The sequence below is a fragment of the Buttiauxella noackiae ATCC 51607 genome, assembly GCF_001654865.1.
GTDB classification, from domain to species: Bacteria; Pseudomonadota; Gammaproteobacteria; order Enterobacterales; family Enterobacteriaceae; genus Buttiauxella; species Buttiauxella noackiae.
The window spans coordinates 1-57671 of the sequence record NZ_LXEO01000025.1 but is presented as its reverse complement, the minus strand read 5'-3'; the positions used below and the strand labels follow the sequence as shown (position 1 = coordinate 57671).

The window sequence follows — 57671 nt, the reverse complement described above, 5'->3', positions numbered from 1 at the left end:
GTTTGCCTTCTTCCAGCAGAAACACTTTGTCGGTTGGTGCGCCGGCGCCCAAAGTTGGCTCTATGTTCTGAACCGGAATCGGCTCATGAAGATGCACGATATTGCCGACAACATCCTCTTTGCCTTCTTCAACTTTGTATTCCCAACGGCAGGCGTTGGTGCAGGTGCCCTGGTTTGGGTCACGTTTGTTGATATAACCCGACAGCAGGCAGCGGCCAGAGTAAGCCATGCACAACGCACCATGAACAAAAATTTCCAGTTCCATCTCTGGTACTTGTTCACGGATCTCTGCGATCTCTTCCAGGGAAAGCTCGCGTGAAAGAATGACGCGGGTCAGACCCATCTGTTTCCAGAACTTCACGGTTGCCCAGTTCACGGCGTTGGCCTGCACAGACAGGTGAACGTCCATTTCCGGGAATGCTTCACGCACCATCATGATAAGACCAGGGTCGGACATGATCAGCGCATCCGGCCCCATATCGATAACCGGTTTCAGGTCACGGATAAAGGTTTTCAGCTTGGCGTTATGCGGAGCAATGTTCACAACCACGTAGAATTTTTTGCCGAGCTCATGGGCTTCGTTGATGCCGAGCTGAAGGTTTTCGTGGTTGAATTCGTTATTGCGCACGCGAAGGCTGTAACGCGGTTGGCCAGCGTACACAGCATCTGCACCATAGGCGAAAGCGTAACGCATATTCTTCAGCGTTCCGGCTGGCGACAGGAGTTCTGGTTTAAACATGATTTTCTCGTTCTGATGTCAGGTCAGAACCGCCTCACCCGGTGAGACGGTTTTAAGATATGCGGCTTAGCCACAATTTTAGGGCGGGAATTGTAGCGCTTATTGACTCCAGAAACTACCCTCACGCAATACGACAGGCGTCCGCTTCCCAGCGATAACCCACGCCATACACGGCGCGAATAAACGACTGTTCTTCATCTAACGCTTCGAGTTTACGGCGCAGGTTTTTAATGTGGCTGTCTATGGTGCGGTCAGTCACTACGCGGTAATCATCGTAAAGCTGGTTTAGCAGCTGTTCGCGGGAAAAGACTTTGCCCGGTTCGTGGGAGAGGGTTTTTAGCAGTCGGAACTCCGCTGGTGTTAAGTCCAGCAGTTTGTCGCGCCAGCTTGCCTGGAAACGACCTTCGTCGATAATTAACGGGCTGATTTCATCAGCTGCAACCGGGTCGCGCTGGCGTTTGCAGCGGCGCAAAATGGTTTTGACGCGTGCAACCACTTCGCGTGGGCTATAGGGCTTGCAGATGTAATCATCAGCACCAATTTCCAGCCCCAGCAGGCGGTCGATCTCCTCGATTTTAGCGGTCACCATCACAATCGGAACTTCAGAGAAACGGCGAATTTCGCGACATAGCGTCAGGCCATCGGTTCCCGGTAGCATTAAATCGAGCAGGATTAAATCTGGCGGCGTCTGGCGCACGAAAGGCAGCACTTTGTCGCCGTGGGTAATCAACTCTGGCGCATATCCCGCAGCACGTAAGTAATCAATTAACAGTTGACCGAGCTTCGGCTCGTCTTCAACAATTAAAATACGCGGTGTGTTTTCGTCAATCGGCAATTCGGTCATACAGGTCTCAACGATTCTGGCTCCAGCGGTAACTCTACTGTAATGCTTACCCCGCCGAAAGGCGAATGCGTGGCATAAAGCTTGCCGTTATGGGCGGCAACGATGTTGTGGCAGATGGACAGGCCAAGGCCTGAGCCACCGCTGGCCCGGTTACGTGAACCTTCAGCACGGTAAAAACGCTCAAACAACATGGTTAACTGCTCGTCGCTTACGCCCGGCGCACTGTCGGCAAAGTGCATAACGAAACGTTGATTCACCACCTCACCTGAGATAACCAGCTGGCCGCCCGCATCTGTGTAGCGCAGGCTGTTTTCCAGCAAGTTATTGAATAATTGCATTAAACGGTCGCTGTCGCCGAAAATGGTGGCGCTATCTGGCAGCGCCAGGCTAATGCTTAAACCACGCGAATTAAAGCGTTCGCGGAAGGCACCCGCGACAATTTCCAACAGGTTAATAATATCCAAAGATTGCTTCTGGTAGGCCAGTGCGCCTTCGTCGGACATCGACAGCTGGTGCAGGTCATCAACCAGTTTGGTCAGCGTGGCCACTTCCATCTGTAGTGATGCGACGGATTCCGGGGTGAATTTACGCACGCCATCCTGAATTGCCTCCAGCTCACCGCGTAAAATCGCCAGCGGGGTGCGCAATTCATGGGAAATATCCGCCATATAAGCGCGGCGCATATTGTGGTTTTTCTCAAGCGTGCTGGCGAGTTGGTTAAAGTCCTGCGCCAGTTTGCCAAGTTCATCCTGGCTGGTGGAGTCCACGCGGGTGGTGAAATCACCAGCGGCCAGTTTGTGAGTACCGTCGACCAGCCGTTTAACCGGTGCCAGCAAGCCACGCGCTAACAGGAAGGTCGCGGCGGCGGCGAGCAATGTTGCCAGACCGACAATAATCCAGCTGGTGCGCCTTTGTTGGCGGTCAAAATTAATATCGGTGTTGCGCGTCAGGCGTTCGACCGGCGAGGCGACAACCCAGCCTGCATCACGCCCATTAACGTTAATCGCCCGGCGCATACCGTCTGTCGGAACCGGGCCGCGTGGGCCGACCAGTACTTTGTAATCCTGGTCGACAACCCAGAATTGGGTGCGCCAACCGTGCGGCGGCAGGTTGTTATTTTCTACATCGCCATGCTCGAATGAACGCAGCAGCTTGAACATGAAGCGATCGTTATTGCGCAGAAACTGCCAGTTTCCGTGCTGCTCGTACTGTTCGCCCAGCGCGTCGCTTAGCATCTCCAGGCGCTGTTCATTACCGCGTTTAATGTAATCAATAAACCCATGTTCGAAACTGAGTCTTACACCCCAATGCATGATTGCCAGCACCAGTAAGCAAGTCGAGAAAATCGCGAGGAACAGTTTGCCAGTAATACCAGGCCGCCAGAGCTTCATGAGCTCCTCCTTTTGCGTCGCGCAATCACGACATTTTTGGTGGTGTCTTTTGGGACGCGAGCAAAAATCAGCGCGGGCAGGGCAATAACCACCGCCATACTGAAATAGGTGTACATAAAGACGCTGTGGACTACGGCACTATCCGCCGTGAGTTGGTGATGCCCGTACATACCCAGCAACAACCCAGCGATGGTGACGCCGATACTCATCGAAAGCTGCATCACCATGGAGAGCATGCTGTTGCCGCCGCTTGCGAGATCGTCTGGCAAGTCTTTTAGCGTGAGCGTGTTCATTGACGAGAAGCGGGTGGAGTTCACCATGCCGAGCAGGAATAACACCACTGGCAAAAAGTAGTACCAACCCAGTAGCGCTGTTGCCATAAACAGCAGGATGACCAGCGATAAACCGAGCGTGGTGGCGACCAAAACGTTGCGATAACCAAAGCGGTTAACCACCTGCACCACGATGCGTTTCATCCCCATGCTGCCCAACACCATTGGGATCATCATCAGGCCCGCATGGAATGGTGAAAATCCGAGGCCGATTTGTAGAAATACCGGCGTCATAAATGGGATCATGCCGCTGCCGATGCGGCCGCAAAAACTGCCCAATAGTCCGAGAGAGAAGGTTTTTGTCTTAAATAAATTGAGATTGAACAGGGCGTTTTCATTGGCTTTGGCATGCCATAAGTAGAGCGTCATGGCCGCCGCACCGCCGCCTACCAATAGCCATACGATGGAAGGGGTGACGCCTAAACCTTTTGCGCCATCGAGCGCAATGGTCAGCGCCGCCATGCCAAACGCCAGAAGTACAAATCCCATCATGTCGAATTTGCGCGTTTGCATGGTGTAATTCGGCATTAGCGAAAGAGTGGCTATGGCTCCGATAATGCCCACCGGCAGGTTAATCAAAAAAATCCAGTGCCAGGAGGCATACTCCACCAGCACACCGCCGAGCGCCGGGCCAAGCAATGGGCCGATTTGTCCCGGCAAAGTGACGAAGGTCATCGCCGCCATATATTGTTCGCGCGGGACGATTTTCATCACCGTTAAGCGGCCAACGGGCACCATCATCGCGCCGCCAATACCTTGTACTACCCGCGCCATCACCAGTTCGTCGAGCGTTGAAGCTCGGGCACATAAAAGTGAGCCGATAGTAAAAAGCACGATGGCGGTGAAGAAGATATTACGCACGCCGACGCGGTCCGCCAGCCAGCCGCTTGCGGGCAGCATCACCGCCACCGTTAGCACATACGACACGATAACCGAGTGCATATGCAGTGGGCTTTCCCCCAGGCTCGCTGCCATAGAGGGTAGGGCGGTGTTGACGATAGTGGTGTCGAGCGATTGCATAAAGAAGCCGAAGGCGACAATCCACAGTTGCCAGCGGACTTGCGCTGGAAGTTCAGTCATATATTCAATCCTTCAAAGAGGGTGGATAACGCTGGCGCTCTTATCCACCCTACAACGACGAGAGCAAGGTGTTGTAGGGCGGTTAAGCGTAGCGTCACCCGCCTGCAATTACTGAAGTGGACTTACGCGCAAACCGCATCCGCAAACGGTCAAAGAACAGATACACCACCGGTGTGGTGTACAACGTCAGCAACTGGCTGACAACCAGGCCGCCTACGATGGTGATCCCGAGCGGCTGGCGCAGTTCCGCACCGTCTCCGCTGGTGAGTACCAATGGTAATGCACCGAACAGTGCGGCAAGTGTGGTCATCATTATCGGGCGGAAACGCAACAGGCAGGCCTGGAAAATCGCCTCTTCGGGTTGCAGGTTGCCGTTGCGCTGCGCGTCTATGGCGAAGTCCACCATCATGATGGCGTTTTTCTTCACAATGCCAATCAATAGCATGATGCCAATGAGCGCAATTAAGCTAAACGGCGCGCCAAATAACTCCAGTGCCAGCAACGCGCCAACCCCCGCAGAAGGCAGAGTGGAAAGGATTGTCAGCGGGTGAACATAGCTCTCATACAAAATCCCTAACACGATATAAACCGTAGCGATGGCGGCAATAATCAGCAAAATCTGGGATTTCATAGTGTCCTGGAATACCTGTGCGGTTCCGGCGTACATCCCGCGCACGGTTGAAGGCACGCCGAGCGCGGTCATGGTGCGGTCAATAGCCTCACTCGCTTCCGATAACGACACGCCAGTCGGCAAGTTAAAGGAAACGGTTGAGGCCGCTGATAAACCCTGATGATTCACCGCAAGCGGGGCGTTCGCCGGTTGCCATTTGGCAAAATAAGACAGCGGAATCGCTTTGCCTTCTTTATTAATTACAAACATCTGATCCAAAGCGCTGATGTCTTGTGTGTAGCGCGGGTCGACTTGCATCACCACTTTGTACTGGTTTAGCGGCTGATAAATTGTCGAAATCTGTCGCTGTCCAAAGGCGTTATTTAACAGGTTATTGGCATCCTGAACGCTTATTCCCAGCCGTGACATGGTTTTACGGTCATAAATCAGATCCATTTCCGCGCCGTTATTCTGACTGTCGGAGTTGACATCCGCGAGCTGTGGCAATTTGGATAGTGCCTGGCGGATTTTCGGCTCCCAGGTGCGCAGGTCGGCCAAGTTATCTGACAGCAGTGTGTACTGGTAACTGGCATTGGCCTGGCGTCCGCCGACACGAATATCCTGCACGGCCATTAAGAACAGGCTCGCACCGGGTTCTTTTGCCAGTGATTTACGGAGGCGGTCGATAACCTGTTGCGCCGTCTCTTTACGTTCTGAAAGCGGCTTCAATGAGATAAACATCATGCCGCTGTTTACCCGTGAACCACCGGTAAAACCGGTCACATTATCCACAGCCGGATCATTGCGGACGATTTTCATAAAGTCCTGTAACTTCCCACGCATCGCCTGGAATGAAATGCTTTGGTCGGCCTGAATGTTGCCCATCAAGCGCCCCGTATCTTGCTCCGGGAAGAACGTCTTCGGAATTGCGATATATAACCAGACATTCAGTGCGATGGTTGCCAACAGCACAACACCCACCAATTTCGTATGGTTTAGCACCCATTTCAGCGAACGCCCATAGCCTTGTTGCATTGCGACAAGTACGCGACCAAATCCACGATTGCGGGTCGGGGTATGCTGCGGTTTATTCTTTAACAGCCAGCCACACATCATCGGCGTAAGCGTAATCGACACCACCAGTGAGATACCGATGGCGACCGAAAGCGTGACGGCAAATTCTTTAAACAGCCGCCCCGGTAACCCGCCCATTAACAGCAACGGCAGGAAAACGGCGACTAACGACAGACTCATCGACAGCACGGTAAAACCGACTTCGCGTACGCCCTGGAGTGCGGCCTGCAATGGTTTCACGCCCGCTTCGAGATGGCGGGAAATATTCTCCAGCACAACTATTGCGTCATCCACCACAAAACCGGTGGCGATGGTTAGCGCCATCAGCGACAGGTTATTGAGGCTAAAGCCGCATAGATACATAGCGATGAAGGTGCCGATGAGCGACACCGGAACTGCGACCGCGGGTATTAGTGTTGCGCGCCCGGAACGCAGGAACAGGAACACCACCAGAATCACAAGTGCGACCGAGATAACCAATGATTGCTCGACTTCAGCAAGAGAGGCACGAATAGTTGGCGAGCGATCCTGGGCAATTTGCAAATCGATTGACGCCGGAATAGTTTCCCGCAACTCAGGGAGTTTTGCCCGGATCCTGTCAACCGTCTCGATGATGTTCGCTTCCTGGGATTTACGAATCATCAGCAAAATCGCGGGCTTTGCGTTGGTCATCCCGGCGTTACGCACGTCCTGTACTGAATCGGTGACGTTAGCGACATCACTCAGTTGTACCGCACCACCATTGTTGTAGTGAATGATTAACGGCTTATATTCCGCAGCGGTTTTCAGTTCATCGTTAGTCTGCAATTGCCAGCGTTTAGCGCTATCTTCCACAGCACCTTGCGGGCGGCGCACGTTGGCATTGTTGATAGCGGTGCGGACGGCATCGAGCGAAACGCCCTGGTTGAATAGTGCTTGTGGGTTAAGATCTACGCGCACAGCAGGCAATGAGCTGCCGCCGACATCCACATCACCCACACCATCAATCTGGGCGACGGTTTGTGCCAGTTGTGTGGAGGCGAAATCGTAGAGTTGGCCTTGCGAAAACGTATCGGAAGTCAGCGTCAGGATCATGATTGGTGCGTCTGACGGATTAGCTTTGCGATAGGTCGGGCGGCTTGGCATTCCGCTTGGTAGCAGGCTTTGCGCGGCGTTTATCGCGGCTTGCACATCACGCGCAGCACCGTTGATATCGCGATCAAAGGTAAATTCCAGAATGATGCGCGTGCTGCCAAGTGAACTCGATGAGGTCATTTCATTCACGCCAGCAATGCGCCCGAGCGCCCGTTCAAGTGGCGTTGCGACCGATGATGCCATGGTTTCAGGTGAGGCACCCGGCAGTGACGCGCTGACCATAATGACCGGGAAATCCACCTGTGGCAGTGGGGCCACAGGCAGCAAGCGAAAGCCTAACACGCCACACAATGTGATGGCGGCGGTCAGCAGAATGGTGGCGACAGGCCGGTAGATGAACAGTGCGAAGAATTTCACAGCACTTCCTCATCACGATGGCCAAAGCGGCGGCGCACCGCATGCGACAAGTTATCAAACAGCAGATAGATAACCGGTGTGGTGAACAGCGTTAATACCTGGCTCACCAGCAGACCACCGACCATACCAATCCCTAGCGGGCGGCGCAGTTCTGCACCCACACCAGTTGAGAGCATCAACGGCAGCGCACCGAGCAGGGCGGCAAGGGTCGTCATCAGAATCGGACGGAAACGCAATAAACAGGCCTGGTAAATCGCATCGTACGGTTTCATGCCTTGCTCACGCTCCGCCGCAAGGGCGAAGTCGATCATCATGATGGCGTTTTTCTTCACGATGCCGATAAGCAAAATGATACCAATGATGGCAATCACATCCAGTTCTGCTCCCGCCAGCATCAGCGCGAGCAATGCGCCTACGCCCGCAGTCGGCAGTGTCGAGAGGATAGTTATTGGATGAATAAAGCTTTCATATAACACGCCAAGCACGATATACATCGCCACCACTGAGGCCACGATTAGCCAGATGGTGCTGCCTAACGCTGCCTGGAAGGCGAGGGTGCTGCCCTGGAACTGAGTGGTGATATCAGCAGGCATGGCGAGATCTTTTTCCGCCGCGGTAATCGCTTTAACCGCATCTTCCAGCGAATGGTCGTGGGTGACGTTAAACGAGAAGGTACTCGACGGGAACTGGTCGAGGTGGTTTATCGTCAATGGGGCAAAACGCTGCTCGATTTTGGCAATGCTACTTAACGGCACGCTACTGCCATCGGTGCTGGCAAGGCGAATATTATCCAGCCCACTCAGGCCTGGTGTGGTACTGGTGTCGTGTTCAAGCACCACGCGATACTGATTGGCCTGAGTATAAATAGTGGAAATCAGGCGCTGACCAAATGCGTTATAGAGCGCGTTATCGACATCTGACATGGAAATACCAAGACGGCTGGCACTGGCCCGGTCAACATTGACATAGGCGACAAGCCCCTGATCCTGCCAGTCGCTGCTGACATCAGCCAGTTGTGGCAGTGCTCGCAGTTTTTCGGTTAATTGCGGCACCCAGGTGCTGAGCTCATCGAGTGAGGTTGCCTGCAAGGTGAATTGATACTGCGTACGGCTAACCGTGGTATCGATGGTCAAGTCTTGCACCGGTTGCAGGTAAAGCTCGACCCCCGGCACTTTTGCCACGTTAGTTTGCAGGCGCTCAATCACCACCGGAATGCGGTCGTCACGGTCGCTCAATGGTTTGAGGTTAATTTGCAAACGCGCGCTGTTCAGCGATGGGTTGGTACCATCCACGCCAATAAATGAAGTCAGGCTTTCGACCGCAGGATCTTTCATTATCACGTCTGCAACCTGCTGCTGGCGCTGTGCCATGCTGGCGAAGGAGACAGATTGCGGTGCCTGTAAGGTGCCCTGAATAATGCCGTTATCCTGAATCGGGAAGAAGCCTTTCGGGATGAAAATCCACAGCACAACGGTGAGCGCCAGGGTGCCAAAAGCCACACCCAACGTTAACCACGGGTGGTTTAATACACGGGTTAACATGCGCCCGTATCCGGCAATGACGCGATCGAAAAAGCGCTCACTGGCACGAGAAAAACGGTTCTGTTTGCGCAGTGATTCATGGCTTAACATCCGTGCACACATCATTGGTGTAAGCGTCAGCGACACCACCGCAGATATCAGAATCGCAATAGCCAGCGTGACGGCAAATTCCCGGAACAAACGGCCCACAATATCGCCCATAAACAGCAGTGGGATCAGTACTGCGATAAGCGAAAATGTCAGGGAAATAATGGTGAACCCAATTTCACCGGCACCCTTCAGCGATGCGGCGAGCGGTTTTTCACCTTTTTCGATATAACGCGAGATGTTTTCGATAACCACAATCGCATCATCAACCACAAAACCAGTAGCGATGGTTAACGCCATTAGTGTCAGGTTGTTGATTGAGAAATCGAGAAACACCATCACCGCAAAAGTCCCGATCAACGACAGTGGCACTGCAACTGCCGGGATAATCGTCGCCGGAACATTACGCAGAAACAGGTAGATAATCATGACGACCAGCGCGATGGCGAGCATCAGCTCATGCTGAGTGTCGGTAACGGAGGCGCGAATATTGGTAGTGCGGTCGCTGAGCAGTTTGACTTCAACTGATTTCGGCAGGCTTTTGGTTAGCGCGGGCAACATCGCACGAATGCTGTCGGCGGTGTCGATAATATTCGCCCCCGGCTGGCGCTGCACGTTCATTACTATCGCCGGTTGCTTGTTCGCCCACGCGCCAAGCCAGGTGTTTTCTGCCCCTTGCTCAACGGTTGCCACATCACCAAGACGAATTGGCGCACCGTTCTGATAAGCAATTATCAGGTTGCGATACTCTTCTGCCGACTGCATTTGGTCGTTTGCAGACAATGTGACGGCTCGTTCCGGGCCATCAAGGCTGCCTTTTGCTGAGTTAACGTTGGCGCTGGTGATTGCTGTACGCACGGTTTCGCTGGTTAAACCCAGTGCGGCAATCGCCGGGGCGTTAAGTTTCACGCGCACGGCAGGGCGCTGGCCGCCGGAAAGCGTCACCAGGCCGACACCTGAAACCTGGGAAATTTTCTGTGCGACTCGTGTTTCCACCATGTCTTCGACTTGCGTCATCGGCATGGCCGTTGAGGTGACAGCGAGAGTCATAATTGGCGGATCTGCCGGGTTTACTTTGCTGTAGACCGGTGGGTTCGGCAGGTCGGTTGGCAGCAGGTTAGTAGCGGCGTTAATCGCGGCTTGTACTTCCTGCTCGGCAACATCAAGCGGTAGCGTGAGTTGGAATTGCAACGTTACAACCGATGCGCCACCCGCACTTTGTGAAGACATCTGTTTGAGGCCCGACATCTGGCCAAACTGACGCTCAAGAGGCGCGGTAATTGCTGATGTCACGACATCCGGGCTGGCTCCAGGATAGAGCGTTACCACCTGAATTGTTGGGTAATCCACTTCCGGTAATGCAGAGACAGGCAAGAAGCGATAGCCAATAATCCCGGCCAGCAAAATGGCCACCATCAAAAGTGTGGTGGCAACTGGCCGCAGGATAAACAGGCGCGACGGGCCACCTGTGGAGCTTGGTGGTAGCACCTGCATCAGGAGGTCGCTCCGTTACGTTTGTGTTTTGGCGCGGCTTCGCTGTTGCTCTGCGGAGAGTTTGCTTTCGCTGATTGTGCCTCGACCACTTCTACTTTCGCCCCTTCTGTCAGGCGATCAATTCCGTCCGTTACCACTCGCTCTCCTGCAGAAAGGCCCGCAGTGATAACGACTTTCTGGCTATCCTGAATGCCGGTTGTCACCAGATGTTTACTGACTTTATCTTCGCTATTAAGCACCCAGACAAAGCTGCCTTCATTGCCCATTTGTACCGCAGCAGTGGGAACAACTACGGCATTTTGCTGAGTATCCACCAGCATACGTGCATTCACGAACTGGTTTGGAAACAGTGCATCGTCTTCATTATTAAAGCGGGCTTTGAGTTTGATGGTGCCAGTGGTGACATCAATCTGGTTATCCAGACTTAACAGTGAACCGCTGCTGAGTTTTTGCTTATTAGTACGATCCCAGGCTTCAACACTCAGCGTGGCTCCTGCCTTTTGCGCTTTAACCACGGTGGCAATGTCACCTTCAGGCAGGGTAAAGATCAGGTCGATAGGATGCGTTTGGGTCAACACGACAATTCCGGCGGTATCGCTGCTGGAAATCTGATTGCCGACATCAACCTGTTTTAACCCTACACGGCCATCAATCGGGGCCGTGATCCGGCTCCAGTCGAGCTGCAACTGAGCGCTGGCAACGGCGGCTTCGTCAGTTTTAATCGTGCCGACAGATTCATTGACTAACGCTTGTTGCGCATCTAATTCCTGACGTGACACGAGATTGGTTTTGACCAGTTGTTGATAACGGGCCAGGTCACGACGCGCATTGGCAAGCGTTGCCTGATCTTTTGCCAACTGCCCCTGCGCCTGGGCAAGGGTGATTTTGAACTGGCTTGGATCGATTTCTGCCAGTAAATCACCTGCTTTTACCTGCTGCCCTTCCTGGAAGTGAATCGCCAGTAATTGCCCATCCACACGGCTGCGCACCGTAACGGTGTTCGCGGCAGTAATGGTGCCAAGACCGGTGAGGTAACGCGGTACAGCTTCACTGGTCGCCGTTGCGGCCTGAACCGGCGCTAATGCACCGCCGCGCATCCCCTGGCGATTGCCTGGATGGCGCTGCTGAGTTGATTGCGAACCTGCGGTGTCGTTACCCGTGTTCGAATGGCGCCAGTAAAAAACGGCGGCGATAACGACAATGACTGCTGCTGCAATCCATATCCAACGTGCGGTGAATGTGCCTTTCATAGATATACGTCTTCTCTTCCTTAAACGATTATCCCCGTCATACTCAGGGGTTAGGCCTAATGATACTAGTGTAGTGAGTGAAGGCGGCGGAAAAATGGAGGAAATATGAAGTACTGTATGGAACTATCCTGGATGCTGGTTTTTTGCGTAGAGCCTCGCAGGAATCTGGTTGAATAATATCCTGTTCATATCTTCAGCAATAAACTGTGGTTTATATTTTAACTATAAACTATAGTTTATGAGGTGGTGGTATGACATGGAAGATTTTGACCACAAAACGGTTCGAAAAATGGTTTGATGAACAACACAATGATCTTCAGGAAAAGATGCTTGCAGTTATGGGGCATTTACGTTTCTGGGGGCTTGGTTTGCCTCGTCCCTATGCTGACACTGTAAAAGGTCCGCGTTTTGCCAACATGAAAGAACTCAGAGTACAGCACGAGGGGAAACCGATCCGGGCATTCTATATTTTGACTATCGACGTAATGCCATCCTGTTGTGTGCAGGAGATAAGTCGAGAAGTAAACGTTTCTACGAATCGATGATCAGTGTTGCTGACAAAGAGTTTCTGGCCTGGCTGGAGTCACAGGAGAATTAATATGAAAAATAATCCGAAAGGTTACACCACATTAGATGAGCTTATTGCTCGTCGTTCCCCCGAAAACCAGCAACGCATTGCTGAAGCTACTCAAGAACTGATTCTCGAAAGTTGCTTGCATATGGTTCGTGAGCAAATGGGTTGGTCGCAACAGCAACTTGCCGCGGCGATGGGTATCAGCCAACCGGCGGTGACAGCAATTGAAAAACGTGGCAATGAAGTCAAGCTAGGGACGTTAAAGCGTTATATCGAAGCGTTGGGCGGCAAACTTTCGTTGCAGATTGAATTTCCCGATGGAGTGAAGCAGCTGCAAATTTAAAACGCCGTGAGTTTCCCCACGGCGGTTTGATTAATCGCGGAACACCACATCAGCCCAACGAGCAAGCCCCGCAGTGACGGAACCGAAATCATCACCTCCGGCCAGTGGGATGCCCGGCAATTGCTGAGCTAATGCATGTTTCAGCAACGGTGAGCGAGCACTACCACCAGTGAGATAAATCACATCCGGTTTCACGGCACTGTTTTCCAGCGCAAGTGTGACTTGCTCGAGAATACGTTGCAGCGGCTGACTGATTGCGCTTTCCAGATCCGGTTGAGTAATTTCGCAGCCCAGTTCTTTACTGATAAACGGCAGCATGGTGGCGACTTGCTTACTATCAGACAGCGCGATTTTACTCTCTTCCGCAGCACGTACCAGGCGATAGCTAAGACGCTGGCGCCAGACCTTTTGCAGGAAGGCCACTTTTTCAGGTTCCCGCGAATCACGCACCAGTTCGTTAAGCATGCGGCCATTGGCGCTGCTGTAAAAATCATTTTGCGCCGGGACGTCGTTTATCGCGACCGCGTTCCACCACGGCAATACCGGCAAGGCGATACCTTTTTCGGTTTGCCCGCCCATACCGAGTAATGGGGAAAGCTGTTTAAACGCCAGCATAATATCCAGATCGTTACCGCCAACGCGGCAACCACTGTGACCTAGTAGGCTCTGTTCGCGATCACGACGAGCACGCCATTGCGGCCCCATCAGCAATACTGAGCAGTCAGTCGTACCACCGCCGATATCGACGACTAAAACCTGTTTTTCTTCGTTTAATGTGGCTTCAAAATCAAGTCCTGCCGCAACGGGCTCAAACTGAAACACCACATCTTTAAAGCCTGCCCGATGAGCTGCGCGGTCAAGGATCCCTTGAGCCTGCTGGTTTGCTTCATCACCACCTAAACCCTGGAAGTTAATCGGGCGGCCGATCACGGCCTGGGTAATTGGCTCGGCAACCTGGCTTTGTGCCTGATTACGGATATGTAGCATCATGGCGCAGACTAAATCTTCGAACAGAGCGACTTGCTGAGGTTTCAGGCCCGTAGCACCGAGGAAGGATTTTGGTGATTTAACGAAGTAAACTTCTTCCGGATCTTCCATGTACTGGCGCAGGGAACTTAAGCCAAATTGCACACTGTTGGGCAAGACATCGATATCTTCTTCACGATTAAAGGATACCGCGCGGCGCAGCAGTGCCTGGGTTTCAGCACCCGTTGCAGGAACCTCGTGATGGCGATAAAGCCACTCACTCACTGATTCACGCGTCGGAGCGCACAACATTGACGGAAGCAGTTTTGAGCCGTTTTCCATCTCCAGCGCCTGTGGAACGCCGTCACGCATCACTGCTACGGAGCAGTTTGCAGTACCATAATCGAAGCCTATAAATTGCATATAATCCCCATGCCGGTGAAGAAGGGGGGCGACTTTAGCGGAATGTGAAGCATCGGGCAACTGAATATCAAAGCAAGACATTATTAGCGGCGTGCACCTATGCTATTGCGATAGTTAATGACAGGAAGAGACAATGTATCAACTGGAGTACAACTCACCTTACGACTGGAAGTGGATGTTTGGTTTCCTGGCAGGAAGAGCGGTCGCGAGCATTGAAGTTGTAAGCGAAGCACGTTATTGCCGTAGTTTTGCTCTGGGGCAGCATCAGGGGTTATTAACACTCGAACCTGACGAAGCGGCCTGCAAACTCAACGTGACGTTGAGTGCGGGTTTGCAGCCTGTCGCTAACGAGGTTTTGCAGCGAATAAAGCAACTGCTGGATCTTGATTGCCAACCACAGATGATTCTTGAAAGTCTTGGAGATTTGTCGGCGGCGCGACCTGGATTACGTTTGCCAGGCTGCATGGATACCTTTGAGCAGTCTGTTCGCGCGATTTTAGGGCAACTGGTGAGCGTGGCAATGGCGGCAAAACTGACCAGTAAACTGGCACAGACTTTTGGTGAACCGCTGGTGGATTTTCCTGAGTGGCGAGTTTTCCCCACCCCAGAACGACTGGCATCTTTGAGTCCTGAACAGCTAAAGCCACTTGGTATGCCCATAAAACGTGGCGCTGCGATCATTCATCTGGCGCAATTAATGGTAAAAGGCGAGTTTCCGCTCCATACCCCTGCAGATATTGATCAAGGTGTGAAAACGCTCATCACATATCCAGGGATTGGTCGCTGGACAGCAAACTACATTGCTTTGCGTGGCTGGCAGGCAAATGATGTTTTCTTACCAGACGATTATCTGATTAAGCAACGATTCCCCGGTATGACGCCAACTCAAATTCGCCGTTACGCCGAACGCTGGAAACCCTGGCGCTCCTATGCGTTATTGCATATTTGGTACAGTGATGGCTGGGTGCCTGGTAATTAATAGCGAATCAGTTAATCGCGAAATAACTGGTGTTCAGCAGTATTTCCAGTGGCATTGGTTGGGTCACTGTTTCACCGAAAATAAGGTCGATGCCAATTCCTGACAGCGTATCCATCACCATTGGCATATCTGCTGGCCCTGCTATCGTTTGCAATGACTGACGCTGTGCGTGGCCATGAATAATGGTTACCATCATTTCATCCATCAGGTTGTTGTGAACATGACTAATCAGGTCTTCATCCACAATGATGTAGCTGAAGCATTGGCGTGAAACGTGTTTAAAGATATCCAGGTCTCGGCCGACGTGGCTTAGGATCAACTGGCATCCACTATCGCGCAGCCTTTTCAGGTTACTGTCTATCTTCTCATCATCACTTTGCAACACTTCGCAATTGACCATCAGGTGTAACAGTCGAGCAGGTAGTGGGCTGCGGGATAAGCCTCTTAATAGCTCGTCGACAACGTTATCATTCGCAAGGCTCGAGGAAGAAACAGGAAGCGCAATACCAAAGCCTTTGCTGGCTACTTGTTGAGAAAACTTGCTGAAGAATTCGTTAAAAACCCTCAGATCGAGAGCGCATTGCAGCTCTTTGTCGGTAACGGCTGCGCGGAACGGGGATTCATCAATCACGACATCATCACTTCCCCAGAAGCGTAATGACACAACATAGAAACTGGTTGATTCGGGAACGCGTGGTGGGGCAACACCCCTGGCTACCATCAGGATTGGGTTCTCGTTAATGATGTGCTTTTGTTCATCCATGGTCATATGTTGGTCTTCTTTGCGAATCTCATGCTGAGAAGGCTCAAAGACGGTCACACGGCCCCGGCCACCATTTTTCGAGGCATAACAGGCGATATCGGCCTGAGAAAGCACTTCAGAGGCTAATCTGTTATCGGCATCAATTTGGGTTATCCCCGCACTGGCACCAATGCGGTGCAAACGCCCATTCCACGTAAATTGATAGTCGTTAATACTTTGGATAATGCGTTCAGAAATATGGCGCGCATTGTCAGAAGAGCAATCCGGGAGCAGCAAACCAAACTCATCGCCGCCCAGACGCGCCAGGAAATCACCAGTACGTAACATACTTAGCATCAAAGAAGAGAGCTCGCGCAGCAGCGCATCGCCCGCCGCATGTCCTGCGGTATCGTTCACTGCCTTGAAGCGATCAAGGTCGATAAACACGAGTGCATGGCGCTGGCGGTTTTCTCCGGCACTTTGCAATAACCGTTTGAGATGGTTTTCGAAACTTACGCGGTTTGCCAGGTGGGTCAGGCCATCATGTGAGGCGCTGTAACTCAGCTGTTTAAGCATTTTACGCGATTCGGTGACATCCTGAATAACCAGTACCGAACCGATGCTTTGCCCGTCCAGCGTAGTTAGCGGGGTGATGCTGTAATGGATATCGTAGCTGCCGCCATTGCGGCAATGCAGAACGACATCGTGCTCAATGGTCGTTCGCGCATAATCGCCGCTATGAATATTCTCCATCACCGGCCCGGTATCGCCAAAAGTGATGTGCAGAATGGTCAGAATATGCTGACCGATTGCCTGCAGCTGTGGCCAGCCGCTGAGCTTCTCGGCAATAGGATTCATAAAGGTGATATTCATATCTACATCGGTACAAATTACCGCTTCACCTATCGAGTCCAGCGTGATGTGCAGACGCTCTTTTTCCTGATACAGCGCTTCGTTCAGTTGTTTAACTTCCGTCATATCTATGTTGATGCCAAGCAGGCGCTCAACATCGCCGTTTTTATTCAACACCCGGTTTGCGAGTGAGCGAATATGGCGGATGCCTTCTTTGACATGAATACGATATTCCATCTTGAAAGGCACTCGAGCCTGCAAAGCATCGCGAACTGTTTTCTCAGCCAGTGGCGCATCATCGGCGACGATACATTCAAGCCACAGAGCATAAGTGGGTTTCACATGCGCCGGGACTTCATAGAGATCAAACATACGTTTGTCCCAACTGATGATGTCGCTGACAAGATCCCATTCCCAGATGCCAATGCCACCTGCTTCATTGGCAAGAGTAATGCGCTCCATCAAGCGTTTGTTCACCCACTCGGTATGCTTGAGATCATTAATATCTTCAATTTGCGCGATTAGATAGAGCGGTGAGCCGTCAATATCCCGCACGATAGAGACCGCCAGCAATGCCCATACGACATCGCCTTTGCTGGTGTAGTAGCGTTTTTCCATCGAGTAACTGTTGATACTTCCGCTCACCAGCATATTGAGTTGCTGTAAATCAGCGTGTAAATCTTCCGGATGCGTTATCTGCTGGAATGTCAGTGAACGCAGTTGTTCGGCGCTATACCCGAGGAATTTGCAAAGCGATTTATTGACCTGCAACCATTGCCCATCGGTTGATACCAACGCCATACCAATGGCTGAATACTCCATCGCGTTACGGAAACGCGCTTCGCTTTCGGTGATGTGTTTACGCTCCTCGCGAAACGAATACATCACCATTGTCATCACATTTGCTGGCAACAAAATCATCAGGAACGGCAGCCAGGGGGCATTATTCATGATGGCCGTGTGCGGTTGCATGTCGATCGTGCTATTGGTTGCCATCATTAAAGAGACAACCATTAATGTGGCCAGGAAAATAACAAAAGCTTCCAGACGCGGCAGGCGAATAGCACTCCACATCAGAAAGACAATAATAAAGGTAAATGGCCACGGCATATAACTCAGAGCAAGATAGCTAAGTGTCAGGGTGATAACAAAAGTGAATATTGTTTCTAATAATAGTTTCGGATTTTTATGGCGTAATAAATAGCTTGGTTTAAACAACAATGCTGTTGGAACTAACGCTAACGTACCGATAGTTTCGGATAAGACCCAAACGAAGAAAGTTTTAGCAATGTTTCCGCCATCAGGACCAGCAAGCCAAACGGCTAGCACACCGCCAATAAGAGGGGGAACTATTGCACTACAGATTACCAGACGAACCCAATTATTGAGGTTTTGCAATGGGTTAATTTGTGGCAGGAAACGCCGCATTAACGATGCACCAAGCAATGCCTCGATAATATTTATAAGGGTATAGCCGAGATTAATCTCATGTATGGGCTGCAAAATAGCAGAAGCGCACAAACTTCCGAGAGCACATACCACAATGATCATTGGCCATTGACGGAGTGGATTACGGAATAAAGCCACCATCATGATGGATGTTGGGAACCAAAGCGGTGCTAAGACAGTACCGACCAAAGATAATTCCAGGGAGTACAAGGTGAATATAAAGCTTAAAAACCCCAACCCCGCAGGTAAAATGAAGGAAGGCATTGCGATTAACTCTTTTGTGCTTTGTTTGATCATTACCGCAAATCCGTTAAGGCGTGCCGCCAGGTGCCATGCCCGGATGCAAATAAAAAGATAAGTTTCGGTTTTATGCTAGTACAAACAATTTACAATTCCTATGCAGGTCGGTCATAATTTAACATCAAGAAGTCATAAAAAGTGTTATTTGACATACTTATTTTTACCAACCAGTAATAACCATTCTTTTTAGATGGCTATCCGTTGACTCCCATCTACCTGTTACCAGTCAGTTAAAATCAACCATGCGTGTGCATTACTCTGGTATCAGCGGGCGGTTCTCCCTATAATTGCCGCGTTTGACGTCTTTTGCGTCGCCCTTCCTCAACATTTAAGTCAACAAGGCTCGTTACAACATGACTGACAAGTCCCATCAATGCGTCATCATCGGGATAGCCGGTGCGTCGGCTTCAGGAAAAAGTCTTATTGCCAGCACACTGTATCGCGAACTGCGCGATCAAGTTGGTGATGAACACATTGGTGTCATTCCAGAAGACAGTTACTACAAAGACCAAAGCCATCTTTCGATGGAAGAACGAGTTAAGACCAACTACGACCATCCAAACGCGATGGATCACAACTTGCTGTTTCAACACTTACAAATGCTCAAGTCAGGCAATCCTATTGAGCTGCCTGTCTACAGCTATGTTGAACATACCCGTACCGGTAACACGGTTCACTTAATGCCGAAGAAAGTCATCATTCTGGAAGGGATTTTGTTGCTGACGGATGCTCGTTTGCGCGAAGAGATGAACTTCTCCATTTTTGTTGATACGCCGCTGGATATTTGTCTGATGCGCCGTATGAAACGCGATGTTAACGAACGTGGCCGTTCAATGGACTCTGTGATGGCCCAGTATCAGAAAACCGTTCGTCCAATGTTTTTACAATTCATCGAACCTTCCAAGCAGTATGCCGATATTATCGTGCCGCGCGGGGGTAAAAACCGTATCGCCATTGATATCCTCAAGGCAAAAATCAGCCAGTTCTTTGAATAATCTTCAGGCATAACAGCCTTTCGCGGACGAGTTCTACTTATTCGCTCGCAAAAACGTAATGTAATCCCGGTATTTACCCTTCGTAGCGTGGCTATCTTAGCCCCGCTGTGGCAGGGTAAACAAAACTGAGCTTGAGATAAGGAGCATCACTGATGCGTTTGTGTGACCGCGATATAGAAGCCTGGCTCGATGATGGGCGCTTAACGATTACCCCTCGTCCGCCAGTTGAACGCATTAGCGGTGCTACTGTCGATGTGCGTTTGGGGAACAAATTCCGCACCTTCAGTGGTCATACTGCACCGTTTATAGATTTGAGCGGTCCAAAAGATGAAGTGAGCGAGGCGTTAGAACGCGTCATGAGCGACGAAATCGTCCTCAATGAAGGCGAAGCATTCTATTTGCACCCAGGTGAACTGGCTTTAGCGGTAACGCTTGAGTCTGTAACGATACCCGCTGATTTAGTCGGCTGGTTAGACGGTCGTTCATCTTTGGCGCGTCTGGGTTTGATGGTCCATGTCACCGCACACCGTATCGATCCTGGCTGGCATGGCTGCATCGTTCTGGAGTTCTATAATTCCGGTAAGCTGCCATTAGCCCTGCGTCCTGGTATGATGATTGGTGCTTTGAGTTTTGAACCGCTTTCTGGCCCTGCCGCACGCCCTTACAACAGTCGCCAGGACGCAAAATATCGCGATCAGCAAGGGGCTGTGGCGAGTCGTATTGATAAGGACTGAGTTGCCATCTGTATGGGGATTGTATGAGACGATTACTTACCACGCTGATGATTTTGCTGGTTGTACTGGTTGCCGGCCTTTCTGCGTTGGTGTTATTGGTTAACCCCAATGATTTTCGTGCATATATGGTGCGCCAGGTTGAGGCTCGCAGTGGTTATCAACTGGCTTTAGACGGGCCGCTGCGTTGGCACGTCTGGCCACAACTTAGTATTTTATCAGGGCGTATGTCATTAACCGCACCAGGTGCTAGTCAGCCCCTGGTGCGTGCCGACAATATGCGCCTGGATGTTGCCTTATTACCTCTGCTTTCTCACCAGCTTAAGGTTCACCAGGTGATGTTGAAAGGTGCCGTAATTCAACTCACTCCCCAGACAGAAGAGCGCCGTGCGAAAGATGCCCCTGTCGGGCCTTCGGCTCCTACGCCTCCATCAGATGAAGACAGTGGCTGGTCTTTTGACATCGCTAAACTAAAAGTTGCCGACAGTGTGCTGGTTTTCCAGCATGTTAATGACGAACAAATTACGGTGCGCAATATCAATCTGCAAATGGAGCAGAATGAGCGAAAACAAGCGCACATTGAACTGAGCAGCCGTATTAATCGTGACCAACGTGATCTGACCTTTTCATTGGTGGCCGATCTTGATGCCAGCAATTATCCGCAGCAACTCAGTGCCAATATCTCCAAACTCGATTACGAAATTCAAGGTGCCGATCTTCCAGCTAAAGGGATTACGGGCAGCGGAACCTTTGCGGCTCGTTGGCTTGAGCCACAGCGCCGTCTTGAACTTAATCAACTGCAACTGACTGCCAATGACAGCGATTTGCAAGGCAACGCCAGTGCTGTGCTGGAAGACAAAACTCAGTGGGTCATCGATTTACGTTCAGGTAAATTGAATCTCGATGGATTGGTTGCTGGCAACTCAGTGACCAATATCAACGTGCAGCAACAGGCGCAGCAACAAAGTGCGCTACCGCGTCCGATCATTGCTTCCGGTGGCGAAGAGACCAACTACCAGAGTCTGCGTGATTTTACTGCTCAGGTTAATATTGCCGCGTCCAGTGTGGTGTGGCGAGGGCTGGATTTCACTGATGTTCAAGGGGCTATAACCAACAATTATGGCTTACTGACGGTTTCTGAACTGATGGGGAAATTTGGCAAAGGTAGTATGTCATTCCCGGGAGAACTTGATGCGCGCAAGAGTCAGCCGCAACTTTCATTCAGCCCAAAAGTTGAAAACATAGAAATTGAGCCGATTCTGACTGCGTTTAACTACCCAATTGCGTTGTCTGGGTTGCTTTCAATGGAAGGGGAGTTTACCGGTGACATACTCAGCGCCGAAGCGTTTCGCCGTAGCTGGCAAGGAGATGCGAACATCACGATGCTACATACCACAATGCAGGGTATGAACTTCCAACAGTTGATTCAGCAAGCGGTTACCCGTAGCAATGATGATGTCCAGGCCCAGGAAAATTATGACAATGTCACCATGTTGGATAACTTCTCAGCGCAAGCAAATCTCAACAACGGTGAGCTATCGCTCAAGAAAATGGTGGGAGAATCTTCCATGTTGGCGCTGACAGGTTCGGGGACTCTTGATCTTGTTAAGCAGCAGTGCGATACCCGCTTTGATGTCACGGTCGTTGACGGCTGGAAAGGGGATAGTAAGTTGGTTGAGGTGCTGAAAACCACCCCGATCCCACTACGAGTTTATGGGCCATGGCAGAAGTTGAATTACTCTTTGCAAGTGGACCAGGTACTGCGCAAACAGTTGCAGAGTGAAGCGAAACGTCGCCTGAATGATTGGCTAGACAAGCATAAAGACAGTAGCAAAGCGAAAGACGTTAAAGATCTTCTGGATAAGCTTTAGTCACTTCAAACGTCGGATGTCGCAGCGACATCCGACTTTAATTTAAATCACACCTCAAAATCCATCTCATCGTTGCTGATCAACGGGACAATTTGCACCTTCTGTACGCGATGGCTTTCTACTTGCAGTGTCCGCAACAGAAAATCCCCCACCTGAACAGCTTCTCCTGTTACCGGAATATGTTGCAACGCCTCCATCAGTAGCCCTGCAATCGTATGGTAGTTGCGTTTATCATCCAGCGGTAATGGCACATACTGGACCAAATCTTCCAGCGGCATATGGCCGTTTGCCGTCCATGTCCCATCCGGGTTTTTCTGAATATCATGGCGTGCATCTATCTCTTCAGCTTCATTCGGCAAGTTACCGGCAATGGTTTCCATCACGTCACTCAACGTCACCACACCTTCTACCGAACCAAACTCATCAACCACAAAGGCAAAGTGTGTTCTGGCGTTGCGGAACTGCTCGAGTGCCGCCAATAAAGGCAGTGTTTCCGGGAAGATAAGTGGTTGTCGTATCAAAACCTCAAGGTTAAGCGGTTCACCTTTTAATGATTGCTGAAGTAAATCAATGATGTGCACGACACCCAGAATTTCGTCACTATCGCCAGTTATTACCACGCGGGTATGCTGGTTCTTATCAAGCAAGGCCCGTATTTGTTCTTCCGGGTCGGCAAGTTTGATGTGTTCGACATCATGACGTGAGGTCATAATGCTGCTCACTGTGCGTTGGTTGAGATTTAGCACGCGTTCAATCATCAGCCGTTCTTGCGGCTCAAATATTTCATCTTGTCGGGTGTGGTCAGCAATCAGCGATGCGGTTTGAGCATCCAGTTCAGCCTCTTCCTTCTTACCATTCAATAAACGCAGCACGGCTTCTGCGGTGCGTTGGCGTAACGATTGATCGGCAGACAAGAAGCGACGACGGTTGAATATTGCCAGCTGGTTTAAACTTTCAATCATTACCGAGAACCCGATAGCGGCATATAAATAGCCTTTCGGAATATGGTAACCAAAACCGTCTGCGACCAGACTAAAGCCTATCATCAGCAGGAAACTCAGGCAGAGAATCACAATGGTCGGGTGGTTGTTCACAAAGCGCGTTAAGGCTTTGCTGGCGAGCAGCATCAGGCAAATTGCGATAATCACCGCCGCCATCATCACTGGCAGATGGTCGACCATACCCACCGCGGTTATCACCGAGTCGAGAGAAAACACCGCATCCAGAATGACGATTTGTGCGACCACCGGCCAGAATTTTGCACCCCGCCGCTGCGTGTGAGTTTCACTATCTTTACCCTCCAGCCGCTCATTGAGCTCAACGGTCGCCTTAAATAGCAGAAACAGCCCACCAAATAGCATGATCAGATCACGGGCGCTAAAACCAAGTTCACCCACTCTGAAAAGTGGCCGTGTTAACGTGACCAGCCATGAAATGGAGGCCAGCAATAGCAAGCGCATCAACATGGCAAGAATGAGCCCGGTCACGCGTGCTTTGTCGCGTTGGGATGGGGGGAGTTTTTCGGCAAGGATAGCGATAAACACCAGGTTATCGATACCGAGGACCAGCTCAATAACTACCAGCGTTATCAGACCTGCCCAGATAGATGGATCGGCAATCCATTCCATATTCTTTTATACCCTTAATATTTCAAGCCAGCGGATTCGTTAGTTTGCTGCCTTCTCAGCACTTGAAATCTTTTGGGCATAGCACCTCTTGTTAGATGACAAATGTCACAATGAAATAATGGATAATCGCTCGTGAAATTGCAATATCATGGCCAGGGATAAATCTCCTCCATCTTAAATACCAGGCATATCCCGCTTAATCCCACTTAATAACCATGGTAAATAGTTAATTGTTTTGTGAAGTATCGACCTGGTATTATTTATTATATTTAATTTTACATGAGATATATCTGTATATCACATTGTGACTTATCACTTATTAATATTCTGTCAATATAAAGAAATTCCTAATCGCATGTAAATGTGGCGTTAATATTATTCTTAAAAGTCCCTGTGTGGTTCTGTGGAACCTTGCCTGATATAGGGTTAGCTGCAACAATCGATATCGGTGTCTGATATTAGATGTATTTTTTATATTCGCTGAAGCTGTGATATTTAACCTGGTGCCATAGGGCTTATCTCCAGAAAATTATTCTTTGGATTTACATCCTGGAATCGTGACTTCTTATAAATTGTCTTTTTTCAGTAGGTTGGTGACTGTAAGCCAGGGGCGGTAGCATGCCTGAAGGCCAGAGAATAAGCCTCGGTTATTCTGTCGCCACTTTGTCTAAATAAGTGCTTTTTAGGAATTATGCCATTTAGTTAGATCTACATTTGGGGCCAATTTTATATCTCACTGATAAGCCTAACGAGCCACTTATTTTATTCGATCAGGATAATTACTCTGCCATAGTGATAAATACTCAATGATTAAATACAAACTTAAATTGATGCCTTTATTGGTGTCGGTAACCCTGATGAGTGGTTGCACAGTGCTCCCCGGTAGCAATATGTCGACGATGGGGAAAGATGTTATCAAGCAACAGGATTCAGATTTTGATCTGGACCGGATGGTAAACGTGTATCCATTAACGCCGCGTCTGGTTGAACAATTACGCGTACGTCCAGCGGTCGCACAGCCAAATATGTCTCTCGATCAGGAGATCTCCGCCTACCAATATCGTGTCGGTCCAGGGGATGTTCTGAATGTCACGGTCTGGGATCACCCGGAACTCACTACCCCAGCGGGCCAATACCGCAGTTCAAGCGATGCGGGTAACTGGGTACAGTCAGACGGCACGATGTTCTATCCATATGTCGGCAAAGTAAAAGTCGCGGGTAAAACCCTGTCTGAAATCCGCAGTGATATTACCGGCCGCCTTGCGACGTACATCGCTGACCCGCAGGTGGACGTTAATATCGCTGGCTTCCGTTCCCAAAAAGCCTATGTCTCAGGCCAGGTGAATAAATCCGGTCAACAGGCAATTACCAACGTGCCGCTCACCATCCTCGATGCTATCAACGCCGCAGGCGGTCTGACTGATGCCGCTGACTGGCGCAATGTGGTCCTCACACACAATGGCCAGGAAAAGCGTATTTCCCTGCAAGCGCTGATGCAAAACGGCGACCTGAGCCAGAATCATTTGCTTTATCCCGGCGACATTTTATTCGTGCCGCGCAATGACGATCTGAAAGTGTTCGTAATGGGTGAAGTGAAGAAACAGACCACCCTGAAAATGGACTTCAGCGGCATGACGCTGACCGAAGCGCTGGGCCAGGCAGAAGGTCTGGATATGACGGCTTCCAATGCCAGCGGCATCTTTGTGATTCGCCCAATCAAAGAGAAGCAGGGCGGCAAAATCGCCAACATTTATCAGCTTGATATGTCGGATGCGACCTCGCTGGTGATGGGCACCGAGTTCCAGCTGCAACCTTACGATGTGGTGTATGTGACCACAGCACCTGTCACGCGTTGGAATCGTCTGATCAACCAACTGCTGCCGACTATCAGTGGTGTTCGTTATATGACGGATACCGCCAAAGATATCCATACCTGGTAACGCGCTATGTTCAACAAAATTTTGGTTGTCTGTGTGGGGAATATTTGCCGCTCCCCAACCGCTGAGCGGTTACTTAAAAGCTATCACCCGCAGCTTACCGTGACTTCTGCGGGGCTGGGGGCTTTGGTGGGGAAAGGGGCTGATGCAGGTGCTGTTCGCGTCGCCGAGCAGCATAACCTCTCCCTGGAGGGGCACTGCGCAAAACAGGTTTCCGGCAAAATGTGCCGCGAATACGACCTGATTCTTGCCATGGAAAAACGCCATATCTCCGCACTTTGCGAAATGGCTCCAGAGATGCGCGGCAAAGTGATGCTGTTTGGTCACTGGGATGCGGAACGGGAAATTCCCGACCCGTATCGCAAAAGCCACGACGCTTTTGAAGCGGTTTACGGTCTTCTGGACCAGAACGCCCAAAAATGGGCTAACGCACTCAACGCTCATCAGGGATAACAATGACAGAAAAAGCACGCCGTTCGAGTGCCCCGACTGAGGGTAATGACGAAATTGATATTGGCCGATTGTTCGGGACGGTCCTTGAAGCCCGCTGGTGGGTCCTGGGGATCACCGCAATTTTCGCGATACTGGCGACCGTCTACGCCATGTTTGCCACGCCAATCTATAAAGCAGATGCGCTGGTGCAAATCGAACAAAATGCCGGTAACTCGCTGGTCAACGACATCAGTTCAGCGCTATCAAACAAGCCGCCTGCTTCTGCTGCCGAGATGCAGCTGATTCAGTCGCGTCTGGTATTGGGTAAAACGGTAGACGATCTGAATCTGGATATTTCAGTCGCAAAAAACAGCTTTTGGCTGTTAGGCGCGGGCTGGGACAGGCTGCAAGGCCGCCAGAACGATACCGTCGTTGTTGATACCTTTAATCTTCCGGCAGGGCAGGCCAAAAATATATTTACCCTGGAAGTGCTGAGCCCAACGCAGTATTTGCTGACCAGTGATAACGGGTTTAGCGCCAAAGGGCAGGTTGGGAAAACGCTAAATCAAGGCGGTATCACGCTGTCCGTTAGCGCGATTAAAGCGCAAGTGGGCGATACCTTTACCGTCAGTAAATACTCCACGCTTGGCATGATAAATCAGCTTCAGGGCAACCTGACCGTAGCTGAAAATGGCAAAGATACCGGCGTGTTAAGCCTCTCTTATACCGGTGAAGACAAGGACCAAATTCGCGCCATCCTCGATAGCATCACACGTAACTATCTGGCGCAGAACGTGCAGCGTAAGTCGGAAGAAGCGGCTAAAAGCCTGCAATTCTTAGCGCAACAGCTGCCGGAAGTCCGTAGCCGCCTTGATGCTGCCGAAAATAAACTCAACGCTTATCGCCAGCAGCAAGACTCGGTTGACCTGTCACTGGAAGCCAAATCCGTCCTCGACACCATGGTAAATATTGATGCGCAGCTCAATGAGTTGACCTTCAAAGAGGCTGAAATTTCCAAACTCTATACTAAGGTTCACCCGGCTTATCGCACCTTGCTGGAAAAACGTCAGACGCTGCTCGATGAAAAAGCGCGCCTTAACGGGCGTGTTACCGCGATGCCAAAAACGCAGCAGGAAATCGTGCGTTTAACGCGTGATGTTGAGTCTGGGCAACAGGTATACATGCAACTGCTGAACAAGCAGCAAGAGTTGAAAATCACCGAAGCCAGTACCGTTGGTGATGTGCGTATCGTCGATGCGGCCATTGCTCAACCAGGCATGGTGAAACCGCAACGTGCCCTGATCATTCTCGGCAGCATTATTCTTGGTCTGATGTTGTCCATCATGGGCGTGCTGTTACGATCCTTGTTCAATCGTGGCATCGAAAGTCCTGCGGTACTCGAAGAGGCAGGGATTGGTGTGTATGCCAGCATCCCGCTTTCTGAATGGCAGAAATCCCGCGACAATGCCACGGTGCGCACTGTTAAAGCGGCGAAACGCAATAAGCAAAGCCAACTGCTGGCGGTGGGTAATCCAACCGATCTGGCTATCGAAGCGATTCGCAGCCTGCGCACCAGTCTTCATTTCGCCATGATGCAGGCATCCAATAACGTTCTGATGCTGACCGGTGTTAGTCCGTCGATTGGTAAAACCTTTGTGTGCGCCAACCTGGCTGCTGTGATTAGCCAGACCAATAAGCGTGTGCTGCTTATCGACTGCGATATGCGCAAAGGTTATACCCACGAACTACTGGGCACTACCAACAACAACGGTCTTGCAGAGGTGCTCTCAGGGCAGGCGGAAATTACCCGCTGTGCGCAAAAAACCTCCGTACCTAATTTTGACCTTGTACCGCGTGGTGTGGTGCCGTCTAACCCTTCTGAGTTACTGATGAGCGAGCGCTTTGCGGAATTAATCGCATGGGCAAGCAAAAGCTATGACCTGGTGTTGATTGATACCCCACCAATTCTCGCCGTTACCGACGCTGCGGTTGTCGGCCGCCATGCGGGCACCACGCTGATGGTGGCGCGCTATGCGGTGAATACGCTCAAAGAAGTCGAAACCAGTCTCAGCCGCTTTGAACAAAATGGCGTCACCGTACGTGGCGTGATTCTCAATTCCATCTTCCGCCGTGCGGCAGGGTACGAGGATTACGGTTACTACGAGTACGAATATAAATCTGATGCGAAATAGTCAGGCATCAACTGGCGGATGAGGCTTTGCTTATCCGTCCTACAAATCTCGCCGTAGGGTGGATAAGCGATATCGCCATCTACCAATAAATAAAAACGATTTTCGGGGGAGCGCCATGAAACGCCCACTTATCTCTATTTATATGCCGACATGGAATCGCCAGCAGTTGGCGATCCGCGCCATCAAATCGGTGCTGCGCCAGGATTATGAACACTGGGAAATGTTAATCGTTGATGACTGCTCCTCCTCTTTTGAACAGCTTCAGCGCTTTGTTGATGAGCTGGGGGACTCGCGAGTGCGTTACATCCGTAATGATTTCAACTCTGGTGCCTGTTCGGTACGCAACCAGGCTATTCGCCAGGCTGCGGGGGAGTTGATTACTGGTATTGATGACGATGATGAGTGGACTCCCAATCGCTTGTCAGCGTTCCTGGAACATAAACAGCAGTTGGTGACGCACGCTTTTTTGTATGCCAACGACTATGTTTGTGAGGGACAAGTCTATTCGCAGCCCGCAAGCTTGCCGCTTTACCCTAAATCACCCTTCTCATTAAAGCTGTTTTACAAGCGTAATATCATAGGTAATCAAGTATTTACTTATGCCGACCGCTTCAAAGCTTGCCTGTTCGACACAACACTTGCAGCAGCTCAGGACTACGATATTTTCCTGCGTATGGCTGTGGAGTATGGCCAGCCGTGGAAAGTGGACGAAGCCACGCAAATTCTGCATATCAATCACGGTGAAATGCAGATCACCAAATCACCGAAAAAATTTGCCGGGTACTTTCACTTCTATCAAAAGCACAAAGATAAATTCGACCGTGCCAGCAAGAAATATCAGCTGTTTACCCTCTACCAGATCCGCAATAAGCGTATGTCTTTGCGCACGTTATTAGCGCTCTTGAGCGTGCGAAATACTAAGCGACTGGCAGATGGGCTACGGGGGAAATAACGGTGCTTGAAGACCTACGCGCAAATTCCTGGAGCCTTCGCCCTTGCTGTATGGTGATGGCTTACCGTATTGCCCATTTTTGCTCGGTATGGCGCAAAAAAAGCGTCATCAACAATCTTTGGGCGGCTCCGATAATCCTGCTTTATCGCTTTGTGACCGAATGCCTGTTTGGCTATGAAATCCAGGCAGGTGCCTCCATTGGGCGTCGTTTCACCATTCACCACGGTTATGCCGTTGTGATTAACAAATTTGTGGTCGCCGGGGATGATTTCACTATTCGCCACGGCGTCACCATCGGTAATCGTGGCAAAAGCAACGCCTGCCCGGTGATTGGCAACGGTGTCGAACTGGGTGCCAACGTTGTGATTATCGGTGATATCACGCTTGGGAATAACGTCATTGTTGGCGCGGGAAGTGTGGTGCTCGATAGCGTGCCAGACAATGCGCTGGTGGTTGGCGAAAAAGCACAGGTAAAAATAATTAAATGAATATCATGCAATTTAACGTGCGCCTTGCTGAAGGCGGTGCGGCGGGTGTTGCGCTGGATCTTCATCAGCGTGCAAATGCCGCAGGTTTTAGCTCGCGATTTATTTACGGCTATGGCAAAGGCGGCAAAAAAAGCGCCAGCCACGACAAGTTCCTGGGGGTGGAAAAACACACGCCGCGCCTGACATCTATCGCCAACATTATTCTGTTTCGCTTTCTCAACCGCGACCCGTTCGGCAACCTGAATAATCTGTATCGCAAAGTGACCCGCAGCCATGGCCCAGTGGTGCTGCATTTCCATGTGGTACACAGTTACTGGCTTAACCTCGAAGAGATGGTGACGTTTTGCCAGCGTGTAAAAGCGCATAAACCGGATGTCACTTTTGTCTGGACGCTCCACGACCACTGGAGTATCACCGGACGCTGTGCGTTTCTTGATGGCTGCGACGGCTGGAAAACGGGCTGCCAGAAATGCCCGACGCTAAACAATTACCCGCCGGTGAAAAAGGATCGTGCACATCTTCTGGTGCACACCAAACGTCAGTTGCTTCGCGAAATGCTGGCGCTGGGCTGTAAGTTTATTTCGCCAAGCCAGCATGTGGCTGACGCCTTTAACCTGATTTACGGAGCAGGGCGCTGCAAAATCATCAACAACGGTATTGATGTGGCAACCGAAGCGATTCTGGCTGAATTACCCCTCACGCAAGCTGCGGGCGCCAGGCCAAAAGTGGCAGTGGTAGCACACGATTTACGTTACGACGGCAAAACCAATCAGCAACTCGTACAGGCCATGATGGCGCTGGGCGACGAAATCGAGTTGCACACCTTCGGTAAATTCTCGCCATTCAATGGCCCGAACGTGGTCAATCACGGTTACATGACCGATAAAAAAGCGTTGATGAGCGAGCTTAACGAAATGGACTCACTGGTATTCAGCTCGCAGGTCGACAACTACCCGCTGATTTTGTGTGAGGCGTTATCCATTGGTGTTCCGGTTATTGCTACCCAAAGCGATGCAGCAGATGAAGTGCTGCGTAAAGTCGATGGCAAAACCTTTAGTGATGCTCGGGTGCTCGAACTGGTGAAAATGCCAAAAGAGCAGTTAGCGCAGCAGGTGTTTGGCAAAGAGTTGCAGGTGTTTAAAGCTGCAAGCCGCCAGGCGTTTAGTGGGCAACAGATGCTGGAGGAGTATGTCTCGTTCTATCAGAATCTGTAGTTATCTGCTGTTACCGTTTATCTATCTGGTGGTCAACGTCAAGTTGGCCTCATTGGGTGAAAGCTTCCCCATAACGATAGTTACCTTCTTACCTGCAATCCTCTTTTTGTACATAGAACGAATCAGCGTCAAAAAATTGATGATTGCGCTTGGTATCGGTGCGGGACTCACCGCGTTTAACTACATCTTTGGCCAGTCGCTTGATGCCAGCAAATACGTCACCTCGACATTATTGTTCGTCTATATCGTGCTGATTATGGCGATGACCTGGAGCTGCCGTTTCAAAACTATTTCACAGCGTAATCACCATAAAATTCTGCGGTTATTTTATGGGGTGGTGGGCATTATTGTGATGCTTGCTGCGGCAGAAATGGCTCAGATTATTCTGACCGGTGGAAGTAGCCTGATTGAGAAAATTTCGAAGTTTCTTATATACAGTAATAGCTATGTTCTGAACTTTATTAGCTTCGGCGGTAAGCGTACCACAGCACTCTATTTTGAACCGGCGTTCTTCGCTCTGGCGTTAATCTCAATTTGGCTCAGTATCAAACAGTTTGGTATCAAAACACCGAAAACAGATGGTATGATTCTTTTAGGGATAGTGCTTTCAGGTTCATTTTCAGGGGTAATGACTTTTATCCTGTTCTATCTTCTTGAATGGGCATTCCAGTACCTTAATAAAAGTGCCATAAAGAAGAAGTTGCCATTAGCAATTATTTCTCTTTCCGTGTTTTTAGTAGGGTTAATATTCGCGTTCCCTTATATTGCGACCCGTCTTGGCGATTTGGGAACGGAAGGTTCGTCATCTTATTATCGTATTATTGGCCCGTTAGCGATGGTTGGGTATTCATTAACCAATATAGATGGGGTGGTGCGTTTCGGATCTTTATATGAATATGTCGCATCATTCGGAATCTTTAACGGTGCGGATGTCGGTAAAACAGTAGACAATGGTTTGTATCTGCTAATTATTTATTTTTCATGGTTCGCGGTATTACTGACTATTTGGTATATGTGGAAAGTCTTTAAAATGATGCGCACAGCTTTTGGTAATAACGAAAATTACCGCGTTCAATTATGGCTTTTTACACCTGTATCATTATTTTTTACCGGTTCAATTTTTAGCCCTGAATATGCGTTTTTGATTGTGTGCCCGTTTATTTTGCGTAAGGCACTTAATATTACACAGCGTTGAGGTCCATCATGCTATTAAGTGTCATTACGGTTGCTTATAAAAATCTTGCCGGAATAGAAAAAACCTGGCAGTCGCTGGCACATTTAGCGAAGGCGCCTGGGATCACATTTGAGTGGATTGTGGTTGATGGTGGCTCGCAAGATGGTACCGCCGAGCTTCTGGAAAACCTGAATGGGCAGTACAACTTACGTTTTGTGAGTGAGAAAGATAACGGCATTTATGATGCGATGAACAAAGGCATTGATATGGCTCAGGGCCGTTATGCGTTGTTCCTTAATTCGGGTGATATTTTCCATCAGGATATTCCAACTGTGGCGCATCAACTGGCTGCTATGCCGTCAACTGATAATGCGATGGTGATTGGCGATGCATTATTAGATTTTGGTGATGGTACAAAAATAGAGCGCCGTGCAAAGCAGGGCTGGTATATCTACCACAGTTTACCAGCCAGCCATCAGGCCATATTTTTCCCTGTCTCAGGTCTGCGTAAATACCCTTACGATCTGCAATATAAAGTCTCATCGGATTACGCGCTTGCCGCACGGATGTATAAAAAAGGTTATGCATTTAAACGCGTCAAGGGGATTGTCTCCGAGTTTTCAATGGGTGGTGTTTCTACCACCAATAATATTGAATTGTGCCGTGATGCGAGAAGCGTGCAGCGCAAAATATTACACGTCCCAGGGTTTATTGCAGAATTGTCTTATAAGTTACGTTTACGCACCACCGGAAAAACAAAGACGCTTTATAACAAAGCCTAAGGTGGATGACGCTGGCGCTTATCCACCCTACAACTACGACTGACATGTACGTCGGATAAGCGTAAGCGCCATCCGGCGAAAATAAGGAAATATTATGCAAGAGCTAAGCGGCTTTACTGTGCCGAGGGGCTTTCGCGGCGCAATCGGAATAAAAGTGCAATTATGGTGGGCGGTACAAGCAACATTATTTGCCTGGTCGCCACAAATATTTTATCGCTGGCGTGCATTTTTATTACGCATGTTTGGCGCACGAATCGGTAAAGGTGTGGTGATTCGTCCGTCCGTGAAAATTACTTACCCATGGAAATTAACCCTCGGGGATTATGCCTGGGTAGGCGATGACGCCGTGTTATATACGCTGGGTGAAATCACGATTGGTGCAAATTCTGTCGTTTCACAAAAGTGTTATTTATGTACCGGCAGTCACGATTATATGAGCAAACATTTCGATATTACCGCTTCACCAATTGTTATCGGTGAAAAATGTTGGCTGGCAACTGATGTATTTGTTTCACCTGGCGTGAATATTGGAAATGGCACCGTCGTGGGTGCGCGCAGCAGCATTTATAAATCATTACCGGCGAATGCCGTTTGCCGGGGTAACCCAGCAGTAAAAATACGCGATCGAGTTTTGTAGCCCTGTAGGTCGGATAAGCTTGCGCCATCCGACAAATCGGTGGATGGCACTACGTTTATCCACCCTACGGACCTTCAAATAAGAACCTGGTTTAACAGAGGAAAATCCATTATGACTAAAGTAGCTCTCATCACGGGTGTAACCGGGCAAGACGGCTCCTATCTGGCGGAACTGCTGCTGGAAAAAGGTTATGAAGTTCATGGTATTAAGCGCCGTGCTTCTTCTTTCAACACCGAACGTGTTGACCATATTTACCAGGATCCGCATACCAGCAATCCAAAATTCCATCTGCACTACGGTGATCTGACTGACAGCTCAAACCTGACCCGTATTCTTTCCGAAGTGCAGCCGGATGAAGTCTACAACCTGGGCGCGATGAGCCACGTCGCGGTTTCTTTCGAATCTCCGGAATACACCGCAGATGTTGATGCAATGGGGACCTTGCGCTTGCTGGAAGCGATTCGTTTCTTAGGTCTTGAGAAGAAAACCCGTTTCTACCAGGCATCAACTTCTGAGCTTTATGGCCTGGTGCAAGAAACGCCGCAGAAAGAAACCACGCCTTTCTATCCGCGTTCTCCGTATGCCGTTGCCAAACTTTACGCCTACTGGATCACCGTCAACTACCGTGAGTCCTACGGCATGTATGCCTGTAACGGCATTCTGTTTAACCACGAATCTCCACGTCGTGGCGAAACTTTCGTGACCCGCAAAATTACCCGCGCCATCGCCAACATTGCTCAGGGCCTGGAAAAGTGCCTGTATCTGGGCAACATGGATTCCCTGCGTGACTGGGGCCATGCCAAAGACTACGTCAAAATGCAGTGGATGATGCTGCAACAAGAGACGCCAGAAGATTTCGTGATTGCCACCGGTGTGCAGTATTCCGTGCGTCAGTTCGTGGAAATGTCAGCCGCACAACTGGGTATCAAACTGCGCTTTGAAGGCACAGGTGTTGACGAGAAGGGCATTGTTGTTTCAGTCACGGGCCACGATGCGCCGGGCGTGAAAGCGGGCGATGTGATTGTCGCCGTTGACCCGCGCTATTTCCGTCCTGCGGAAGTGGAAACCCTGTTGGGCGACCCAACTAAAGCACACGAAAAACTGGGCTGGAAACCAGAAATCACGCTCAAAGAGATGGTTGGCGAGATGGTCGCTAAAGATCTGGAAGCGGCGAAAAAACACTCGTTGCTTAAGTCCCACGGTTACGAGGTTGCCATCGCGCTGGAGTCCTGAGTATGAATAAACACCGTATCTTTGTTGCCGGCCATCGGGGGATGGTCGGTTCGGCCATCGTCCGTCAGCTTGAACAACGTGCTGATGTCGAACTGGTGCTGCGTAGTCGCGACGAACTCAACCTGTTAGATGGTGCGGCGGTTAATGCATTTTTTGCCGAACAGCGTATCGACCAGGTTTACCTGGCTGCGGCGAAAGTAGGTGGAATTGTCGCGAACAATACCTACCCAGCTGATTTCATCTACGAAAACTTGATTATCGAGAGCAACATTATTCACAGCGCACATACGCACAATGTGAACAAACTGCTGTTCCTCGGTTCCTCGTGTATTTACCCGAAAATGGCGAACCAGCCAATGGCGGAAAGCGAGCTGCTGCAAGGCACGCTTGAAGCGACTAACGAGCCGTATGCGATTGCCAAAATTGCCGGTATCAAACTGTGCGAGTCGTATAACCGCCAGTATGGTCGCGATTATCGTTCGGTGATGCCAACCAATCTGTATGGCCCGAACGATAACTTCCACCCAAGCAATTCGCACGTGATCCCGGCGTTACTGCGCCGTTTCCACGAAGCGACGCAGCAAAACTCGCCGGATGTGGTGGTGTGGGGCAGCGGTACGCCAATGCGTGAATTCCTGCATGTTGATGATATGGCGGCAGCCAGCATTCACATTATGGAAATGGCCAGTGAAGTGTGGCAGGAAAATACCCAGCCGATGCTTTCGCATATTAACGTCGGCACCGGGGTGGATTGCACCATTCGCGAACTGGCGCAAACCATCGCCAAAGTCACGGGCTACCGTGGGCGCGTGGTGTTTGATGCCACCAAACCTGATGGCACGCCGCGCAAACTGCTGGACGTTACCCGCCTGCGCCGTCTGGGCTGGTACCCGGAAATCACCCTGGAGCCTGGCCTTGCCAGCACCTACCAGTGGTTCCTCGAAAACCAGCAACGGTTCCGGGGGTAAATATGTTTCTGAGTGCTGAAGACTTCGCCACCGTTGTCCGCGCAACGCCGCTGATCTCAATCGATCTTATCGTTGAAAATCAGGCAGGAGAGTTCCTGCTGGGGCAACGCACTCAGCGCCCGGCGCAGAACTTTTGGTTCGTGCCGGGTGGCCGGGTACAGAAAGACGAAACGCTGGAACGGGCTTTTGCACGCTTAACCGAAGCTGAATTAGGCACGTCGTTCACGTTGCCCGACGGCGAGTTCTATGGCGTGTGGCAGCACTTCTATGACGACAACTTTGCAGGAAAAGAATTTTCCACGCACTACATCGTGCTGGGTTTTCGTCTGCGTGTGGACGCGGAACATCTGCCATTGCCGAAAGCACAGCACAGCGATTACCTATGGTTAACGCCTGAGCAATTGCTGGCTCACGATGATGTGCATGAAAACAGCCGTGCTTATTTTCTGGGCGACAAGGAAGAAAAGGTCATCGGATTATGAAAATTCTGGTCTACGGCATTAACTATTCGCCGGAATTAACGGGCATCGGCAAATACACCGGCGAAATGGTGGAGTGGATGACGCGCCAGGGCCACGAGGTGCGGGTGATCACCGCACCACCTTACTATCCGGTTTGGGAAGTGCATCCCGATTATTCCGCCTGGAAGTATAAGAAAGAGGTGGGTGCTGCGACCGTCTGGCGCTGCCCGCTGTATGTTCCAAAGCAACCTTCAACGCTAAAGCGCCTGATTCATTTGGGCAGCTTTGCGCTGAGCTCTTTATTCCCGCTTCTGGCGCAACGCCGCTGGAAGCCGGATCGCATTATCGGCGTGGTGCCGACGCTGTTTTGCGTACCGGGCATGCGTCTGCTCGCAAAACTGAGCGGCGCACGCACACTGCTGCATATCCAGGATTACGAAGTGGACGCCATGCTTGGCCTGGGGATGGCGGGCAAAAAGCAGGGCAAAGTGGCACGTCTGGCGCAGCGTTTTGAACAAAGCGGCCTGCACAACGTTGATAACATTTCGACGATTTCCCGTTCGATGATGAACAAAGCGACTGAAAAGGGTGTGGATCCGCAGAAAGTGATCTTCTTCCCCAACTGGTCCGAAGTAGAGCGTTTTCGCGGTATTTCTCGTGAAGAAATTCTGGCGGTTCGCGACCGCCTGCAATTGCCTGCTGATAAAAAAATTATCCTATATTCCGGCAATATCGGCGAAAAGCAGGGCCTAGAAACGGTAATCGAAGTGGCTGAACGTTTTGCCCACCTGCCGTATGTATTCGTGATTGTCGGCCAGGGCGGCGGCAAAGCTCGCCTGCAAAAACTGGCTCAGGAAAAAGGGCTGCATAACGTGGTGTTCCATCCGTTGCAGCCTTACGACGCGCTGCCAGCGTTGCTAAAGCTTGCCGATTGCCATTTGGTTATTCAGCGCCGGGGTGCGGCTGACGCGGTTCTGCCATCAAAACTGACCAACATTCTTGCGGTGGGCGGCAATGCGGTGATTACCGCAGAAGCGGACACCGAACTTGGCCAACTTTGCGAGGCGTATTCCGGAATTGCACTGTGTGTTGAGCCGGAGTCGGTTGATGCCCTGGCCGATGGCATCCAGCGCTGCCTGCAACTGCCGGAACATAACATCGTGGCATGTGACTATGCCGAGCGCACGCTCGAGAAAAACAGCGTGCTGAATCAATTTATTGCGGACATTCAGGGTTAATTATGACTAATTCCAGACTCTATCCGGTCATTATGGCTGGAGGAAACGGTAGCCGCTTGTGGCCGTTGTCCCGCGTGCTTTACCCGAAACAGTTCCTGTGCCTGAAAGGGGAACTGACAATGTTGCAAACCACCGTCAGCCGTTTAAACGGCGTCGAGTGCGAAAGCCCGGTGGTGATTTGTAACGAAGAACACCGCTTTATCGTCGCCGAACAGCTGCGTGAGCTGAACAAGCTCACCGAAAATATTGTGCTGGAACCTGCCGGGCGCAACACGGCGCCAGCTATCGCACTGGCGGCACTGGCGGCGATTCGCAACCAGCCGCAAACCGATCCGCTGATGCTGATCCTTGCAGCCGACCATGTTATCCAGGACGAAGAGGCGTTTCGCGAGGCGGTACGTCACGCTCTGCCGTATGCCGAAGAGGGCAAACTGGTCACTTTTGGCATCGTTCCTGATTTGCCAGAAACGGGCTATGGCTATATTCGCCGCGGTGATGTTGCAGCAGCGAACGCGCCAGGTGCCGATGCCATTGCTTTCCGCGTGGCGCAGTTTGTCGAAAAACCGGATATCGCTACCGCGCAGGCATACGTCGCCTGCGGTGAATATTACTGGAACAGCGGCATGTTCCTGTTCCGCGCCGGGCGCTACCTCGAAGAGCTGAAAAAATTCCGCCCGGATATTCTCAGCGCCTGCGAAAAGGCGATGGCGAACGTCGACCCGGATCTTGATTTTGTGCGTGTGGATGAAGCCGCATTCCTCGCCTGCCCGGATGAGTCTATTGACTACGCAGTAATGGAAAAAACGGCCGATGCCGTGGTGGTGCCAATGGATGCCGGCTGGAGCGATGTGGGTTCATGGTCTTCTCTTTGGGAAATCAGCACCAAAAACCAGCAGGGCAATGTGCATCACGGCGATGTGATAAGCCACTCTACCGAAAACAGTTACATCTATGCCGAATCGGGCCTGGTTACCACCGTTGGCGTGAAAGATCTGATTGTTGTGCAGACCAAAGATGCTGTGCTGATTGCCGACCGCGACCACGTACAAAGCGTGAAGAAAGTGGTTGAGCAGATCAAATTCGATGGCCGCCACGAACACCACAACCACCGCGAAGTGTACCGCCCGTGGGGTAAATACGACTCCATCGACGAAGGCGAACGCTACCAGGTGAAACGTATCACCGTGAAACCGGGCGAGGGGTTGTCTTTGCAGATGCACCATCACCGCGCCGAACACTGGATTGTGGTGGCGGGCACCGCAAAAGTGACGCTGGGTGAAGAGGTGAAACTGCTGGGCGAAAACGAGTCCATCTACATTCCACTGGGCGTCACCCACTGCCTGGAAAACCCCGGAAAGATCCCGCTCGACCTGATTGAAGTGCGTTCCGGCACTTATCTTGAAGAAGACGACATTGTGCGTTTCGAGGATCGCTACGGACGCATCTAACCATCATTTTTCACGCTGCAGATGCGTTGGCTTCCTTTGCGCACACCGGTCACTTAGTTAACTAAGCTCCCGGCGATGCACGCAGTTGCCGCCTTCCTGCAACGTGAAATCTAATGGTTATACATTTTAGAAAAAGTTATCTCCGTACTGGAGAGGGCTGACTGTTGCCTGAAAAGAGGTAAAACATGACTGAATTGACCTGTTTTAAAGCCTATGACATTCGCGGCAAGCTGGGCGAAGAGTTGAACGAAGAGATTGCTGAACGTATTGGCCGCGCGTATGGCGAGTACCTGAAACCGAAAACCATTGTACTGGGCGGCGATGTTCGCCTGACCAGCGAAGCATTGAAGTTAGCGCTGGCGAAAGGGTTGCAGGATGCAGGCGTGGATGTGCTGGATATCGGCCTGTCCGGCACCGAAGAGATCTACTTTGCCACCTGGCATCTGAACGTGGACGGCGGTATTGAAGTGACCGCCAGCCATAATCCGATGGACTACAACGGCATGAAACTGGTGCGCGAAGGGGCTCGCCCGATTAGCGGCGACACCGGCCTGCGTGATGTTCAGCACCTGGCAGAAGCCAACGACTTCCCGCCGGTGGACGCGGTGAAACGTGGCAGCTACCAGAAGATTTCAGTGGTGGAGGCGTACATCGACCACCTGTTCTCGTATATCAACGCCGCCAACATCAAACCGCTGAAACTGGTGATTAACTCCGGTAACGGCGCGGCAGGCCCGATTGTTGATGCCATTGAAGCACGCTTTAAATCCCTGAACGTGCCGCTGACCTTTATCAAAGTCCACAACCAGCCTGACGGCAATTTCCCGAACGGTATCCCGAACCCACTGCTGCCGGAGTGCCGCGACGATACCCGCAATGCGGTGATTGAACACGGCGCGGATATGGGGATCGCCTTTGACGGTGATTTCGACCGCTGTTTTCTGTTTGACGAACACGGGCAGTTTATCGAGGGCTATTACATCGTTGGCCTGCTGGCGGCGGCGTTCCTTGAAAAACAACCTGGCGCAAAAATTATCCATGATCCGCGTCTGTCATGGAACACGGTAGATATCGTGGAGCGGGCAGGCGGCACACCGGTGATGTCGAAAACCGGCCATGCATTTATCAAAGAGCGTATGCGCGAGGAAGACGCGATTTACGGCGGCGAAATGAGCGCTCACCACTATTTCCGTGATTTTGCCTACTGCGACAGCGGGATGATCCCGTGGCTGCTGGTGACTGAGCTGTTATGCCTGAAAGGGAAAACCCTGGGCGAACTGGTACACGACCGGATGGCGGCATGGCCAGCGAGTGGGGAAATCAACAGCAAACTGGCGGACCCGAAAGTCGCGATTGCGCGTGTGCAGCAGCACTTTGCGCCGCATGCGACGGATGTGGACCACACCGACGGCGTGAGCATGGCGTTTGCCGACTGGCGTTTTAACCTGCGCAGTTCAAATACCGAACCGGTGGTGCGCCTGAATGTGGAATCGCGCAGTAATGAACAACTGATGCAGGCGCGAACACAGGAAATTATGGAACTGTTAAATCAGTGATTTGTGGGGACGGAGATCTTCTGGAATTTGTAGGGTGGATGGCACTTCGTTTATCCACCCTACAGAGGTACTGAAGGGGATCCGTCACCCTTTTAATAAAGGTAAAACGATGACAAACCTAAAAAAGCGCGAGCTGCCAAAAACGAACGCATCGTTAATCTCTATGGTGCAACGTTTTTCTGACATAACCATTATGTTTGTTGGCTTATGGGTGGTATGTAAAGTCAACGCGTTACCGTTCTTGTATATGCATTTGCTAATGGCGTTGCTGGCACTCGTCGTATTCCAGATGATTGGTGGAATCACTGATTTTTATCGTTCCTGGCGTGGAGTAAGAATTTCCAGCGAATTGATGCTGCTGTTGCAAAACTGGACTTTGAGCCTGATTTTCAGCGCGGGCCTGCTGGCGTTTAACCCTGACTTTGATGGCTCATTCTGGGTGTATCTGGCCTGGTATGTGCTGACCAGTTTCGGCATGGTGATGTGCCGTTCGTTTATTCGCTTCGGTGCCGGTTGGTTGCGCAATATGGGCTACAACACGCGCCGTATTGCCATCGCAGGTTCACTGCCGGTGGGTTACACGCTGGCCGAAAGTTTCCGTAACGAACCGTGGTTAGGCTTTGATGTCACCGGGGTGTATGACGATCAGCAGCCTGAATCTCCACACGGTGATTATGCAGGCTCTTTTGCCGACCTGGTTGAACAAGCGCGCGCGGGGCAAATCGACAATATCTATATCGCCATGGCGATGAGTGAAGAAGCACAGATTAAAACGCTGGTGCGTGAGCTCACAGACACCACCTGTTCGGTGATGCTAATCCCCGATGTCTTCACCTTCAATATTCTTAACTCCCGCACTGAAGAAGTTAACGGTGTGCCGGTTGTACCGCTGTTTGCTACCCCACTAAACGGTATCAACCGGATTCTGAAACGTCTCGAAGATATCGTGTTGTCGGCGATGATCCTGCTGTTTATTTCCCCGGTACTGCTGTGTATCAGTGCGGCGGTAAAACTAACTTCGCCTGGTCCGGTTATCTTCCGTCAGACACGTTACGGCATGGATGGAAAGCCAATCAAAGTATGGAAGTTCCGCTCCATGAAAGTGATGGAAAACGATGCCGTCGTGACTCAGGCAACCAAAGGCGACAAGCGTATTACGCCGGTGGGGAATTTCCTGCGCCGCACCTCACTGGATGAACTGCCGCAGTTTATTAATGTGCTGATGGGTGAGATGTCGATTGTTGGCCCGCGTCCGCATGCGGTTGCGCACAACGAGCAATATCGTTTGCTGATTGAAGGCTACATGCTGCGCCATAAAGTGAAACCGGGGATTACCGGCTGGGCGCAAATTAACGGCTGGCGCGGTGAAACCGACACGCTTGAGAAAATGGAAAAGCGCGTTGAGTTTGACCTGGAATACATCCGTGAATGGAGTCTGTGGTTTGACATCAAAATTGTCTTCCTGACCATCTTTAAAGGCTTTGTTAACAAAGCTGCGTATTAAGTGACGAACCTTTTTGTAGGTCGGATAAGCGCAGCGTCATCCGACAAATTAACGGATAACACAATGAGCCTGAGAGAAAAAACCATCAGCGGTGCAAAATGGTCTGCCATCGCTACGGTGATAATCATTAGCCTTGGCCTGGTGCAGATGACGGTGCTGGCACGCATTGTCGATAACCACGAATTTGGCCTGTTGACCATCTCGCTGGTAATTATCGCGCTGGCCGATACGCTGTCGGATTTTGGTATTGCTAACTCGATTATCCAGCGCAAAGAAATCAGCCACCTTGAACTCACCACGTTGTATTGGTTGAACGTTGGCCTAGGATTAGTGGTGTTTGCGCTGGTGTTTTTGCTCAGCGATGTGATTGCCTCTGTGCTGCATGCACCGAAGCTCGCACCACTGATTAAAACGCTGTCATTTGCTTTTATTGTCATTCCCCATGGTCAGCAGTTCCGCGCGCTTATGCAAAAAGAGCTCGAGTTTTCAAAAATTGGCTCGATTGAAACCGTCTCAGTAATGGCAGGCTTTACCGTGACCGTAGGGGCTGCGATGTATTACCCGTTCGCCATGACCGCCATCGTCGGTTACCTGGTGAACACCGTGGTGCGTACCTCTCTGTTTGGTTTCTTTGGCCGCAAGATTTATCGCCCAGGTCTGCATTTTTCGCTGAAGTCCGTTGGCTCGAACCTGAAATTTGGCGCGTGGTTGACTGCAGATAGCATTATTAATTATGTGAATACCAACCTCTCTACGTTGGTGTTGGCGCGCATCCTGGGTGCGAGCATCGCCGGCGGTTACAACCTTGCTTATAACGTGGCGGTGGTGCCACCGATGAAGCTGAACCCGATTATCACCCGCGTGTTATTCCCGGCCTTTGCCAAGATTCAGGACGATACCGACAAATTACGCCTCAATTTCTACAAGTTGCTGTCGATTGTCGGAATCATCAACTTCCCCGCGCTGCTTGGTCTGCTGGTGATATCGAACAACTTTGTGCCGCTGGTATTTGGTGGAAAATGGCAGTTTATTACCCCAATTCTGCAACTGCTGTGCGTGGTGGGGCTGCTGCGTTCTATTGGTAACCCTATCGGATCGCTGTTGATGGCTAAAGCGCGAGTCGATATCAGCTTTAAATTTAATGTCTTCAAAACCTGCTTATTTATCCCGGCGATTATTGTTGGTGGCCATCTTGCTGGCGCACTGGGTGTGACGCTCGGCTTCTTATTCGTGCAGGTGGTGAACACCGTTCTGAGCTACTTCATCATGATTAAGCCGGTGCTGGGGTCCAGTTACCGCCAGTACATTCAGAGCATCTGGCTACCGTTTTATCTTTCGATTCCAACCATTGTAGTGAGCGGCGCGTTGGGGATTGCCCTGAAAGGCCATCTCGCGCTTGGTTTACTGGTGGGCGTACAAATCGCGGCTGGCGCTTTGGCCTTTATCGTCATGCTGGTGCTCTCACGTAATGCGCTGGTTGTGGAGATGAAGCGCCAGTTTTGCCGTAACGACCGTTTAAAAACACTGCTTCGCGCAAGCTAAAACCCCTTAATAAGAGGTCTGATTTATATGAAATTATTGATTCTTGGCAACCACACCTGCGGCAACCGCGGTGACAGCGCCATTTTGCGCGGACTGATCGATGCGATTACCACCATTGATGAAACCGTGCAGGTTGATGTGATGAGCCGTTATCCGGTGAGTTCTGCCTGGTTGCTGGGCCGCCCGGTGATGGGAGACGGCCTGTATAAGCAGATGAAGCAGCACAACAATGCCGTTGGGCTGATGGGGCGGGTAAAGAAAGTGCTGCGCCGCAAATATCAGCACCAGGTTTTGCTGGCAAAAGCCACTGACAACGGGCGTCTGCGCAATATCTCCATCCCGCAGGGATTCATTGATTTTGTGAAGTCGCTGCAAAAATATGACGCAATTATTCAGGTCGGCGGCTCTTTCTTTGTCGATTTATACGGCGTTTCTCAGTTCGAGCATGCGCTGTGCAGTTTTATGGCCAAAAAACCGGTGTATATGATTGGTCACAGCGTTGGGCCGTTCCAGGACCCGCAGTTTAACCATCTTGCCAGTTACGTGTTTGGCCATGCCGAATCGCTGATTTTGCGTGAGTCAGTCAGCCTCGACTTGATGAAGCAAAGCAATATTGATAGCAGCAAAGTGGAGCAGGGAGTCGACACCGCCTGGCTTGTGGATCATCACAATGACAGCTTTGTGCCGAGCTACGCGGTGCAGCATTGGCTGGAAACGATCAAGCGCAAGAAAACCGTCGCTATTACGCTGCGTGAACTGGCACCTTTCGACAAACGCCTTGGTACCACGCAGCAGGCCTACGAACAGGCGTTCGCCTCTGTTGTGAATCGTGTCATTGACCAGGGTTACCAGGTGCTGGCGTTGTCGACCTGTACGGGTATCGACAGCTACAACAAAGATGACCGCATGGTGGCACTCAATCTACGCCAGTATGTGAACGACCCCGAGCAATACCATGTGGTGATGGACGAACTTAACGACCTTGAGATGGGCAAGATTCTCGGCGAATGCGAGCTGACGGTTGGTACACGCCTGCATTCAGCCATCATCTCCATGAACTTCGGCACGCCTGCGATCGCGATTAACTATGAACACAAATCCGCGGGTATCATGAAGCAGCTCGGTATGCCGGAGATGGCGATTGAAATTCGTCAGTTACTCAACGGCTCTTTACAGAGTGTGGTAGCGGATGTCCTCGGCCAATTACCGGCAATAAAAGAGCGTCTGGCTCATGCGGTGCGTGCAGAGCGTGAAGATGGTTTACGCATGGTTGAGTCGGTGTTAAAGCGTGTTAAGGGGGAAAAATGAAAGTTGGCTTCTTCCTGCTCAAATTCCCCGTGGCATCCGAAACTTTTGTGCTCAACCAGATAACGGCATTTATCGATATGGGCTATGAGGTGGAAATTGTCGCCATCCAGAAGGGCGATTTGACCAACACGCACGCGGCATTCAAAGAGTACGACCTGGCTGCGAAAACCACCTGGCTGATGGACGAACCTTCGGGGAAGGCAGCAAAACTGCAATCACGAACCTTGAACACTCTGCGTGGCGCGCTTCGCCCGCAGACCTGGCGTGCGCTAAATTCGAAGCGCTATGGCGAGGAGGCGCGCAACCTGATCCTCTCCTCTATTTGTGGTCGTAACCGGCAAACCGTGCAGGCCGATGTGTTCATCGCTCACTTCGGCCCAGCGGGTGTGACGGCGGCAAAGCTGCGTGAACTGGGTTTGCTTCAAGGCAAAATTGCTACGGTTTTCCATGGCATTGATATTTCAGGGCGTGAGGCGCTTGCGCACTACACCCCGGAGTATCAAAAACTCTTTATGCGTGGCGATTTGATGCTGCCAATAAGCAATTTGTGGGCGGGGCGTTTGCAAAAAATGGGCTGCCCGGCCAACAAAATTACCGTTTCGCGTATGGGCGTGGATATGGAGCGGTTTTCGCAGCGCTGCGTAAAACCTCCGGCCAAAACATTAGAGATTATTTCGGTTGCACGATTGACCGAGAAGAAAGGTCTGCATGTAGCAATCGAAGCCTGCCTGCTGCTTAAAGAACGCGGCGTGAAGTTCCGTTACAACATTCTCGGTATTGGCCCGTGGGAAACGCGCCTACGTACGCTTATCGAACAAAATCAGCTTGATGATGTGGTATTTATGCCGGGTTTTAAACCGAACCATGAAGTGAAAGCGATGCTTGATAAAGCCGATGTGTTCTTACTGCCGTCGATAACCGGGGAAGATGGCGATATGGAAGGCATTCCTGTGGCACTAATGGAGGCGATGGCGGTGGGGATTCCGGTTATCTCTACCGTACATAGCGGAATTCCAGAACTCATAGACGCAGGCCGATCCGGTTGGCTGGTGCCGGAGAAAGATGCGGCAGCCCTCGCTGATTGCTTACAAGCTTTCGGCAATATCGAGGCCAGCGAACTGAAACCGATGCTGAACCTGGCTCGCGAAAAAGTTGAAACTGAATTCAACCAGAAGGTTATCTACCAGCAACTCGCTCGCCAGTTACAGATGTTATGAGGACGTATGCGCAAACCATTTAAAACTCCCCACACCTCCTTTTCTCCCTCCCGCCGCAAATTATTACAAGCCAGCTCCGTGCTGGCCGCGGTGCCATTTATCTCCCCTCGCTATGTATTAGCTGCCGCTGGCAAAAGCGAGGTCAGCGTCCAAAAGTTCTATCGTGGTGACTGGATTGCTGCCTTCAAACAGGCATTCTCAGTTGCTGATACCGTGTTCGTGCCGGCCGATTTGGTTTGTGACAACATCAATACCGCGATTTTTATGCCTGAAGGCAAAACGTTGCATGTCGCTGGTGGTTTAAAGGGCAATGGCAAAGGGCGTTTTGTACTGCAGGAGGGTTGCCAGGTATTGGGGGAGAGGGGAGGGCGGTTTAATAATATAACCCTCGATGTGCGTGGCTCATACTGCACTATCAAAGGTATTGATATGAGCGGTTTTGTACCTGTCACGCAGATTTACATTGGTGGCAAAGAGAAACGCACCATGCGTAACCTGGTGATTGACCAGATTACCGTGCACGATGCGAACTATGCGATTTTGCGCCAGGGTTTCCATAATCGAATGGAGAACGTTAAGATTACCAATGGCCATTTTAGCCGCTTGCAAGGTGATGCGATCGAATGGAATGTGGCGATTAACGACCACAACCTGCTTATATCTGACCATGTGATTGAAAACATTGATTGCACCAATGGGAAGATCAACTGGGGTATTGGGATTGGGCTTGCGGGCAGTACTTACGACAATGAGTACCCGGAAGACCAGGCCGTGAAGAACTTTGTCGTGGCGAATATTACCGGTAGTAACTGTCGGCAATTAATACACGTCGAAAATGGAAAGCACTTTATTATACGAAATATCAAGGCGAGTAATATTAATCATACTTTCAGCCAGAAAGCGGGGATTGATAACGCTACAATAGCAATTTATGGCTGTGATAATTTCGTGATTGATAATATCGATATGAAAGAGAGTGCGGGATTTCTTATTGGTTATGGCGTGATCAAAGGTAAGTATTTATCTATTCCGCAAAATTTCAAATTAAACGATATCGTACTTGATAATACGGATATGCAGTATAAAAGCCGCGGAATACAGATTTCTTCGGGCAACGCGACCTCCTTCGTGGCCATCACCAATGTGGCGATAAAGCGCTCAACACTTGAAGTGCATAACAAACCACAACACTTGTTTCTGCGAAACATCGACGTCATGCAGCATTCTGATGCTGGGCCTGCGCTGAAGCTAAACTTCGACCTGCGTAAAGACGTGCGCGGGCGCTTTATGGCTAAGGAGGATACGCTGCTGTCGCTTGCGAATGTGCGTGCCGTTAATGAGAAAGGGCAGAGTTCGGTGGATATCGACCGGGTTGACCAGCGGCATGTGAACACGAGTGGGTTGAATTTTGTGCTGCCCTTGAGACGCGATTAACTTATCACGCATTTTTGCAACTGATAGATTGATTGTAGCTCAGGTGTTAACAAAATTATGACCTATAAGAATTGGCAGGTTCTTTTGTGCTGGCTATCAAGCTTCAAAAGTTTATAATTCTGCCACAAAATCAGATACGCGAAATGACAGGTATCTGAATATTACTATAGAAATCAGAAGATTTTTGCTCTGGCAATTTCTTTGGGTTAAAACTCACACACTGGGCATAGCATGAAAGAGAAGGTTATTTTTGTTGGTGCATCTGGCTTTGTAGGAACGCGATTAATTGAGACTGCGAATGCTGAATTCGACATCAAAAATTTAGATAAGCAAGGTAGTCACTTTTACCCAGACATTACGGTAAATGGGGATGTTCGCGAGCAAAGCTCACTCGATAGCCATTTTTTAGGGCAACAGACAGTTGTGCTACTAGCAGCTGAGCACCGAGATGATGTTAGCCCAACATCGCTTTACTATGATGTGAATGTCCAGGGCACCCGAAATGTGCTTGCCGCGATGGATAAAAATGGTGTGAAGAATATCATCTTCACCAGTTCAGTAGCGGTTTATGGGCTTAACAAAAAAAATCCCGACGAAAATCATCCAATTGATCCCTTTAACCACTACGGCAAAAGTAAATGGCAGGCAGAAGAAGTGCTGCGTGCCTGGCATAGTGAAGAGCCAGAAGAACGTTCTCTTACCATTATTCGGCCTACGGTGATTTTCGGTGAACGAAATCGGGGAAATGTCTACAATCTCCTGAAACAGATTGCCAGTGGTAAGTTTGCAATGGTTGGTGCAGGTAACAACTACAAGTCTATGGCTTATGTTGGCAACATTGTCGAGTTCATCAAATACAAACTGCACAATGTTGAAAAGGGATACCAGGTTTACAACTATGTCGATAAACCTGACCTCAATATGAATCAGCTGGTTTCCGAGGTTGAAAAAAGTCTCAGCAAAAAAATCCCGTCCGTGCATCTGCCTTATGCTGTAGGAATGCTAGGTGGTTTCTGCTTTGACATTCTGAGCAAGGTCACAGGCAAGAAGTACTCAATTAGCTCTGTTCGAGTGAAGAAGTTCTGTGCAACAACTCAGTTTGATGCGAGTAAGGTTCATGCATGTGGTTTTGTTGCACCCTATACCTTATCGCAAGGTCTTGATCGTACATTGCAGTATGAGTTTGTGTCCGCCAAAAAGGACAACATTACGTTTGTTTCTGAATGAATGATTGAAGGACGGGGTAGGGGATTCAGCGGGAGTAATCTGATTCAGCACTATCCCGACTGTATGTATGCTACATGCACATACATTTTTCCAAGTGAGAAGTAGTCGGTTGAATAACCATCTGACAATGGCAATGATGCAAATTTTAGATGGATATGCGTTTGCCAAAGACTATAATCCCTCAACCATTCTATAGGTGGGCTGAATATGATTAATTTGAAAGCAGTTATTCCGGTAGCAGGCTTGGGCATGCATATGTTACCTGCAACAAAAGCTATCCCAAAAGAGATGTTACCGATAGTCGATAAGCCGATGATTCAATATATCGTCGATGAGATCGTAGCTGCTGGTATCAAAGAAATTGTGCTAGTGACGCATTCATCCAAGAATGCTGTAGAGAACCATTTTGACACGTCATACGAGCTGGAAGCGCTGCTTGAGCAACGTGTAAAACGGCAGTTGCTCGCTGAGGTTCAGTCAATCTGCCCTCCAGGCGTGACGATTATGAATGTGCGTCAGGCTCAGCCACTAGGTTTAGGCCACTCCATTTTGTGCGCCCGCCCGATTATTGGCGATAATCCATTTGTGGTTGTGTTGCCAGATGTTGTGCTGGACTCAGCCAGTGCTGACCCACTGCGCTACAATTTAGCGGCAATGGTTGCACGCTTCAACGAAACCGGCCGCAGCCAGGTACTGGCTAAGCATATGCCGAATGAAGATCTTTCCGCTTATTCCATAATTCTCACCAAAGAGCCTTTAGCAAACGCAGGGCAGGTGAGTCGCATTGTTGAGTTCGTGGAAAAACCGGACCAGCCGCAGACTTTAGATTCTGACTTGGCAGCCGTAGGCCGCTATGTTCTGTCCGCTGATATTTGGGCTGAGCTGGAGAAAACCGAACCGGGTGCATGGAACCGCATTCAACTGACAGATGCCATCGCTGCACTGAATGAAAAACAGTCGGCTGAAGCCGCGTTGATGACTGGTGAAAGCTACGACTGTGGCAAAAAAATGGGCTACATGCAGGCATTTGTTCAGTATGGTCTGCGTAACCATAAAGAAGGGCAGAAGTTCAGAGAGAGCATCAAGAAGATGCTGGCTCGTTGATTTTTAGAAGAAATTAATGCCAGGATTTCGTGTGAAGGCGTGAATATAAGAACGGCAGTGAAAGTGGTGGTGAGGCTGTGAACGACATTCTCACTTGAGCTTACTGCCGTTTTTTATTGTTTTTAGGCCTCATCAGCGTCCACTACAAGCGTAGCGGGCATGTCAGGTAAGGATAAATCCAGAACTTTAGGGCTTGTTTCTGACCCGGATAAGTATGAGAATTGATGAGTTTTAAGGTTAATCTTAGTCGGTAACCTACTGAAGTATAAAGATTAACCGCTGTACGTCATTATCTGTACGTGAGGTAACGATAGTTAAAATGCCATTTCCAGGCAACAGCATTCAAGTTTGTCCAGTGCACTGGTAGCTGTAGAGCCAGGGGCGGTAGCGTGCGTGATCTTAAAGTACTCACACGAATTCCATACTAAATGCGTTGATAAGAACTACAAAATCATTAATTAAATCTAATCTTAATTCATATTAGAATTATACATTTCAATACGTAGTCTATTTGTATTAGAAAAATTATGGGTGAATAAATTGGAACATAAAGTTATAGCTGTTGTTGTAACATATAATAGAAAAGAATTTTTATTAAAAGTTTTGAAGTCTCTAATAGAACAAACTTATCAGCTTCAACATATTTTAGTTATCGATAATAGTAGCAGTGATGGTACTAAAGAAGCCGTGTTTTCTATTTCAGATGCTAAGATAGAATATATGAATACCGGTGGTAACTTAGGGGGTGCTGGCGGTTTTTATGAGGGATTTAAATTATCCGAAAACTATACTTATGACTACCTTTGGTTGATGGATGACGATTTTCAGCCATCCTTAAATTGTCTCGAGACAATGCTAAAAAATGATCCGAAAGGCATTGTCCAACCAATTAGATATAATTTGGATGGGTCATGTGCAGAACTATCACCGCTAACATATGACATACAGAAGATCTTTACCTTAAATCCTAAAGGAAAATCTGTTAAAAGTTATATCCAGGATCAAGGTGATTTGTCTCAACCAATAAAAATTGAAGCAATTCCTTTTGAAGGTCCTCTAATACACAGGGATGTTGTAACGCTGTTGGGTAAACCTGAACCAAGGTTTTTTATCTTCTGTGATGATATTGAATATGCAATAAAAGCAAAAAAAGCTGGAGTACCAATAGTTTGTGACCCAAATGCGAAAGCAACAAGGTTATTGGTAAATAATCAAGGGAATGACATGCTTTCATGGAAAGGTTATTTCATGCTTAGGAATTTGTTTTATTTACACAGGAAATATGGTGAGAATGTCTTCGTAAGGAATAAACCAATAGTATTAGCTTTAGGGTACGGGGTTGTTTCTCTTTTGAAAGGAAATTGGAAACAGATTCGCGTCACATATGAAGCATTTTTCGATTCCAAAGAATTGAAAAACACTGAAAAGCATAAGCCAAAACCTAAAAAAAACCCTAATTAAAATAATGGGATACGGTGATATGGGGTTATGTGTAGTATCCTGGGTAAATGTCAGGTTAGGTGTTAAATATATAACGCCACTGCAGAATCTTTCTAAAGTAAATCAATACTCAAAGGTGCTTTAAAATGATTGTATATGCAATAGTTCCCGCTCGTTCAGGATCCAAAGGATTACCCAATAAAAATATAAAGGAATTAAATGGTAAGCCATTGATTTCATACAGCATCGAGTTCGCTAAAAGATTACCGAGCGTTACTAAAGTTATATGTAGCACTGATTCTGAATTATATGCGGATATTGCAAAAAAATATGGAGCTGAAGTTCCGTTTTTGAGGAGCCCTGAAGCGTCCATCGATACAGCAATGGAGCAAGATATACTAATAGATTTAAAAGCGAAATTTAAAGAACATCAAATACCAGAACCAGATTTAATCGTGTGGTTAAGACCAACATTTGTCTTTAGAAATATAGATGATATTGAGAAAGGTATTGATATTTTAAAAAATGATACATCATATACCTCTGCAAGAACAGTGGTCAGTACTGAAAATAGATTATATAAAATTGAAGAGCAGGAACTAAAACCACTTTTTAATGATTTTGGTAAGTCAATGATTAGACGACAGAATATGCCGTCGGCGTACACTGTATTTAGCACTGATATTATTCGTTTTAAGAACAAAGACATTAACGATGACTTCTTAGGGCGAAAAGTATTTCCTATAGTATCAGAAAAAATATGTGGATTAGATATTGATGATCTCTTTGATTTCGAAGTGGTTAATGCAGTACTAACACAAATGGAGTCAAAAAATGCTGTGTGAAAAAGCTGTAGATGCTATTAAGAAAAGATTGCCAGATATCTTGAAATTAAGAAATGAGAAAAGAAAAAAAGAAGACGACAGCTATGTATCTGAGGGCGATCTGCTTGTACAGACATTAATCTTAGCTGAGTGCAGAGATATCTTACCAGATCACACAATTATATCAGAAGAACTGGCTCCATTTACCAACGAAAACTGGCGTGAAAATGGATCGTACATAATAATCGATCCTATTGATGGTACTGAAAACTTTGTTAGTGGATTGAAGGAGTGGGGGGTTGGCATTTCTGTATATACAAACGGGAAGCATGAAGAATCATGTATATACTTGCCTGAGCTTGACGAAAAGTTGATTACTGGTGGGAGTTACATTAAATATGACTCCAGAATTTGTGGCCTTTCCTCATCGCTGTCAAAGAGTGATCTACTTAACCTTCCTGCTGGATTCGAGTATAGGATAATAGGTTGCTCAATGTATAACATGCTTAATGCTATAAAAGGGTCATATTTGCGATTTGATAATGTTAAGGGAGTAAATTGCTGGGATATTTTACCTGGTCTTAATTTGGCCCTTGAACATAACATTCCAGCATATATTGACGGTGAGAAATATTCTGGACAAATATTGTTCCCGGTTAAGAAATACAAAATTTCAATAGGAGTCGGATGTGAATAAAATAATAGAAAAAATCAGTACGCTTTTCCTTGAAAGTGGTAAGAAAAAAATTGCCATTATCGGGAAAGGGCCATCACTTGATGAACTAAAGAAAAATGCTTTAGATGATTTTTTTATTATTAATATCAACGATTCTGAGCGCATTATCGATGGGAATGTTTGCTTGTATATACATGAATGGGTAAAGAAGTATTTGCTTTTAAATAAAGTTAGGTGCGATTATTATTTGACAGCTGACCCCATAGAGAATGATGCTCGCTTCATCTCTGTCGATTACATCCCTGAAAGTCCAGAGAATTATAAACCTATCCAGGAAAGATTTTTTGATCCAGGTTTTGAACTCGAGGATGCCTTAATAATTTCTGCGATAAAACTGAGTAATTTGATTGCTGATCGTATCAGGCAGCGGATTTCGGTGTATTTGCTTGGTTTCGACTTCTCTATCAAAAATGGCTTTTCAACTGACGCACACAGGAATATCGATTTTGGCGAAAATGATTATCTGGAAAATCTTCTCCAAAGCCAGCAAGAATACTTATCTCTTTTGATGAATCATAAAAGTGAGTTAGCAATTGAACTAATTCATGTAGGTAACAAACATTTTAGTGGTATTAGCATTGTTGGCTTTAATCGAAGTTTTAGTAAGAAAGAAAATATTACAACTACTAGCGTGAAGATTAAAGATACAAACATTGATGAGCAATCGATTAGAATTATAGAAAATCACTTTAATTCAAAAAGCAAAGTCGAAATAGTTGCAGAAATTACCACTAACCATTTTGGCAATTTAGACCTTTTACAGCGAATGATCGCAGCAGCGGCAGAGGCTGGTGCGGACAGTATAAAGCTTCAGAAGCGTGATGTTAATACATTCTATACCGCTGAAGAGCTTGCTAAACCATATAATTCTCCCTTTGGAAAGACCTTCAGAGACTATCGCAATGGTTTAGAATTAAATGAAGATGGTTTTAATAAGGTAATTCAATGGTGTTCTGAATACGGAATTAAGTGGTTTGCATCGGTATTAGATAAATACTCTTATGAATTTATAAAGCAATTCTCGCCGGAAAAAATAAAACTACCATCGACTATTTCAGAGCATGAAGATTTTTTGAAATATGTAGCTAGTGAATTCAAAGGAGATGTGGTTATATCAACTGGTATGACATCCCCGGAGTATGAGACTTTTATAATAAATGAATTCAAAAATTGTAGTAATATCTATCTTCTGCAATGTACATCTTCTTACCCAACAATGAACGAAGATGCCAATGTCGCAGTGGTAAGGCATTATCATGATTTAAGCCTGGAACATCCAAAAATTATTCCAGGCTATTCAAGTCATGATATAGGTTCATTATGTTGCCAACTTGCTGTGGCGTCTGGGGGGTTAATGATTGAGAAACATGTTAAGTACGGTAATACCCCGTGGGCACACTTTGATAATGTAGCAATCGACATGCTAACTGACAAATTTAAAGTATTTGTTCAGGATATTAGACTTGCAGAGGCCTGTTTAGGCGATGGTCATAAGCGTGTGTTGAGAAGTGAACATCACAAGTATAGAAAATAGATTGATTAAAAATGAGAGTTTAGTAATGAAAGGAATAATTTTAGCCGGTGGTTCTGGCACGCGCTTATACCCTCTAACAAAAGGTATGTCTAAACAGTTATTACCTGTTTATGATAAACCTATGATTTTTTATCCCTTATCAACATTAATGTTAGCTGGGATCAGAGACATATTAATAATTACAACGCCTGAAGATAGTCAAAATTTTCATAGATTATTAGGTGATGGTTCTAATTTAGGTGTGAATTTAACCTATGCGATCCAGCATAAGCCAGCGGGATTAGCTGAAGCATTTATTATCGGTGAAGGATTTATTGCAAATGATAATGTATGCCTGATTTTGGGAGATAATATATTTTACGGTCAATCATTTGGTCGTACTCTAAGAACTGCGGCCTCTTTAAAAACAGGAGCAACAGTTTTCGGTTATCATGTAAAAGACCCAGAACGATTTGGCGTTGTTGACTTTGATAAAAATAAAAAGGTTTTGAGCATTGAGGAAAAACCAATTAAGCCTAAGTCTAATTGGGCGGTAACAGGTTTGTATTTTTATGATAATGACGTCGTATCAATGGCTAAGACTGTTAAACCATCAGATAGAGGTGAGCTTGAGATTACGAGTATTAATCAACTTTATCTGAAAATGGGGAAACTTACCGTTGAACTTTTAGGTCGAGGATTCGCCTGGTTAGATACAGGTACTCATGCTAGCTTGAACGAAGCTTCATCTTTCGTTCAATCAATTGAACATGTACAAGGGTTAAAAATTGCATGTCCTGAGGAGATTGCCTGGAGTCAGGGATGGCTGAGTAATGAAGATATTGAAAGAATTGCTGATACAATGATCAAATCAGAATATGGTCAGTATTTGAAGTCATTAGTGAGAGATACAACGTTACAACTTTCACTTAAGGTAAATCGCTGATGAAGGTCATTGAAACGAAACTTAAAGATTGTGTTGTCATTGAACCAACTATTTTTCGGGACCAGAGAGGCTTTTTTTTTGAAAGCTTTAATGCTAAACGCTACGAAGAAAATGCTGGTATAAAATTAAATTTTGTACAGGATAATCGTTCATTTTCAACACGAGGAGTACTGCGGGGGTTACATTATCAAAAAAAATTCCCTCAAGGTAAATTGGTTTCTGTAATTTCTGGAGAAGTTTATGATGTCGCTGTTGATCTTAGACCTAACTCTCCAACTTTCGGAATGTATGAGTCAATCATATTAAGTGGTGAAAACAAGCTCCAATTTTATGTTCCACCAGGTTTCGCTCATGGGTTCTGCGTCTTAAGTGAAGAAGCAGATTTTTGCTACAAATGTACTGATTTCTACACACCGGGAGATGAAGCTGGAATTTGTTGGGATGATAGTACACTGAACATATCATGGCCTATTTCAAATCCGATACTATCTGATAAAGACCTGATACTTCCAACTTTAAGTCAAATAAAATGTGACTTACTCAGCCGAGAGACAGATTAGAATATGAAGTTTACAGTACTTGGTGGTTCTGGATTTATTGGCTCAGAAGTTATCAAAAAACTTAAGAGTGATAACAATACCATCTATTCGCCAAAGCGAAATGATCCTCTAATATTCAAGGATGAATTGGGAACAGTTATATATTGTGCCGGCAATGGTGATTGTCTTAATGCGCCTTTTGCTGTACAAGAAGCAAATGTTGAATTATTAGCAGGGATATTAACCCATGGAAGATTTAGACGCTTAATATATCTATCATCTACTCGTATCTATATGAATTCTAAATTTTCTCATGAAAATAGTGATGTGAGCATAAGTAACAATGATGGCCGAAAATTATTTAATTTGACTAAAATGGTTGGCGAAGAGTTATGTTTGAAAAGTAATAGAGATTGCGTGATTATACGACCGTCGAACGTTTATGGCAAAGCATTCAATAGTAATCTCTTTTTACCATCTATTACCAGGGATGCGATAGCTAAAGGCTTGGTTAATATGTATGTCACTCCTGAATATAGCAAAGATTATGTCTCGGTTAGTGATGTTGTTGATGCTATTTTATTCTTGAGTCAGAACGAAAATAAGCATGAAATTTATAACGTTGCATCTGGGCATAACACTACAGCAGGTGAAATTGCGCTATTATTAAAGGGCAAAACAAATTGTGATATCGTATGGCACAAATGCTCTCAGAATGAATATTTTCCTATAACGAATATTAGACGTTTACAAAGCGAGATGAATTTCGTGCCTAAAAATGTGCTAGAAGATATGGGCGAGATGATTGATGATTTTCAGAATATTTTGCAGGTTAATTAATTCTGTTAAGGGAAATCTTTGTGAGCACACATTTTTTAATGATTCAGGATGCGATTAAAAGAACATTATCAATTGTTTTATTTATTATTCTTGCTCGGTTACTTGATCAAAATACATTTGGACATTATCAGCAAATAATGCTAGTTATTAGCTTTATGGCAATGATTTTTACCGGGGGGTTACCAATAGCATTAAGTTATTTTTATGGTCACAGCACCGATACTATTAAACAAATAAATGTATTTCAACGTTTTTTCCTATATCAGATAGTCGCTATTATTATAGGTGGCATAGGATATCTACTATTATCGCCGTATATATCTTCTGGATTTAAAAATCCGCTACTTTCTACGTACGCAGCCTATATTGTTATCATTTTCATTGGTATTGTTCTTCCTGATTTTTTACGAAACTCTAGCGTTCTATTTAATACGATGAAGGCTTACACTATAATAACCTCATCCATTCAAATTGTTACTATTTTTCTAACAATACTTTTTGCTGTTGAAACTAAAAATATATACATTTTAATCTTGGTTACTTCTATTTCATCCGTTTTTGTGATCGCTTCGTTGCTTTTTCACAATAGAAAAAATATAGTTCCTTTTTATGTACTCAAGAAGGACAATATTTTTTCATTAGTTGAAATGAAATATGTTATAGCAATGAGTGCTACGACATTTGTTGGTGTAATTAATAGCTACACGGATCAAATCACCGCCTCTTTTTTGCTTAGTCCCATTGAGTATTCTCTTTTAAAAGTTGGTGCATTTCAAATACCATTCATTAGTATAGTTACCGGTTCCATTTTGACAGCTATGATTCCAGTAGTATCAAATCTGTTTGCTCAGCGAAAATTACAAGAAATAGAAAAATTATGGTCATTTGCGATTGAAAAAGCGACAGTGCTATTAATTCCTATCGTTATTTTTTGTATGGTTTTCGGCAAAGAAATTATAATTGGTTTCTTTGGTCATAATTACGCTGCATCGGCTTTAG

45 protein-coding genes and 1 pseudogene (1 of these 46 running past the window's edge) are annotated in these 57671 nt (G+C 48.3%); 36 read left to right on the top strand and 10 right to left on the bottom strand.

Features of this window, described 5'->3' with window-relative positions; translation table 11 throughout:
- The 7 genes from trhP to M979_RS10100 form a co-directional block, all read right to left on the bottom strand.
- Window positions 1-739, bottom strand: partial view of a prephenate-dependent tRNA uridine(34) hydroxylase TrhP gene (gene trhP / locus M979_RS10130; protein WP_034458514.1) — the 5' portion only. 596 nt of this gene lie to the left of the window's left edge; 739 of the gene's 1335 nt are visible here — the first part of the coding sequence; its start codon is at window positions 737-739; its stop codon lies off the left edge, out of view.
- A 121-nt stretch (window positions 740-860) separates the two neighbouring features.
- Complete coding sequence (baeR, locus tag M979_RS10125) at window positions 861-1583, bottom strand: envelope stress response regulator BaeR (RefSeq protein ID WP_034458512.1); 723 nt, start codon at window positions 1581-1583, stop codon at window positions 861-863.
- Window positions 1580-2974 (bottom strand): envelope stress sensor histidine kinase BaeS, encoded by a 1395-nt coding sequence (gene baeS / locus M979_RS10120; protein ID WP_064554854.1) that lies wholly within the window; start codon window positions 2972-2974, stop codon window positions 1580-1582. Before baeS ends, baeR begins: the two co-directional genes overlap by 4 nt.
- Entirely contained in the window at window positions 2971-4386 is a 1416-nt protein-coding gene (gene mdtD, locus M979_RS10115) for an MFS transporter (protein WP_064554853.1), read from the bottom strand. The genes baeS and mdtD overlap by 4 nt, the downstream gene beginning before the upstream one ends.
- 94 nt (window positions 4387-4480) lie before the next feature.
- Entirely contained in the window at window positions 4481-7561 is a 3081-nt protein-coding gene (gene mdtC / locus M979_RS10110) for a multidrug efflux RND transporter permease subunit MdtC (protein ID WP_064554852.1), read from the bottom strand.
- The gene (locus M979_RS10105; protein ID WP_064554851.1) at window positions 7558-10683 is read right to left on the bottom strand and encodes an MdtB/MuxB family multidrug efflux RND transporter permease subunit; all 3126 of its coding nucleotides are present in this window, start codon (window positions 10681-10683) and stop codon (window positions 7558-7560) included. Before M979_RS10105 ends, mdtC begins: the two co-directional genes overlap by 4 nt.
- Window positions 10683-11933, bottom strand: coding sequence for an MdtA/MuxA family multidrug efflux RND transporter periplasmic adaptor subunit (locus tag M979_RS10100; protein ID WP_064554850.1), 1251 nt, complete (start codon window positions 11931-11933; stop codon window positions 10683-10685). Before M979_RS10100 ends, M979_RS10105 begins: the two co-directional genes overlap by 1 nt.
- A 251-nt stretch (window positions 11934-12184) precedes the next feature.
- Here M979_RS10100 and M979_RS10095 point away from each other — a divergent pair.
- A pseudogene (locus tag M979_RS10095) lies at window positions 12185-12531 on the top strand (type II toxin-antitoxin system RelE/ParE family toxin).
- A gap of 1 nt (window position 12532) precedes the next feature.
- Window positions 12533-12850, top strand: a complete 318-nt coding sequence (locus tag M979_RS10090; RefSeq protein WP_064554849.1) for a helix-turn-helix domain-containing protein — start codon at window positions 12533-12535, stop codon at window positions 12848-12850.
- Window positions 12851-12880: 30 nt separating this feature from the next.
- Here M979_RS10090 and yegD read toward each other — a convergent pair whose 3' ends face one another.
- Window positions 12881-14239, bottom strand: coding sequence for a molecular chaperone (yegD, locus tag M979_RS10085; protein WP_064554848.1), 1359 nt, complete (start codon window positions 14237-14239; stop codon window positions 12881-12883).
- Between the two features lie 133 nt (window positions 14240-14372).
- On the opposite strand from yegD, the gene alkA reads away from it, so the two are divergent.
- The gene (gene alkA, locus M979_RS10080) at window positions 14373-15218 is read left to right on the top strand and encodes a DNA-3-methyladenine glycosylase 2 (protein WP_064554846.1); all 846 of its coding nucleotides are present in this window, start codon (window positions 14373-14375) and stop codon (window positions 15216-15218) included.
- A 7-nt stretch (window positions 15219-15225) separates the two neighbouring features.
- Here alkA and M979_RS10075 read toward each other — a convergent pair whose 3' ends face one another.
- Window positions 15226-18558: a diguanylate cyclase gene (locus M979_RS10075; RefSeq protein ID WP_064554845.1), complete on the bottom strand. Its 3333-nt coding sequence runs from the start codon at window positions 18556-18558 to the stop codon at window positions 15226-15228.
- Between the two features lie 356 nt (window positions 18559-18914).
- On the opposite strand from M979_RS10075, the gene udk reads away from it, so the two are divergent.
- From udk to asmA, 3 genes are all read left to right on the top strand, one after another.
- A complete protein-coding gene (udk, locus tag M979_RS10070; protein WP_034458495.1) occupies window positions 18915-19556 on the top strand; it encodes a uridine kinase in 642 nt (213 codons plus the stop codon).
- Between the two features lie 152 nt (window positions 19557-19708).
- Complete coding sequence (gene dcd / locus M979_RS10065; RefSeq protein ID WP_034458493.1) at window positions 19709-20290, top strand: dCTP deaminase; 582 nt, start codon at window positions 19709-19711, stop codon at window positions 20288-20290.
- Window positions 20291-20313: 23 nt separating this feature from the next.
- Window positions 20314-22158, top strand: a complete 1845-nt coding sequence (gene asmA / locus M979_RS10060) for an outer membrane assembly protein AsmA (RefSeq protein ID WP_034458491.1) — start codon at window positions 20314-20316, stop codon at window positions 22156-22158.
- Window positions 22159-22205: 47 nt separating this feature from the next.
- On the opposite strand, the gene M979_RS10055 is transcribed toward asmA, so the two are convergent.
- Window positions 22206-23786, bottom strand: coding sequence for a TerC family protein (locus M979_RS10055; protein ID WP_064554844.1), 1581 nt, complete (start codon window positions 23784-23786; stop codon window positions 22206-22208).
- 806 nt (window positions 23787-24592) lie between these two features.
- On the opposite strand from M979_RS10055, the gene M979_RS10050 reads away from it, so the two are divergent.
- The 30 genes from M979_RS10050 to M979_RS09905 form a co-directional block, all read left to right on the top strand.
- Window positions 24593-25726, top strand: a complete 1134-nt coding sequence (locus tag M979_RS10050) for a polysaccharide export protein (RefSeq protein WP_034458487.1) — start codon at window positions 24593-24595, stop codon at window positions 25724-25726.
- A gap of 6 nt (window positions 25727-25732) precedes the next feature.
- A complete protein-coding gene (gene wzb, locus M979_RS10045; RefSeq protein ID WP_034458485.1) occupies window positions 25733-26176 on the top strand; it encodes a low molecular weight protein-tyrosine-phosphatase Wzb in 444 nt (147 codons plus the stop codon).
- Between the two features lie 2 nt (window positions 26177-26178).
- The gene (gene wzc / locus M979_RS10040; RefSeq protein ID WP_034458483.1) at window positions 26179-28347 is read left to right on the top strand and encodes a tyrosine-protein kinase Wzc; all 2169 of its coding nucleotides are present in this window, start codon (window positions 26179-26181) and stop codon (window positions 28345-28347) included.
- 115 nt (window positions 28348-28462) lie between these two features.
- Window positions 28463-29299, top strand: a complete 837-nt coding sequence (gene wcaA / locus M979_RS10035; protein WP_064554843.1) for a colanic acid biosynthesis glycosyltransferase WcaA — start codon at window positions 28463-28465, stop codon at window positions 29297-29299.
- Between the two features lie 2 nt (window positions 29300-29301).
- Window positions 29302-29787: a colanic acid biosynthesis acetyltransferase WcaB gene (wcaB, locus tag M979_RS10030; RefSeq protein WP_074388642.1), complete on the top strand. Its 486-nt coding sequence runs from the start codon at window positions 29302-29304 to the stop codon at window positions 29785-29787.
- Complete coding sequence (locus M979_RS10025) at window positions 29784-31001, top strand: glycosyltransferase (RefSeq protein WP_064554841.1); 1218 nt, start codon at window positions 29784-29786, stop codon at window positions 30999-31001. Before wcaB ends, M979_RS10025 begins: the two co-directional genes overlap by 4 nt.
- Entirely contained in the window at window positions 30976-32196 is a 1221-nt protein-coding gene (wcaD, locus tag M979_RS10020) for a colanic acid polymerase WcaD (protein ID WP_034458476.1), read from the top strand. The genes M979_RS10025 and wcaD overlap by 26 nt, the downstream gene beginning before the upstream one ends.
- 8 nt (window positions 32197-32204) lie before the next feature.
- Window positions 32205-32957, top strand: coding sequence for a colanic acid biosynthesis glycosyltransferase WcaE (wcaE, locus tag M979_RS10015; RefSeq protein ID WP_064554837.1), 753 nt, complete (start codon window positions 32205-32207; stop codon window positions 32955-32957).
- Between the two features lie 94 nt (window positions 32958-33051).
- Window positions 33052-33594: a colanic acid biosynthesis acetyltransferase WcaF gene (wcaF, locus tag M979_RS10010; protein WP_064554835.1), complete on the top strand. Its 543-nt coding sequence runs from the start codon at window positions 33052-33054 to the stop codon at window positions 33592-33594.
- A 111-nt stretch (window positions 33595-33705) separates the two neighbouring features.
- A complete protein-coding gene (gene gmd / locus M979_RS10005) occupies window positions 33706-34827 on the top strand; it encodes a GDP-mannose 4,6-dehydratase (RefSeq protein ID WP_064554833.1) in 1122 nt (373 codons plus the stop codon).
- A gap of 2 nt (window positions 34828-34829) precedes the next feature.
- Window positions 34830-35795, top strand: coding sequence for a GDP-L-fucose synthase (fcl, locus tag M979_RS10000; RefSeq protein ID WP_034458468.1), 966 nt, complete (start codon window positions 34830-34832; stop codon window positions 35793-35795).
- Window positions 35796-35797: 2 nt separating this feature from the next.
- Entirely contained in the window at window positions 35798-36277 is a 480-nt protein-coding gene (locus M979_RS09995) for a GDP-mannose mannosyl hydrolase (RefSeq protein ID WP_064554832.1), read from the top strand.
- Window positions 36274-37494: a colanic acid biosynthesis fucosyltransferase WcaI gene (gene wcaI, locus M979_RS09990; protein WP_064554830.1), complete on the top strand. Its 1221-nt coding sequence runs from the start codon at window positions 36274-36276 to the stop codon at window positions 37492-37494. The genes M979_RS09995 and wcaI overlap by 4 nt, the downstream gene beginning before the upstream one ends.
- A gap of 2 nt (window positions 37495-37496) precedes the next feature.
- Window positions 37497-38942 carry a mannose-1-phosphate guanyltransferase gene (cpsB, locus tag M979_RS09985; protein WP_064554829.1) on the top strand — a complete coding sequence of 482 codons (1446 nt, stop codon included), beginning with the start codon at window positions 37497-37499 and terminating at the stop codon, window positions 38940-38942.
- A 185-nt stretch (window positions 38943-39127) separates the two neighbouring features.
- Window positions 39128-40498, top strand: a complete 1371-nt coding sequence (cpsG, locus tag M979_RS09980; protein ID WP_064554827.1) for a phosphomannomutase CpsG — start codon at window positions 39128-39130, stop codon at window positions 40496-40498.
- Between the two features lie 109 nt (window positions 40499-40607).
- Window positions 40608-42002, top strand: coding sequence for an undecaprenyl-phosphate glucose phosphotransferase (wcaJ, locus tag M979_RS09975; protein WP_034460047.1), 1395 nt, complete (start codon window positions 40608-40610; stop codon window positions 42000-42002).
- Window positions 42003-42065: 63 nt separating this feature from the next.
- On the top strand, window positions 42066-43544 hold the full coding sequence (locus M979_RS09970; protein WP_064554826.1) for an MOP flippase family protein: 1479 nt from the start codon (window positions 42066-42068) through the stop codon (window positions 43542-43544).
- Between the two features lie 27 nt (window positions 43545-43571).
- The gene (wcaK, locus tag M979_RS09965) at window positions 43572-44852 is read left to right on the top strand and encodes a colanic acid biosynthesis pyruvyl transferase WcaK (RefSeq protein WP_034458457.1); all 1281 of its coding nucleotides are present in this window, start codon (window positions 43572-43574) and stop codon (window positions 44850-44852) included.
- Window positions 44849-46069: a colanic acid biosynthesis glycosyltransferase WcaL gene (gene wcaL, locus M979_RS09960; protein WP_064554824.1), complete on the top strand. Its 1221-nt coding sequence runs from the start codon at window positions 44849-44851 to the stop codon at window positions 46067-46069. The genes wcaK and wcaL overlap by 4 nt, the downstream gene beginning before the upstream one ends.
- Window positions 46070-46075: 6 nt before the next feature.
- Entirely contained in the window at window positions 46076-47503 is a 1428-nt protein-coding gene (gene wcaM / locus M979_RS09955) for a colanic acid biosynthesis protein WcaM (RefSeq protein ID WP_064554822.1), read from the top strand.
- Between the two features lie 231 nt (window positions 47504-47734).
- A complete protein-coding gene (locus M979_RS09950) occupies window positions 47735-48730 on the top strand; it encodes an NAD-dependent epimerase/dehydratase family protein (protein WP_064554820.1) in 996 nt (331 codons plus the stop codon).
- Window positions 48731-48937: 207 nt separating this feature from the next.
- Window positions 48938-49834: a UTP--glucose-1-phosphate uridylyltransferase GalF gene (gene galF, locus M979_RS09945; protein ID WP_064554818.1), complete on the top strand. Its 897-nt coding sequence runs from the start codon at window positions 48938-48940 to the stop codon at window positions 49832-49834.
- Window positions 49835-50374: 540 nt separating this feature from the next.
- On the top strand, window positions 50375-51295 hold the full coding sequence (locus M979_RS09940) for a glycosyltransferase (RefSeq protein WP_064554817.1): 921 nt from the start codon (window positions 50375-50377) through the stop codon (window positions 51293-51295).
- A 125-nt stretch (window positions 51296-51420) separates the two neighbouring features.
- On the top strand, window positions 51421-52119 hold the full coding sequence (locus tag M979_RS09935) for an acylneuraminate cytidylyltransferase family protein (RefSeq protein WP_064554815.1): 699 nt from the start codon (window positions 51421-51423) through the stop codon (window positions 52117-52119).
- Window positions 52109-52795, top strand: coding sequence for an inositol monophosphatase family protein (locus M979_RS09930; RefSeq protein ID WP_064554813.1), 687 nt, complete (start codon window positions 52109-52111; stop codon window positions 52793-52795). Before M979_RS09935 ends, M979_RS09930 begins: the two co-directional genes overlap by 11 nt.
- Window positions 52788-54368 carry an N-acetylneuraminate synthase family protein gene (locus M979_RS09925; protein WP_064554811.1) on the top strand — a complete coding sequence of 527 codons (1581 nt, stop codon included), beginning with the start codon at window positions 52788-52790 and terminating at the stop codon, window positions 54366-54368. The genes M979_RS09930 and M979_RS09925 overlap by 8 nt, the downstream gene beginning before the upstream one ends.
- A gap of 25 nt (window positions 54369-54393) precedes the next feature.
- Entirely contained in the window at window positions 54394-55293 is a 900-nt protein-coding gene (gene rfbA / locus M979_RS09920; protein WP_064554810.1) for a glucose-1-phosphate thymidylyltransferase RfbA, read from the top strand.
- The gene (rfbC, locus tag M979_RS09915) at window positions 55293-55853 is read left to right on the top strand and encodes a dTDP-4-dehydrorhamnose 3,5-epimerase (RefSeq protein WP_064554809.1); all 561 of its coding nucleotides are present in this window, start codon (window positions 55293-55295) and stop codon (window positions 55851-55853) included. Before rfbA ends, rfbC begins: the two co-directional genes overlap by 1 nt.
- A 3-nt stretch (window positions 55854-55856) precedes the next feature.
- Complete coding sequence (locus M979_RS09910; protein ID WP_064554808.1) at window positions 55857-56672, top strand: NAD-dependent epimerase/dehydratase family protein; 816 nt, start codon at window positions 55857-55859, stop codon at window positions 56670-56672.
- 20 nt (window positions 56673-56692) lie between these two features.
- A partial coding sequence (locus M979_RS09905; RefSeq protein WP_157093228.1) for an oligosaccharide flippase family protein occupies window positions 56693-57671 on the top strand: 979 nt, incomplete at its 3' end.

Excerpts from the sequence above, each read along its gene's own strand:
- baeS (WP_064554854.1), bottom strand. The coding sequence starts at position 2,974 with ATGAAGCTCTGGCGGCCTGGTATTACTGGCAAACTGTTCCTCGCGATT.
- M979_RS09995 (WP_064554832.1), top strand. The coding sequence starts at position 35,798 with ATGTTTCTGAGTGCTGAAGACTTCGCCACCGTTGTCCGCGCAACGCCG.
- yegD (WP_064554848.1), bottom strand. The coding sequence starts at position 14,239 with ATGCAATTTATAGGCTTCGATTATGGTACTGCAAACTGCTCCGTAGCA.
- M979_RS10075 (WP_064554845.1), bottom strand. The coding sequence starts at position 18,558 with ATGATCAAACAAAGCACAAAAGAGTTAATCGCAATGCCTTCCTTCATT.
- baeR (WP_034458512.1), bottom strand. The coding sequence starts at position 1,583 with ATGACCGAATTGCCGATTGACGAAAACACACCGCGTATTTTAATTGTT.
- M979_RS09970 (WP_064554826.1), top strand. The coding sequence starts at position 42,066 with ATGAGCCTGAGAGAAAAAACCATCAGCGGTGCAAAATGGTCTGCCATC.
- fcl (WP_034458468.1), top strand. The coding sequence starts at position 34,830 with ATGAATAAACACCGTATCTTTGTTGCCGGCCATCGGGGGATGGTCGGT.
- wcaF (WP_064554835.1), top strand. The coding sequence starts at position 33,052 with ATGCAAGAGCTAAGCGGCTTTACTGTGCCGAGGGGCTTTCGCGGCGCA.
- asmA (WP_034458491.1), top strand. The coding sequence starts at position 20,314 with ATGAGACGATTACTTACCACGCTGATGATTTTGCTGGTTGTACTGGTT.
- wzc (WP_034458483.1), top strand. The coding sequence starts at position 26,179 with ATGACAGAAAAAGCACGCCGTTCGAGTGCCCCGACTGAGGGTAATGAC.
- rfbC (WP_064554809.1), top strand. The coding sequence starts at position 55,293 with ATGAAGGTCATTGAAACGAAACTTAAAGATTGTGTTGTCATTGAACCA.
- M979_RS09935 (WP_064554815.1), top strand. The coding sequence starts at position 51,421 with ATGATTGTATATGCAATAGTTCCCGCTCGTTCAGGATCCAAAGGATTA.
- wcaA (WP_064554843.1), top strand. The coding sequence starts at position 28,463 with ATGAAACGCCCACTTATCTCTATTTATATGCCGACATGGAATCGCCAG.
- wcaM (WP_064554822.1), top strand. The coding sequence starts at position 46,076 with ATGCGCAAACCATTTAAAACTCCCCACACCTCCTTTTCTCCCTCCCGC.
- alkA (WP_064554846.1), top strand. The coding sequence starts at position 14,373 with ATGTATCAACTGGAGTACAACTCACCTTACGACTGGAAGTGGATGTTT.
- M979_RS09930 (WP_064554813.1), top strand. The coding sequence starts at position 52,109 with ATGCTGTGTGAAAAAGCTGTAGATGCTATTAAGAAAAGATTGCCAGAT.
- mdtD (WP_064554853.1), bottom strand. The coding sequence starts at position 4,386 with ATGACTGAACTTCCAGCGCAAGTCCGCTGGCAACTGTGGATTGTCGCC.
- M979_RS09910 (WP_064554808.1), top strand. The coding sequence starts at position 55,857 with ATGAAGTTTACAGTACTTGGTGGTTCTGGATTTATTGGCTCAGAAGTT.
- galF (WP_064554818.1), top strand. The coding sequence starts at position 48,938 with ATGATTAATTTGAAAGCAGTTATTCCGGTAGCAGGCTTGGGCATGCAT.
- rfbA (WP_064554810.1), top strand. The coding sequence starts at position 54,394 with ATGAAAGGAATAATTTTAGCCGGTGGTTCTGGCACGCGCTTATACCCT.
- gmd (WP_064554833.1), top strand. The coding sequence starts at position 33,706 with ATGACTAAAGTAGCTCTCATCACGGGTGTAACCGGGCAAGACGGCTCC.
- M979_RS10050 (WP_034458487.1), top strand. The coding sequence starts at position 24,593 with ATGATTAAATACAAACTTAAATTGATGCCTTTATTGGTGTCGGTAACC.
- wcaD (WP_034458476.1), top strand. The coding sequence starts at position 30,976 with ATGTCTCGTTCTATCAGAATCTGTAGTTATCTGCTGTTACCGTTTATC.
- dcd (WP_034458493.1), top strand. The coding sequence starts at position 19,709 with ATGCGTTTGTGTGACCGCGATATAGAAGCCTGGCTCGATGATGGGCGC.
- M979_RS09950 (WP_064554820.1), top strand. The coding sequence starts at position 47,735 with ATGAAAGAGAAGGTTATTTTTGTTGGTGCATCTGGCTTTGTAGGAACG.
- wcaL (WP_064554824.1), top strand. The coding sequence starts at position 44,849 with ATGAAAGTTGGCTTCTTCCTGCTCAAATTCCCCGTGGCATCCGAAACT.
- wcaI (WP_064554830.1), top strand. The coding sequence starts at position 36,274 with ATGAAAATTCTGGTCTACGGCATTAACTATTCGCCGGAATTAACGGGC.
- wcaK (WP_034458457.1), top strand. The coding sequence starts at position 43,572 with ATGAAATTATTGATTCTTGGCAACCACACCTGCGGCAACCGCGGTGAC.
- cpsB (WP_064554829.1), top strand. The coding sequence starts at position 37,497 with ATGACTAATTCCAGACTCTATCCGGTCATTATGGCTGGAGGAAACGGT.
- wcaE (WP_064554837.1), top strand. The coding sequence starts at position 32,205 with ATGCTATTAAGTGTCATTACGGTTGCTTATAAAAATCTTGCCGGAATA.
- M979_RS10055 (WP_064554844.1), bottom strand. The coding sequence starts at position 23,786 with ATGGAATGGATTGCCGATCCATCTATCTGGGCAGGTCTGATAACGCTG.
- M979_RS10105 (WP_064554851.1), bottom strand. The coding sequence starts at position 10,683 with ATGCAGGTGCTACCACCAAGCTCCACAGGTGGCCCGTCGCGCCTGTTT.
- wcaJ (WP_034460047.1), top strand. The coding sequence starts at position 40,608 with ATGACAAACCTAAAAAAGCGCGAGCTGCCAAAAACGAACGCATCGTTA.
- wzb (WP_034458485.1), top strand. The coding sequence starts at position 25,733 with ATGTTCAACAAAATTTTGGTTGTCTGTGTGGGGAATATTTGCCGCTCC.
- M979_RS10025 (WP_064554841.1), top strand. The coding sequence starts at position 29,784 with ATGAATATCATGCAATTTAACGTGCGCCTTGCTGAAGGCGGTGCGGCG.
- cpsG (WP_064554827.1), top strand. The coding sequence starts at position 39,128 with ATGACTGAATTGACCTGTTTTAAAGCCTATGACATTCGCGGCAAGCTG.
- udk (WP_034458495.1), top strand. The coding sequence starts at position 18,915 with ATGACTGACAAGTCCCATCAATGCGTCATCATCGGGATAGCCGGTGCG.
- M979_RS10090 (WP_064554849.1), top strand. The coding sequence starts at position 12,533 with ATGAAAAATAATCCGAAAGGTTACACCACATTAGATGAGCTTATTGCT.
- M979_RS10100 (WP_064554850.1), bottom strand. The coding sequence starts at position 11,933 with ATGAAAGGCACATTCACCGCACGTTGGATATGGATTGCAGCAGCAGTC.